The organism is Pseudomonas sp. P7758, assembly GCF_013386485.1.
Lineage (GTDB): Bacteria > Pseudomonadota > Gammaproteobacteria > Pseudomonadales > Pseudomonadaceae > Aquipseudomonas.
The window spans coordinates 1-45,082 of record NZ_JACARS010000010.1 but is presented as its reverse complement, the minus strand read 5'-3'; the positions used below and the strand labels follow the sequence as shown (position 1 = coordinate 45,082).

The window sequence follows — 45,082 nt, the reverse complement described above, 5'->3', positions numbered from 1 at the left end:
GTAAAGGGTGGGTTGGGTCTGGCGGAGGATCGCGCCGAGGCGTCGATTGCCTGTCGCCAGGTAGGTGCGATTCGCTTCAAGGGCGAGCTGAAGGATGGGGATGAGGTGTTCAAGGAGCGCACGTCCCTGGTCTTCAAGACCATGCAGGTGGTGCGTTTCCTCGACAAGAAGCGCAATACCCTGGTGTATCTGGTCTACAGCGACCGCTTGATCGAAGGCAGCCCGCAGAATGCGGTGACGGCGATTCCGATCCTGCCGTGGCCCACAGCGCAATAAATCTGAAGCAGAGCCGGCATGCCGGCTCTNNTCGCAGGCAATAAAAAACCGACCCTGGGGTCGGTTTTTTAACAAGCTTATCGCTTAGGCTGCAGCAGCAAGGTTCAGAGCCTTGATGTGGCCATTCAGACGACCTTTATGGCGAGCAGCTTTGTTCTTGTGGATGATGCCTTTATCGGCCATACGGTCGATAACTGGCACGGCCAGAACGTAAGCAGCTTGAGCTTTTTCAGCGTCTTTTGCGTCAATGGCTTTAACTACATTCTTGATGTAGGTACGAACCATGGAACGCAGGCTGGCGTTGTGGCTGCGACGCTTCTCAGCCTGTTTTGCACGTTTTTTGGCGGAAGGTGTGTTGGCCACCGTCGAGCTCCTCGAAAGACTTTTTAGGAAATAGCAAACAAAATAGGCCGCGAATCATGCCGATGAGTTGAAGTCTTGTCAAGGGCGTGTGATGCGAACTGCTGAGTGGTCGATCTTAAGAGGCGGGTGATTTATTTCCGGCGCTTGACCTGTAAACTCGCGAGCTTTGGCTCTGTGCTTGTTGCAGGCGCGGAGTATCGCATATGTGGGCCGTTTGTTCGCCTGCTCTTTATCTATAGGCAAAAACTCTTTCAATGAATCTGCTCAAATCGTTGGCCGCTGTCAGCTCTATCACTATGATTTCCCGGGTTCTGGGGTTTGTGCGTGACACGCTGCTGGCACGTATTTTTGGCGCCAGCATGGCCACGGATGCCTTCTTCATTGCCTTTAAACTGCCCAACCTGCTGCGGCGGATCTTCGCCGAGGGGGCTTTTTCCCAGGCATTCGTGCCGATTCTGGCGGAGTACAAGGCCCAGCAAGGCGAGGAGGCGACCCGCACCTTCATTGCCTATGTTTCGGGTTTGCTGACGTTGGTGCTGACGCTGGTGACGATCGCCGGGATGCTCGCCGCGCCCTGGGTGATCTGGGCCACGGCCCCCGGTTTTGCCAATACACCGGAAAAATTCGCCCTGACCACTGATCTGTTGCGGGTGACCTTTCCTTATATATTGCTGATTTCCCTGTCGTCCCTGGCCGGGGCGATCCTCAATACCTGGAACCGTTTCTCGGTGCCGGCCTTCGTACCGACCCTGCTTAACGTCAGCATGATTATTTTTGCGCTGTTCCTGACGCCGTATTTCGATCCGCCTGTGATGGCCCTTGGCTGGGCGGTCCTGGCTGGTGGCCTGGCACAACTGCTGTACCAGCTGCCGCACCTGAAGAAAATCGGCATGCTCGTGCTGCCGCGTTTGAATCTCAAGGACACCGGCGTCTGGCGGGTGATGCGCAACATGCTGCCGGCCATCCTCGGGGTTTCCGTCAGCCAGATTTCCCTGATCATCAACACCGCCTTCGCCTCGCTGTTGGTCTCGGGTTCGGTGTCGTGGATGTACTACGCCGACCGTCTGATGGAATTGCCGTCCGGCGTGCTCGGCGTGGCACTCGGCACCATCCTGCTGCCAACGCTGTCGCGCACCTATGCCAGCAAAGACCGCCACGAATATTCGCGGATTCTCGACTGGGGCCTGCGCCTGTGCTTCGTGCTGGTGCTGCCGTGTGCCGTGGCCCTGGGGTTGCTCGCCGAGCCACTGACGGTCGCGCTGTTCCAGTACGGCCAGTTCACTGCGTTTGACGCCTCGATGACCCAGCGTGCGCTGATCGCCTATTCCGTCGGCCTGCTGGGCATTATCGTGATCAAGGTGCTGGCCCCCGGCTTTTATGCTCAACAAAACATCCGTACCCCGGTAAAGATCGCGATCTTCACCCTGGTGGTTACCCAGCTGCTCAACCTGGCGTTCATCGGTCCGCTGAAGCATGCCGGGCTGGCGCTGGCGATCAGTGTGGGGGCCTGCATCAACGCCGGGCTGCTGTTTTATCAGCTGCGTAAACAGAAAATGTTCCAGCCTCAGGCGGGCTGGGGCTCGTTTGCGCTCAAGTTGGTGGTGGCAGTGGGGACGATGGCCGCGGTACTGCTGGGCCTGATGCACTTCATGCCGGCCTGGGAGCAGGGCCATATGCTCGAGCGCTTCATGCGCCTGGGAGCGTTGGTGGCGGCTGGTGTGCTGGTGTACTTCGGCATGTTGCTGCTGATGGGCTTCCGCTTGCGGGATTTCAATCGCAAGTCGCTGAGCTAGAGACTTTTCGTCGATAAGACGGTTGTTTTATCGATTCGCGCAAATGGCCTGCGCTGTTGCCTGTCGTCCGGGGCCGGGTGTGGTTATAATCGACCACTTTATGAGCAAGAAGCGCGTTATGCAGCTGGTTCGAGGTCTCCACAACCTGCGCCCCCAGCATCGGGGCTGCGTCGCCACTATTGGCAACTTTGACGGTGTTCACCGTGGCCACCAGGCTATCCTGGCCCGCCTGCGTGAGCGTGCGGTTGAGTTGGGCGTGCCCAGCTGCGTGGTGATTTTTGAACCACAGCCGCGAGAATTCTTTACCCCGCAGACGGCGCCGGCGCGTCTGGCCCGCCTGCGGGACAAGCTGCAACTGCTGGCTGAAGAAGGTGTGGACCGCGTCCTCTGCCTGGCTTTCAACCAGCGCTTGCGCAGCCTCAGCGCCGCCGAGTTCGTCGACCGTATCCTGGTGGACGGCCTCGGCGTGCAGCATCTGGAGGTCGGCGACGACTTCCGTTTCGGTTGCGACCGGGTAGGGGATTTCGATTTCCTGCAGCAGGCCGGCGTCACCCAGGGTTTTACCGTCGAAGCCGCGCAAACCGTCGAACTGGACGGCCTGCGCGTGAGCAGTACCCAGGTGCGTAACGCCCTGGCCGCTGCCGACTTCGTCTTGGCCGAGCGTTTGCTCGGTCGCCCGTTCCGGATTGCCGGGCGGGTGCTGCACGGCCAGAAGCTGGCGCGCCAACTGGGCACGCCAACCGCCAACGTGCAGCTCAAGCGCCGGCGTGTGCCACTGACCGGGGTTTACCTGGTGAGTGTCGACATCGACGGCCAATCGTGGCCCGGAGTCGCCAACATAGGCGTCAGGCCCACGGTTGCAGGTGATGGCAAAGCCCACCTGGAAGTTCACCTTTTGGATTTTGCCGGTGATTTGTATGACCGGCGTTTGACGGTGGCTTTCCACCAAAAGCTGCGTGAAGAGCAGCGTTTCGCCTCCCTGGAGGCGTTGAAAACGGCGATCAATGCGGATGTCGCCGCCGCCCGTGCACTAGCCGCACCTAGCGCCCATCGCTAATGAAGAGCCTTAAATGACCGACTATAAAGCCACGCTAAACCTTCCGGACACCGCCTTCCCAATGAAGGCCGGCCTGCCACAGCGCGAACCGCAGATCCTGCAGCGCTGGGACAGTATTGGCCTGTACGGAAAGTTGCGCGAGATTGGCAAGGATCGTCCGAAATTCGTCCTGCACGACGGCCCTCCTTATGCCAACGGCACGATTCACATCGGTCATGCGCTGAACAAGATTCTCAAGGACATGATCATCCGCTCGAAAACCCTTTCGGGTTTCGACGCGCCTTATGTCCCGGGTTGGGACTGCCACGGCCTGCCGATTGAACACAAGGTCGAAGTGACCTACGGCAAGAACCTGGGCGCGGATAAAACCCGCGAACTGTGCCGTGCCTACGCCACCGAGCAGATCGAAGGGCAGAAGTCCGAATTCATCCGCCTGGGGGTGTTGGGCGACTGGGCCAACCCGTACAAGACCATGAACTTCAAGAACGAGGCCGGTGAAATCCGTGCCTTGGCCGAAATCGTCAAGGGCGGTTTCGTGTTCAAGGGCCTCAAGCCCGTGAACTGGTGCTTCGATTGCGGCTCGGCCCTGGCTGAAGCCGAAGTCGAGTACGAAGACAAGAAGTCCTCGACCATCGACGTGGCCTTCCCGATCGCCGACGAAGCCAAACTGGCGCAAGCCTTCGGTCTGGCGAGCCTGGCCAAGCCAGCCTCCATCGTGATCTGGACCACCACCCCGTGGACCATCCCGGCCAACCAGGCGCTGAACGTGCACCCGGAATTCACCTACGCCCTGGTGGACGTCGGTGACAAACTGCTGGTGCTGGCTGAAGAGCTGGTGGAGGCGTGCCTGGCCCGCTACAACCTGCAAGGCTCGGTGATCGCGACCACTACCGGGTCCGCGCTGGAACTGATCAACTTCCGTCACCCGTTCTACGACCGCCTGTCGCCAATCTACCTGGCCGAGTACGTTGAACTGGGCGCCGGCACCGGCGTGGTTCACTGCTCGCCTGCCTATGGCGTTGACGACTTCGTGATCTGCAAGCAGTACGGCCTGGTCAACGACGACATCATCAATCCCGTGCAAAGCAACGGCGTGTACGTGCCGTCCCTGGAATTCTTCGGTGGCCAGTTCATCTTCAAGGCCAACCCGGCGATCGTCGACAAGCTGGCGGAAGTCGGTGCGCTGCTGCACACCGAAACCATCACCCACAGCTACATGCATTGCTGGCGTCACAAGACCCCGCTGATCTACCGCGCCACTGCGCAGTGGTTTATCGGCATGGACAAGGAGCCTACCCGCGGCGAAACCCTGCGCAAGCGTGCGATCAAGGCGATCGAAGACACCAAGTTCGTTCCGGCCTGGGGCCAGGCGCGCCTGCACTCGATGATCGCCAACCGTCCGGACTGGTGCATCTCCCGCCAGCGCAACTGGGGCGTGCCGATTCCGTTCTTCCTGAACAAGGAAAGCGGCGAGTTGCACCCACGTACCGTCGAGCTGATGGAAGAGGTTGCCCAGCGCGTTGAACAAGAGGGCATCGAAGCCTGGTTCAAGCTGGACGCCGCCGAGTTGCTGGGCGACGAAGCGCCGCTGTACGACAAGATCAGCGACACCCTCGACGTCTGGTTCGACTCGGGTACCACCCACTGGCACGTACTGCGCGGCTCGCACCCGATGGGCCATGAGACCGGCCCGCGTGCCGACCTGTACCTGGAAGGTTCGGACCAACACCGTGGCTGGTTCCACTCCTCGTTGCTGACCGGTTGCGCGATCGACGATCATGCCCCGTACCGCGAGCTGCTGACCCACGGTTTCACCGTCGACGAGAACGGTCGCAAGATGTCCAAGTCCCTGGGCAACGTGATCGCGCCGCAAAAGGTCAACGACACCCTGGGCGCCGACATCATGCGCCTGTGGGTTGCCTCTACCGATTACTCGGGCGAGATGGCCGTTTCCGAGCAGATCCTGCAGCGCAGCGCCGATGCCTACCGCCGGATCCGTAATACCGCACGCTTCATGCTGTCGAACCTGACCGGTTTCAACCCGGCCACCGACATCCTGCCGGCCGAGGAAATGCTCGCCCTGGACCGTTGGGCCGTGGACCGTACCCTGTTGCTGCAGCGCGAGCTGCAAGAGCACTACGGCGAATACCGCTTCTGGAACGTCTACTCGAAGATCCACAACTTCTGCGTGCAGGAGCTGGGTGGTTTCTACCTCGACATCATCAAGGACCGCCAGTACACCACCGGCGCCAACAGCAAGGCCCGCCGTTCGGCGCAGACCGCGCTGTACCACATCTCTGAAGCGCTGGTGCGCTGGATCGCCCCGATCCTGGCATTCACCGCCGACGAACTGTGGGAATACCTGCCGGGCGAGCGGAACGAGTCCGTGATGCTCAACACCTGGTACGAAGGCCTGACCGAATTGCCGGCCGACTTCGAGCTGGGCCGCGAGTACTGGGAAGGCGTAATGGCCGTCAAGGTTGCCGTGAACAAGGAGCTGGAAGTGCAGCGCGCGGCGAAGGCCGTTGGCGGCAACCTGCAGGCCGAGGTCACGCTGTTTGCCGAGGAAGGCCTGACCGCTGACCTGGCCAAGCTGAGCAACGAACTGCGCTTCGTCCTGATCACCTCGACCGCCAGCCTGGCGCCGTTTGCCCAGGCGCCTGCAGATGCCGTTGCGACCGAAGTCCCGGGTCTCAAGCTCAAGGTGGTCAAGTCCTCCTTCGCCAAGTGCGCCCGTTGCTGGCACTGCCGTGAAGATGTCGGCGTGAACCCCGAGCATCCGGAAATCTGCGGTCGTTGCGTCGACAACATCTCTGGCGCTGGCGAGGTTCGTCACTATGCCTGAAGCCAGTCGTTTTGGACGCCTGGGCTTGCTCGTGTTGAGCGTGCTGGTGCTGGTCATTGACCAGCTCAGCAAGGCTCACTTCGAAGGCGCCCTGGAGATGTACCAGCAGATCGTGGTGATTCCCGACTACTTCAGCTGGACCCTGGCCTACAACACCGGCGCTGCGTTCAGCTTCCTGGCTGACAGCTCCGGCTGGCAGCGCTGGCTGTTTGCCCTGATCGCCGTGGTGGTCAGTGCCGTGCTGGTAGTCTGGCTCAAGCGCCTGGGGCGTAACGACACCTGGCTGGCCGTTGCGTTGGCGCTGGTGCTGGGTGGCGCATTGGGCAACCTCTACGACCGCATTGCCCTGGGCCATGTGATCGACTTTATTCTGGTGCATTGGCAGAACCGCTGGTACTTCCCGGCGTTCAACTTTGCCGACAGCGCCATCACCGTCGGTGCAATCATGCTGGCGTTGGATATGTTCAAAAGCAAGAAAACCGGAGAGACCGTTCATGACTGAACAGGTATTGGCTGAGCAACGCATTGGCCAGAACACGGAAGTCACCTTGCATTTCGCATTGCGCCTGGAGAATGGCGACACGGTCGACAGCACGTTCGACAAGGCCCCGGCGACCTTCAAGGTCGGCGACGGCAACCTGCTGCCGGGTTTTGAAGCGGCACTGTTCGGTTTCAAGGCCGGCGACAAGCGCAACCTGCAGATCCTGCCGGAAAACGCCTTTGGCCAGCCCAACCCGCAAAACGTGCAGATCATCCCGCGTTCGCAGTTCCAGGACATGGAGCTGTCGGAAGGCTTGCTGGTGATCTTCAACGATGCGGCGAATACCGAGCTGCCGGGTGTGGTGAAAGCCTTTGATGACGCGCAAGTGACCATCGACTTCAACCACCCGTTGGCCGGGAAAACCTTGACCTTTGATGTTGAAATCATCGACGTTAAAGCGCTGTAACTAACGAAATCGGCCTACTGCAGGGGCGAGTTTGTTGGGGCTGCTTCGCAGCCCAGCGGGAGCAAGCGCCCTCGCCACACAAGCTCGATCCTACAGGGCAAGACACGAGGCACAGCATGCAAATCAAACTCGCCAACCCCCGTGGCTTCTGCGCCGGCGTGGACCGGGCGATTGAAATCGTCAACCGCGCCCTGGAAGTTTTCGGGCCGCCGATTTACGTGCGCCATGAAGTCGTCCACAACAAGTTTGTGGTCGAAGACCTGCGCAGCCGCGGGGCCATCTTCGTTGAAGAACTGGACCAGGTGCCGGACGACGTTATCGTCATCTTCAGCGCTCACGGCGTTTCCCAGGCGGTACGCACCGAAGCAGCAGGCCGTGGCCTGAAAGTGTTCGACGCCACCTGCCCGCTGGTGACCAAGGTGCACATCGAGGTCGCGCGCTACAGCCGTGATGGTCGTGAATGCATCCTGATCGGCCACGCCGGTCACCCGGAAGTCGAAGGCACCATGGGCCAGTACGATGGCAGCAATGGTGGGGCGATCTACCTGGTGGAAGACGAAAAAGACGTCGCTGCATTGCAGGTGCACAACCCTGAAAAGCTGGCTTTCGTTACCCAGACCACCTTGTCCATGGACGACACCAGCCGCGTCATCGATGCCTTGCGCTCGCGCTTCCCGGCCATCGGCGGTCCACGCAAGGATGACATCTGCTACGCCACCCAGAACCGCCAGGATGCGGTCAAGCAATTGGCCGACGAATGCGATGTTGTGCTGGTGGTGGGGAGCCCCAACAGCTCCAACTCCAACCGCCTGCGCGAACTGGCCGAGCGCATGGCCACCCCGGCCTACCTGATCGATGGTGCCGAAGACATGCAGCGCAGCTGGTTCGACGGTGTCGAACGCATTGGCATCACTGCCGGAGCCTCGGCCCCGGAAGTCCTGGTGCGTGGCGTTATTCAGCAACTGCAGGCCTGGGGCGCCACGGGCGCTGATGAACTGGCTGGCCGTGAAGAGAACATCACTTTCTCCATGCCCAAGGAGCTGCGGGTTCGTTCGCTGCTCTGAGGCCCAGAGTGCCGGCATAGCCCCGGCACAAAGCCTGCTCGGTCTTGTTACTGCGCAGGCTGATACGCCCGCTGGCGGCCAGCACTATTTGATACAGGCTCAGTTGCTGGTCCGTCGCACACACGTGGACGGTGCCGGCGCTGAATGCCCCTGCTGACAGCAGCGGTTCACCCAGGCTGCTGAAGCGTATCTGGGTTCTCACCGGCGTATTCCCCACAATCGGTATCTGCCCACTGTCCTGGCGCTCCAGCAGCACCGGGTTTTTGTCGTCCAGATGGCCGCGACCGTTCAGGTCCAGTATCACCCTCCAACCCCGGCTCCAGTCATCGTCCAATGCATGGATAACCACCGTGCGATTGCGTGCGATGGCTTCTGTACGGGCATAACGCAGTCCGCCGGCAAGGGATTCGGCGGCGCTCTGGCGACGTTGCGATTCAAGCAGCCCCTTGAGACTTGGCACTGCCAGATTGGCCAGGATGCCGCTCAGGAACAGGCCCAGAACCAGCTCAATCAGCGAGAAACCACGTTGTTTCATGGGCCGTCCCTCCGTGGACGCGGTGTGCTTTTTCAGTCGGTGCCGGATGGCAGACATAGTTATAGCGCCCAGTCCGGCGGGTCGAATGGTGGCCATTCTGTCCAAAGTATTTCGCTTTGTTCCGGGGGGCAGCGCCCAGGCAATACCGGCGCTAGTCTTGCGTCGCACAGCAGGTTTGCGCTGCTTTCTGATGACCTTCGACATGGATGGCGATGGTAATGAACGCTTTTCCCGTAACGCCCCACCCGCAACCGACCCAGGCCGGAATGACGCTGATCGAGGTCCTGGTATCTGTGCTGATCCTCGCTGTCGGCCTGCTAGGGGCGGCAGTCATTCAGCTCAATGCATTGAAATATACCGACAGTTCCAGGATGACCAGTCAGGCCAGTTTCATTGCCTACGACATGCTCGACCGGATCCGCGCCAATTCGGGTGCTGATTACTCCTGGGGCCAGGGTGAACGCGCGCCCTCCAGCACCTCGGTCGCGAGTGTGCGTGATCTGGACCTGCACGACTTTGAAGCGAATATCGCCGGGTTCGCCGGGGAAAGCGCCAAGGGGTCGGTTGCGGTCAATCAGCGAGAAGTGACCATCAGCATCAGTTGGGACGACTCCCGTGGAGCGAAGGCTCAAGGCACCCGGGAAACATTCACCCTGACCAGCCGGATTGCAGTCGACCCGAGGGTGTTGCCATGAGAGGTCCAGTGTGCGGTTTCAGCTTGGTAGAGATGCTGCTGGCATTGGCCCTCGGCCTGATGTTGATCCTGGGGGTGACCCAGATTGCACTCAGCTCCCGAACCACTTATGCCAGCCAGAGTGCGGCTTCGCTGTTGCAGGATGATGCACGGTTCGCCCTTGGCAAGCTGATTCAGGAAATACGCCAGGCGGGCATGTTTGGCTGCTTGTCCGCTGCATCAATCAGCAACGCTCCCGCAGGTTTTGATCGTCCCATTGGATGGAGTACCACCGGCAGTTCCCGGTCCCTGACGCTGGTGACCGCCGACGTCGGGGAGGGTGGCAGCAAGCCGGACTGGACGGTGCTTTCCGATTGCACCGGCTCTGCCCACGCCTATGTTGGAAGCCCGCCGGCAGCGACGCCCGGGCAAATCCACTTCCCACTGCGCAAGCTGACCTACACCTTTGAGGGCGGGCAGCTGAAGTTCAGCACGCTGGCGGCCCCGAGCAAAGCGGTGCTGGTGGATAACGTGGGGGCATTCGATATCAGTTTCGGCGTGGCCGACAAGCCTGGCTCAACGGTTGTCAGCCGATATGACCCCAACCCCGGCGATGAGTCGCTCATCCGCAGCGTGCGGATTCTGCTGACACTTCAGGATCCAAATGGGTTGGTGAAAGACCAGGCCTACAGCGTGGTCGCGGCACTACGTAATCGCCTGGAGTAGCGTGCCCATGGGTTATTACCTCTCCCGTTCGAGGCAGGCAGGCATGGTTTTGCTGATCAGCCTGGTATTCCTGCTGCTGTTGGCACTCCTCGGATTGTCTTCGATGCAGGGAGCAATCTCGCAAGAAAAAATTACCGGCAGCCTTCGGCAGCGCAACCAGTCGTTTCAGCAGGCCGAAAGCGGCCTCAGGCTTGGCGAGTCTTTGGTGCAGGCGTCAGGTTTCGCCCTGCGCCCTTGCCACTCGATGGCTGCGTGCGCGCCACCTGCCGAATCGGTTTCGGTAGTGGGGCCGGGGACGAATCCCGTATCGACTGTGACCTGGATAGGGATGAAAGATGGCGTCTACGGTATTCAAAACCTGGGGCCGGGAACGGGTTTGGCTCAACTCCCGGCAGAGGCCCAGGCCACCGTCTATCGCGTGACATCAGTGGGCGTCAGTGGGCACTCACGCTCCGTCCTGGAGTCTGTGTATGCCCGTGTGGGCAGCGGGCCCGGCGAGCGTTTTCGACGAATCATGTGGCGACAACTTCAATAGGTGAGCAGCACGATGGGCAAGGATTGCACAGGCTTCACCCTGATCGAATTACTGATCGCCGTGGCGATCGTCGGACTCCTGGCGGGCGTCGCCTATCCCGGGTATCTCAGCCATATGAAAAAGGTCTATCGCGCGGAAATTGCCGGGTTGCTGAGTGAGCAGGCACAGTACCTTGAGCGTTATTACGCGAGGAACGGCACTTTTATTGATGCGACTGGCGTCATCGCCGGCAATGATCGCTATAGAATCACCCCTGCATTGAACCCTCAGGATTTCGTTCTGCTTGCCACGCCGGCAATTGACTCGGTGATGGCGGGCGATCCCTGTGCCGCCTTCAGCCTGAGCAGTACCGGTGCGCGAAGCAATCCGGGAGCCGCGCCTGATATGACGCGCAAGGCGTGCTGGGGGCAATGATGAGGAAGCTGGACGATTGGGCGCCGGGCGTGCCTTTTTCTTTTTATCGGCTGGATCGAACAATGGCTAAGCAACAGCAAGTAGTGGTTGTGGGTGGTGGGGTAATCGGGTTGTTGACGGCGTTCAACCTGGCGACCCAAGGGCAAGCGGTTGTGTTGCTGGATCGTTCGGCGGTCGGTCAGGAGTCTTCCTGGGCCGGCGGCGGCATTGTCTCCCCGCTCTACCCGTGGCGCTACAGCCCGGCCGTGACGGCCCTGGCGCACTGGTCCCAGGATTTTTACCCGCAACTGGCAGAGCGTCTGTTCGCGGCTACTGGCATTGACCCGGAAGTTCACACCACCGGCCTGTATTGGCTGGACCTGGATGATGAAACCGAGGCGCTTGCCTGGGCAGCCCGCGAAGGGCGCCCGCTGAGCAAGGTGGATGTTTCAGCTGCCCATGACGCTGTGCCGGTGCTGGGTGCCGGGTTTTCCCAGGCGATCTATATGGCGGATGTGGCCAATGTGCGTAATCCGCGGTTGGTCAAATCCCTCAAGGCGGCCTTGTTGGCCCTGCCGGGCGTGACGATTCACGAGCAGTGTGCGGTTGATGGGTTTATTCAGCAGGGCGGCAAGGTTGTTGGGGTGAATACGGCGCTCGGGCCGATCCATGGCGATCAGGTAGTGCTGGCCGCCGGCGCCTGGAGCGGTGAGTTGCTGGGCCGCCTGGGGCTTGAGTTGCCCGTGGAGCCGGTCAAGGGGCAGATGATCTTGTACAAGTGTGCGTCGGACTTCTTGTCGTGCATGGTCCTGGCCAAGGGGCGTTATGCGATTCCCCGGCGGGATGGGCACATTCTGATTGGTAGCACGCTGGAGCACGAGGGATTCGACAAGACGCCCACCGACTCTGCACTGGAAAGCCTGAAAGCCTCTGCCGTCGAGTTGATTCCGGCCCTGGCCGATGCCGAAGTGGTGGGGCATTGGGCCGGTTTGCGGCCCGGCTCGCCGGAGGGCATTCCGTATATTGGCAAGGTGCCAGGTTTCGACGGGCTGTGGCTCAACTGCGGGCATTACCGCAACGGCCTGGTGCTGGCGCCGGCGTCCTGCCAACTGTTTGCCGATTTGTTGCTGGGACATGAGCCGATCATTGATCCGGCCCCGTATGCGCCGGCAGGCCGAATCAACGCTGGATAGGTTTCGGCCCTTGCTCCAGATGCGCCTGGGTGCAATACCATTCCTGGCGCAGGCTCAAGGCTCGATCCTGTGGCAGGTGAAGGCCACAGTGGGCGCAACGAACCATCTGGATCGGGCCCTGTTCGCTGGGCCGCTGCTGTTTGGCGGCCGGACTTTTGAATTTGCGCCAAAACCATACCGCGGCAGCAATAACGGCGATCCAGAACAGTAGACGAACCATGGTAGGCAGCTTCTCGACAAGGAATCCCGCAGTTTAGCCAAGGACGTGATGGGCGCACAGCGCAATTATGCAGCGCAATAAAAAAGGGAGCTCCGAAGAGCTCCCTTTTTGCATCGCGGCGAACAATCAGTCAAAGATACCGAAAGTCATGTAGCTGAACCACGAGCGATCTTCGTTATTGCCCAGGGCTTGAGGCCCTTGCTCTTCGATGATGTCGCCGTTTTCGTCACGCGGCTTGAGGTCCGATGGAATCGAATCCTTGGCGTCCTGGTATTGCTTGATGATGTCCTGGTTGGCGCGGGTTTCGCCCGGCGGCAGCGGTGGACGGGACTCGATCAGGCCCAGGGTGTACTTGCTCAACCACGAGCGGTTGTCGGCTTCGGCAACCTGCGGTACGAACTGGCCGTCCTTCAGGCTTGGGTGGTCCGGGTAGTTGAGCTTCAGGGTTTCCAGGCTGGTGGCCGCCAGGGCGTCCAGGTGCAGGCGCTGGTAAGCCTCGGTCATCACGGCCAGGCCGTCACCCACCGATGGGGTTTCCTGGAAGTTTTCCACTACGTAACGGCCACGGTTGGCGGCAGCGACATACGCCTGGCGGGTCAGGTAGTAGTCGGCTACGTGGATCTCGTAGGAAGCCAGCAGGTTGCGCAGATAGATCATGCGCTGCTTGGCGTCCGGCGCGTAGCGGCTGTTCGGGTAGCGGCTGGTCAACTGGGCGAACTCGTTGTAGGAGTCGCGGGCAGCGCCCGGGTCACGCTTGGTCATGTCCAGCGGCAGGAAGCGCGCCAGCAGGCCAACGTCCTGGTCAAACGAGGTCAGGCCCTTGAGGTAGTAGGCGTAGTCCACGTTCGGATGCTGCGGGTGCAGGCGGATAAAACGCTCGGCGGCGGACTTGGCAGCTTCCGGCTCGGCGTTCTTGTAGTTGGCGTAAATCAGCTCGAGCTGGGCCTGGTCGGCGTAACGCCCGAACGGATACCGCGACTCCAGTGCCTTCAGTTTTGCCGTGGCGCTGGTGTAGCTGTGGTTGTTCAGGTCGGTCTGAGCTTGTTGGTACAGCTCGACCTCGCTCAGGTTTTCGTCGACGACTTCCTTTGTTGACGAGCAAGCAGCAGTCATGGCGAGGATGGCGATCAGCAGCAGGTGTTTCACTTGCATGGCGGCTTGCGTCCCTATGACGGCCGCTGTCTTGGGCGGGGCCGTCCTGTTATGATGAGCGCCCCTTGGAAAGCCTCGGGGCAAAAGACGCCGTATTTAACCACAAGCGCGCAGCCGAAACCAAAGGCTGTGCCACGCCTAGTCTGAGCATGTCCGATAAAATTGAACTTCGCGCAGAGGTGCCGTCCGAATTGGGCGGCCAACGCCTCGATCAAGTCGCCGCACAATTATTCGCTGAGCACTCGCGCTCGCGCCTTTCCGCCTGGATCAAAGACGGCCGCCTGACTGTGGATGGAGCGGTTATCCGCCCGCGAGACATAGTCCATGGTGGTGCGATTCTTGAGCTGACTGCCGAGCAGGAAGCCCAGGGAGAATGGATCGCCCAGGACATTGAACTGGACATCGTCTACGAAGACGACGACATCCTGGTGATCAACAAACCTGCCGGCCTGGTGGTTCACCCGGCCGCCGGGCACGCTGATGGCACGCTGCTCAATGCCTTGTTGCACCACGTGCCGGACATCATCAATGTCCCGCGCTGCGGCATCGTGCACCGCCTGGACAAGGACACCACCGGCCTCATGGTGGTAGCCAAGACCATTCAGGCGCAGACGCAGCTGGTCACACAACTGCAGAGCCGCAGCGTCAGCCGGATCTACGAATGCATCGTGATCGGCGTGGTAACCGCCGGTGGCAAAATCAATGCCCCGATCGGCCGCCACGGCCAGCAGCGCCAGCGCATGGCGGTGATGGAAGGCGGCAAGCAAGCCGTCAGCCACTACCGCGTGCTTGAGCGTTTCCGCTCCCACACTCACGTGCGGGTAAAGCTGGAAACCGGTCGTACCCACCAGATTCGGGTGCACATGGCGCACATCAACTTCCCGTTGGTCGGAGATCCGGCCTACGGTGGGCGCTTCCGCATTCCGCCGGCGGCCAGTGCAACCATGGTTGATTCGCTGAAAACCTTCCCGCGCCAGGCGCTGCATGCACGCTTCCTGGAGCTGGATCATCCGACGAGCGGTAAGCGGATGAGCTGGGAATCGCCACTCCCAGACGATTTTGTCTGGTTGTTGTCGCTGCTCAAGCAGGATCGCGAGGCGTTTATCGGATGAGTGACTGGCTGATTCCTGACTGGCCCGCGCCGGCCGGGGTGAAAGCCTGCGTTACCACCCGTGCGGGCGGCGTCAGCGTGGCGCCGTTCGACAGCCTAAATCTCGGCGATCATGTCGAGGACAGCCTCGAAGCCGTGCTCGAAAATCGCCGTCGTCTCTGCGCTGCCTTCAATATCCAGCCCGCCTGGTTGCGCCAGGTTCACGGTGTGGTTGTCGTCGAGGCGGACCCCGGTCGGACTGCCGAATCCGATGGCAGTTGGACCAGCACTCCGGGCATCGCCTGCACTTCGATGACGGCTGATTGCCTGCCTGCCTTGTTTTGCAATCGCGCCGGTACCCGCGTCGCGGCAGCCCATGCCGGCTGGCGTGGCCTGGCCGCTGGCGTATTGGAAGCGACCGTTGAAAGCCTGGATACCGAGCCTGCCGACGTACTGGTGTGGCTGGGGCCGGCCATCGGTCCGCAAGCCTTTGAAGTCGGCCCGGAAGTGCGTGAAGCCTTTATGCAGCAACTTCCGGAAACGATTGAGGGGTTCGTGCCCAGTCAGAACCCGGGCAAGTTCATGGCCGACATTTATCAGCTGGCCCGCCTGCGGCTTGCCGCCCGCGGCGTCACTGCCGTGTACGGTGGCGGCTTGTGCACCGTGACGGATCCCCGCTTCTACTCCTACCGTCGCAGCCCGCGCACCGGTCGGTTTGCCTCCCTTGTCTGGCTTGAACACTAGACTCCTTTGACTTGGGTCAATCCTGACGCAAGTCAGCGGTCGCCCGCTTGAATCTTCCAGAATCCACCCCATCTATAAGGGTATCTGGCAGGTTTCTTCATTCAGGATGTGTTTGTTCATAGCTCCGGCCTGCTCAAAAGGAAGGTGACTAATGCGTATTGATCGTTTAACCAGCAAATTGCAGTTGGCTTTATCCGATGCCCAATCTCTGGCGGTTGGCCTGGATCATCCGGCCATCGAGCCTGCGCACTTGATGCAAGCGCTCCTGGAGCAGCAAGGCGGTTCCATCAAACCCTTGCTGATGCAGGTGGGCTTCGACGTCAACAGCCTGCGCAAGGAGTTGAGCAAAGAGCTCGACCAACTGCCGAAAATCCAAAACCCGACTGGCGACGTGAACATGTCCCAGGATCTGGCGCGTCTGCTTAACCAGGCGGATCGACTGGCGCAGCAAAAGGGTGACCAGTTCATCTCCAGTGAAGTGGTGCTGCTCGCCGCGATGGACGACAACAGCAAACTTGGCAAATTGTTGCTGGGCCAGGGCGTGAGCAAAAAAGCCCTGGAAAACGCCATCAACAACCTGCGCGGCGGCGAGGCGGTAAATGACCCTAACCACGAGGAGTCCCGCCAGGCCCTGGACAAATACACCGTCGACCTGACCAAGCGCGCCGAAGAAGGCAAGCTTGACCCGGTGATCGGTCGTGACGACGAAATTCGTCGCACCATCCAGGTCCTGCAGCGTCGCACCAAGAACAACCCGGTGCTGATCGGTGAACCTGGCGTGGGTAAAACCGCGATTGCCGAAGGCCTGGCCCAGCGCATCATCAATGGTGAAGTGCCGGACGGCCTTAAAGGCAAGCGCCTGCTGTCCCTGGACATGGGGTCGCTGATTGCCGGCGCCAAGTTCCGTGGCGAGTTCGAAGAGCGCCTCAAATCCCTGCTGAACGAACTGTCGAAGCAGGAAGGGCAGATCATTCTGTTTATCGACGAACTGCACACGATGGTCGGCGCCGGTAAAGGCGAAGGCTCGATGGACGCGGGCAACATGCTCAAGCCGGCACTGGCGCGGGGCGAGTTGCATTGCGTGGGTGCGACCACGTTGAACGAATACCGTCAGTACATCGAGAAGGACGCGGCCCTTGAGCGTCGCTTCCAGAAAGTATTGGTGGAAGAACCGAGCGAAGAAGACACCATCGCGATCCTGCGTGGCTTGAAAGAGCGGTATGAGGTCCACCATAAAGTCGCGATCACCGACGGTGCGATCATCGCGGCGGCGAAACTGAGCCATCGCTACATCACTGATCGGCAGTTGCCGGACAAGGCCATCGACTTGATCGACGAAGCGGCCAGCCGCATTCGGATGGAAATCGATTCGAAGCCCGAAGTGCTGGACCGTCTGGATCGGCGCCTGATTCAGCTGAAAGTTGAATCCCAGGCCCTGAAGAAAGAAGAAGACGAGCCGGCGAAGAAACGCCTGGAAAAACTCCAGGAAGAAATTGTTCGCCTCGAGCGTGAGTATTCGGACCTCGAAGAAATCTGGACCTCGGAAAAAGCCGAAGTGCAGGGTTCTGCGCAGATCCAGCAAAAGATCGAGCAGTCCCGTCAGGAACTGGAAGCAGCCCGCCGTAAAGGCGACCTGAACCGTATGGCCGAGTTGCAGTACGGGGTGATCCCGGACCTGGAGCGTAGCCTGCAGATGGTCGACCAGCACGGCAAGCCCGAGAACCAGCTGCTGCGCAGTAAGGTGACCGAGGAAGAAATCGCCGAAGTCGTCTCGAAGTGGACCGGTATCCCGGTGTCGAAAATGCTCGAAGGCGAGCGCGACAAGCTGCTGAAGATGGAAAGCCTGTTGCACCAGCGCGTCATCGGCCAGGAAGAGGCGGTGGTCGCGGTGTCCAACGCGGTGCGGCGTTCGCGGGCCGGGTTGTCCGATCCGAACCGTCCGAGCGGCTCGTTCATGTTCCTCGGCCCGACCGGCGTGGGCAAGACCGAGCTGTGCAAGGCCCTGGCCGAATTCCTCTTTGATACCGAAGAGGCGATGGTGCGGATCGATATGTCCGAGTTCATGGAGAAACATTCCGTGGCTCGCCTGATCGGGGCGCCACCAGGCTATGTAGGGTACGAGGAAGGCGGTTACCTGACCGAAGCGGTACGGCGCAAGCCTTACTCGGTGATCCTCCTGGACGAGGTCGAGAAGGCCCACCCGGATGTGTTCAACGTGTTGCTGCAAGTGCTGGAAGATGGCCGCCTGACGGACAGTCACGGGCGTACCGTGGACTTCCGCAATACGGTGATCGTGATGACCTCCAACCTGGGCTCGGTACAGATTCAGGAGCTGGTGGGTGACCGTGAAGCCCAGCGTGCAGCGGTAATGGACGCGCTGACCAGCCACTTCCGGCCGGAGTTCATCAACCGGGTCGATGAAGTGGTGATCTTCGAGCCTCTGGCGCGGGATCAGATCGCGGGCATTACCGAGATCCAGTTGGGCCGCCTGCGCAGCCGTCTGGCGGAGCGCGAGTTGTCCCTGGTGCTGAGCCGCGAGGCGTTGGACAAGCTGATCGCGGTTGGTTACGACCCGGTTTATGGCGCACGGCCGTTGAAACGTGCGATCCAGCGCTGGATCGAGAACCCGTTGGCGCAGCTGATCCTGTCGGGCAGCTTTATGCCGGGCACCAGCGTCGAGGCGACGGTGGAGAACGACGAAATCGTCTTCCACTAAGCCCAAGCGGTACTGCTATAAGAAGAGGCCCCGCATTGCGGGGCCTTTTTTTTCGATAGGGCGTTGAACTGTAAGGCAAAGGCTTGTAAAGTGCGCCCCGCAGCAACGTCAGCCCAACGGTTTCTTCTCCCCAAGGAGAAATCAGAAAGAAGCGCAAATCATTGTCTTAAAAGCAATTTAAAGGGTTGACAGGGGTTTTTAAGATTGTAGAATAGCGCGCCTCAGAGACACTAACGTAGCGATACGGAAGCGTCGAAGAGAAGGTAACATGCAACAACGTAACACTTTGAAATATGTAGTTCCGTGATAGCTCAGTCGGTAGAGCAAATGACTGTTAATCATTGGGTCCCAGGTTCGAGTCCTGGTCACGGAGCCAATTTCAAAACCGGGGTATAGCGCAGTCCGGTAGCGCGCCTGCTTTGGGAGCAGGATGTCAGGAGTTCGAATCCCCTTACCCCGACCATATTTGGGTCGTTAGCTCAGTTGGTAGAGCAGTTGGCTTTTAACCAATTGGTCGTAGGTTCGAATCCCACACGACCCACCATTTTTGAGACCAGTTAACGCTGGAATCGAATCTTAAGATCAGAGGCCAAAAGCGCTGATCGAAGAAGGCGACTGAGAGGTCGCCTTTTTTTTACCGGGGTATAGCGCAGTCCGGTAGCGCGCCTGCTTTGGGAGCAGGATGTCAGGAGTTCGAATCCCCTTACCCCGACCATATTAAAAATCCTCGTATCGAAAGATACGGGGATTTTTTTTGTGCGCGGAATCCTGTCCGCACCACAAAACAAATGTGGGAGCGGGCTTGCTCGCGAAGGAGGTGTGTCAGTCAGTGCATCTGGCACTGAACCACCGCTTTCGCGAGCAAGCCCGCTCCCACACTCACCGAGTCCTATTCCGGAACGTGCTGTCAGTGCAGTTTCAGGCGCGGCTCGGTCCCTCGCCCGATCTTGCTCCCCAGCATCAGCATCGCCGTGCGGAAGAAGCCATACAGCGCCATCTGGTGCATGCGATACAGCGACACATAGAACATCCGCGCCAGCCAGCCTTCCAGCATCACGCTGCCCGTCAGGTTGCCCATCAAGTTACCCACCGCCGAGAAGCGCGACAGCGAGATCAGCGAGCCGTAGTCGGTGTACTTGTACGACGGCAGGTCCTTGCCCTCGATTCGCAGTTTCAGCGACTTGGCCAGCAACGATGCCTGCTGGTGAGCTGCCTGGGCCCGTGGCGGCACATTGCGATCGGTGCCGGGTTGCGGGCAAGCGGCGCAATCACCGAAGGCGAAGATATTTTCGTCGCGAGTGGTTTGCAGGGTCGGCAGCACCTGCAGTTGGTTGATACGGTTGGTTTCCAGGCCGTCGATGTCCTTGAGGAAACCCGGCGCGCGAATCCCGGCGGCCCAGACCTTGAGGCTGGCCGGGATTACCTGGCCGCTGCTGGTGATCAGGGCGTCGGCCGTCACCTCACTCACGGCGGAGTTGGTCAGGACGGTCACCCCGAGTTTCTCCAGGGTTTTGTGCACAGGCCCGCCGATCCGCTCCGGCAGGGCAGGCAGCACCCGTGGGCCGGCTTCGATCAGGGTGATGTGCATGTTTTCCGGCTTGATCTTGTCCAGGCCATAGGCGGCCAGTTCATGTGCGGCGTTATGCAGCTCGGCGGCCAGCTCGACGCCGGTGGCACCGGCGCCGACAATGGCGACGCTGATCTGCTCTACCACGTCCGTCTGCCCGGCATGGGCGCGCAGATAGTGATTGAGCAATTGCTGGTGGAAACGCTCAGCCTGCTTGCGGGTGTCGAGGAACAGGCAGTGTTGCGCCGCGCCTTCGGTGCCGAAGTCATTGGTAGTGCTGCCGACGGCGATCACCAGGCTGTCGTAGCCCAGTACGCGCGCGGGCACCAGTTCCCGGCCTTCTTCGTCGAGGGTGGCGGCCAGCTGGATTTTTTTCTGCTCGCGATCAAGCCCGCTCATGCGCCCCAGCTGGAACTCGAAGTGGTTCCATTTTGCTTGGGCAACATAATTGAGTTCGTCTTCCGAAGAGTTCAGCGAGCCGGCCGCCACCTCGTGGAGCAAGGGTTTCCAGATGTGGGTGAGGTTGGCATCCACCAGGGTGACGCTGGCGATGCCGCGCTTGCCCAGAGTCTTACCCAGGCGGGTAGCCAACTCCAGGCCGCCGGCGCCGCCGCCGACGATAATAATACGATGGGTCATGGGGATATCTCGCAAGGCTAAAGGAAATCGGTGCAGTTACCCGAGCGAGCGCCAGGCAGCTCATAGCGTCAGGTAACTCAAAAGGCGGCTCAGCAAACCCAGGCCGATCACTGCAACCAGCACCACCGCAAGGAGCAGCCAGGGCCGGAAAGGCTTGCGCTCGACTTGGTTCTGGGACAGTTGCAGGTACTCTTCGACATGCTGTTGGTCGTCGGGGTTCAGGCGGCTGGTCATAAAGGCCTCGTCAGGTAGACGTTGCTGAAGGGCGCCACGTTACAGTCGGGTGATTGGCGGCATTGCCTGAAGCATAGTCGCCAACCCGATCACAGGCTGATGCCCACATCGAACACTATGCTGCGCCCCAGATTGTTGCGCAAGAAGTCCGGTGCGTCCGGGTGCGCGAACAGTACGCGGGCGAAGGTCGGCCCCACGAGGGACAGCGAGCGCCAGCCCTGGCGCAGGTACTCGGTGGGAGGAGGGAAGTGACTGTTGAGGTCCAGTACTTCGCGCTTGAGGCTGGCGAAGGCGATGAGGTCCAGCTCCCCCAGGTCCATCCCGCGCTCTTTATAGTTGTGGGCCTTCTTGCGCAGGGTGGGCGCCAGGCGCAACAGGAATTCGTGGGCGGGAATGCGCCGGGGCTTGGCTTCTCGCCGAACCAGTTGGCTCAGGGAAAACGCGCTGCGCCGCCGCAGCAGTTCGTCACGCCATTCATCGTTCAGGCGCCGGCCTTCATCGAGTACGAAAAACACTTCGAAACTGGCGTCGCGAAACAGCACGTCCGGCGGCTCTTGCCCGGCGGCGTGGAATTCTTCGGCGCGATAGGGCACGTTCAAGCCTTGCAACAGGCGCTGGCAGACCCAACGCTCACGCTCCCATTTGCGGGCATTGGACAGGAAAGCATTGGCTTGTTCGGCCGCTACGGTGAGCAGGCGCAAATAATCTGAGTCATCCATGTCACCAGCTTAGCGTCCAAATGATGACCGCAGGAAGTCCCGCGTCAAAAGGTCGGTGTAGACTGGCCACTCGACAGTTTCCCGTGGCATGAGGAGTATGCAGTGAAGTGTTTTGTGGTGCTGTTCTTGAGTCTTTTGCCCGTGTGGGCCCAAGCCGTCGAAGTGGGTGAGCGCGTTGCACCCTGGACGTTGCTTGATCAGTTCGACCAGGCCTACACCCTGGATGACCAGGCGCAAACCTTGCTCGTAGCGCGCAGCATGGACGCCGCCAAGATCGTCGATGCGGCGCTGCAAGGCCAGCCCAAGGGTTACCTGGAGGCTCGGCATGCGGTGTTTCTCGCCGATATCCAGCGCATGCCCCGGCTGATCGCGAAGATGTTCGCGGTGCCGGCGATGCAGGCCTACAACTATCGCGTCATGCTCGACCGCGATGCCCGTGTAAGCCCGCGCTATCCCGCACCTGTGGATAAAGTGCTGTGGCTGCAACTGGATCACGGAACGCTGGTGGCGCAGCACGAATACGATTCCGCCGCTGAACTGCGCCAGGCCCTGGAGCAGGTGCAGCCGTGATCAGCGCAGCGGTGTTGGCGCCGGAAACCCTCAGCATCGGCTGGCTGCTGTATGCGCCGGTGGTGATGTGGGCGCTCCTGCGTTCGCCGTGGGTCGAGCTGTTTGCCGACCGCCGACGCCAGCACTTGCTGTTCGGCACCGTATTCGCACTGTTCATGTTGTGGTTGGTGCGCCGGGATTTCGACACCGGGGTGTCCTATCACTTCATCGGCATGACCGCCGTGACCTTGTTGCTCGATTGGCCCCTGGCGATTGTCGGAGGCTTTGCCGCGCAGCTCGGCCTGGTGTTGCTCGGCCGCCAGGACCTTGCCGCCGTGGGGATCAACGGCATGCTGCTGATCCTGTTGCCGGTGCTGGTCACCGAAGGCTGTGCGCTGCTGGTGGAGCGGGCGAAGCCACGCAATCCCTTTGTGTATATCTTCTGTTCGGGCTTTTTCGCCGCCGCACTGTCGGCCTTGTTGTGCCTGCTGGCAGGCCTGGGCTTGCTGTGGTTCGATGGCCGTTTTGCGATGCCGGAATGGATCGAGGATTTTGTCGGCTACTTGTGGCTGATCATTTTCCCCGAGGCCTTTATCAACGGCATGGTGATCAGCGCCCTGGTGGTGTTCTGCCCCGAGTGGCTGGAGACATTCAACCGCACTCGCTACCTCTCGGCGCCCTGGAAGGATGACGATCCGCGGCCTTGATCCAGGTCAAATGCCGCACGCGCAAGTGGTCGCATGCTCTGCAAAATTTCCAGGAGCACGGAATCATGAGTGTGTACGAGTGGGCACGGCAGGAGTTACGCAGAAGCCAGGACGCGGCGCAGGAAATCGGCTTTGACCCGGGCTTGACCCTGCGCGCCATGCTCAGTGCGGTGGTGCAGCAGAGCAAGGGCGTGCGCAGTTTTGAAGACCTGGCCGACGAGCTGCAGTACCTTGCAGAGAATCTCGACGACCAGCAGGACTATGGCTTTATGCGGCCTTAGTGTTTGGGCTGAAAGTCTTCGGAGAACAGGTCGTCCTCGGCGTCCGGGCTGACCGGGATCTTGTGTTCCTCGGACGCCCAGGCGCCCAGGTCGATCAGTTTGCAACGGTCCGAACAGAAGGGACGGTTGACGTTTTCTGCTTTCCATTCCACAGGTGCGCCGCAGGTTGGGCATTCGACGTTCAAGGGTTGGCTCATGATCGGCCTCCACGCAAAGTAAGGTAAAAGTGGTGCAGTCGCTCGACCTCGGCGTGCAGCCGGGCCAGGTCCTGGTCATTGACCAGCACGTCATCGGCATGGCGCAGGCGGTCTTCACGGGTGGCCTGGGCCTTGAGAATCGCCTGCACCTGCGCTTCGCTGATGCCATCGCGTTGCAGGGTACGCTGTATCTGCAACGATTGCGGCACGTCGATCACCAGCACCCGCTGGGTCATGGTGTACTGGCCGGACTCGATCAGCAGTGGTGACACCAGGATCGCGTAAGGCGATTGTGCACGCGCCAGGTGGCTGCGAATCTCCTCGGCGATCAGCGGGTGCAGCAACGCCTCCAGCCAGCGGCGCTCGTCGGGCACTTCGAAGATCAGCTTGCGCAACGCGCCGCGGTCCAGTTGCCCGTCAGGCTGCAGCACACCCGCACCGAAATGCCCGGCAATCTGCGCCAGGGCAGGGCGCCCGGGTTCGACTACCCAGCGCGCGGCGTGGTCGGCGTCAATCAAGTCCACGCCAAGCCGGACGAAGTGTTCGGCGGCGGCGCTTTTGCCACTGCCGATGCCGCCAGTGAGGCCAAGAATCCAGGGTGTTGCGACAGAAGTGGTCATCTGAAACCGACAGACTGCAAATAGAAGTCGGTTATTTGACCACCCCAGAGCAATGCAATCCAGCCGGCAATTGCCAGATACGGACCAAAAGGCATTGGAGTGGATGCCTGGGCTTTGCGCAGGCGCAATAGAATCAGGCCTCCCATCACACCCACCAGGGAAGACAGCAACAGCGTCATCGGCAGGATCTGCCAGCCGCCCCAGGCCCCGAGCATGGCCAGCAGCTTGAAATCCCCGTGCCCCATCCCGTCCTTGCCGGTGATCAGCTTGAACAACCAGAACACCGACCACAGGCTCATGTAGCCGGCTACCGCGCCCCACAACGCATCGGGCAATGAAACAAAAACGCCAAAGCTGTTGAGGATCAACCCCAGCCAGAGCAACGGCAGCACCAGCACATCCGGCAGCAGTTGGTGGTCTGCATCGATCAGGCTCATCGCCAGCAAGCCCCAACTCAACAACAACGCCGCTCCGGCTGCCCAGCCAAAACCGAAATGCCAGGCGGCAACCGCCGAGATCAACCCGCACGCCAGTTCGGTGATGGGATAACGCGCGCCAATAGGTTGATGGCAACTTGAGCAACGTCCCTTGAGCAGTACATAACTGAGCAGCGGAATATTCTCCCAGGGGCGAATCGGGTGGCTGCAGTGTGGGCAACAGGAGTTGGGGCGCATCAGGTTATAGGGAGCCGCGATGGGCTCGGCGGGAAGGCCGAGGACCTCATGGGCCTGGGCTCGCCATTCGCGCTCCAGCATCTTCGGCAGGCGCCATACCAGCACGTTGATAAAACTGCCGACAATCAAGCCCAGCAGCAACGCGCCTGACACAAACACCCACGGCTGATAAACGAGGATCTCAGTCAGTGGCGTGCTCAAAAGGCTGTACCGAGTTGAAAGATCGGCAGGTACATGGCCAGCACCAATGCCCCGACGATGCCGCCGAGTACCACCATGATCAGCGGCTCCATGAGGCTGGTAAGGTTGTCCACCAGGTTATCGACGTCAGCCTCGTAGTGGCAGGCGACTTTTTCCAGCATGTTATCGAGGGTGCCCGACTCCTCGCCGATAGCCGTCATCTGGATCGCCATGCCTGGAAACAGGCCGCTTATGGCCATGGATTCATTCAGCTGGATTCCGGTTGCAACGTCGTGCCGCATACGATTGATTGCCTGTTTGAACTGCCCGTTACCCGTGGCGCCGGCCACGGAATCCAATGCCTGTACCAATGGAACGCCCGCCGCAAAGGTGGTCGAGAGCGTGCGAGCGTAGCGGGCGACCGCCGATTTTTTCAGCAGTGTGCCTGCCACGGGAGCTTTCAACAAACTGGCATCGAGCCAGTGGCGAAAGCCTGTGGACGAGCGATAGGCTTTGCGCAGTCCTGCGAAACCGGCACCCGCGGCCAGGATCAGCATCCACCAGCTTTGCTGCATGAACTCCGACAGGCTGATGACGCCCAGGGTAAAGCCCGGCAGTTGTGCATCGACGCCGGCAAACAACCCCTGAAACTGCGGCACCACGTGAATCAGCAGGATTGCGCTGACAGCGGTGGCGACTGCCAGTACCGTCACGGGATAGGTCATGGCCTTCTTGATTCTGGCTTTCAGCTGTTCGCTTTTTTCCAGGTGAATGGCCACCCTTTCCAGCAGCGCTTCGAGTGCGCCCGCCTGTTCACCCGCCGCAACCAGGTTGCAGTACAGATCATCGAAGTAGCGTGGGTATTTCTGCAAGGCGACAGCCAGGCTGCTGCCGGCGGCGATCTCCTGCTTCAAGCCTTGTACCAGCGCCCCCATATGCGGGTTGTCGAAACCCTCGGCGATGATATCCAGCGCTTGTAAAAGTGCGATACCTGCCTTCAGCAGCGTCGCCAGTTGGCGGGTGAATAGGGCGATCTCTGCCGGTTTGACCGGCAGGGAGAGGCTCGGCCAACTGGCGAATTTCTTGCGTACGCGCCCAGGATTGATACCTTGCTGGCGCAGCAGTGCCTTGATCAGGGCGGGATTGTGACCACGGGTTTCTCCGGATACCTTGCGCCCTTTGCGGTTGACGCCTTCCCAGGCATAGATCGCTGAAACATCATTCATTTCACGGTTCCGCACACAGACAGTGGAAGATTTATAGCTTAGTCAGGTGACGGATTCGGGCAGGCTCGCCGTGAGCGAAAAAATGTCAGTTTGTGCGTCTTGTTCAGCATTGGTTGCGCGGGGGTGAGTACACTGGCGCGGTTGCCGAGACGGGGTGCAGGATGCGCCTCGCGAAAGGTTTTATTCTGGAGAGTGAATGTGATGCGTCAGAAAGGTTTTACCTTGATCGAATTGTTGATCGTCGTGGCAATCATCGGCATTTTGGCCACCATCGGCCTGCCCATGTACACCAAGCACCAGGCCAAGGCCAAGTTCACCGCAGGGCTGGCCGAAGTCTCCGCGTTGAAGGCGGGCTTTGAAGACACGCTGAACCAGGGGACGCCACCGACCCTGGCGTTGATTGGCGGGACCAGCCCAACGGCCAACTGCAGGATTGACGTGACCGGCGACATCGCCACCGGTGCTGGCACGATTGCCTGTGAAATCCTCGACGCACCCGCGCCGGTCCTGGGCAAGATCATCACCTTGACCCGTAGCGCCACAACCGGCTGGAAGTGCACCACCACGGCAGAAGACCAATACGCCGCTAAAGGTTGTGCTTCCGGCGGCGCGTGATCATCAGGTCGTCTACTGTTTACGCAGCAAGGAAGAGCGTGTGTGTAAACCGCTCTACGCCCATCACAAGGAAGTAGAGGTCGCCGATGACGTCGTCTGTCCAGCAGCGGGGGAACATATTCCTCGTCGTGGTTATGTGTCTGCTGATGCTGGCTATCTGCGCGCCGTTCAGTAGCCATGACTGGCAACGTGCGGTGCAGATATCCGTGGGGCTGTGTGCGGTGGTGTATGGGCTGTGCTTGCCACGGGCAGAGCGATGCGTAGACAGGTCGACAGCGCTCGGGGTGTCGCTGATCGGGGGCGCGGGGCTGGTTTCGGCCCTGTTGGCCCACCAGTCACTCTGGGCGTTGACCGAGCTGGCGCTGCTCATCAGTTGTTGCGCCACTGCTGTGGCTTTCAGCCGGGCCAGGCGCAATGGGGATGAGTCCCTGGATCGTGTATTGGTCCTGTTCGTATTGCTGCTGTGCATGGTTAAAAGCATTCAATATCTGCACGCCGGGGTCCTCGCCTTCACCAGCGGCGAAGCAATCGTGAATACCGATTTGCTGTTGTCCGGGTTCTCCAATAAACGTTTCTACGGTCAGTTCCAGACCTTCACCCTGCCGCTGCTGGCGCTTCCCTTGCTGGTTTCAAACGTCGCTCGTCCAGCGCGGGGCGCAGTGTTCGCCCTGCTGTGTGTCTGGTGGCTGATCGCGATCGGTGGCGGTACCCGCGGCACCTGGCTCGGTATGGGCACTGCCGGCTGCGTGCTGATGTTCCTGGGGCCGCAGGGGCGCCGTTGGCTGGGCTGGCAGTTGGCGGCACTGGCCTGTGGGTTAGTGTTGTATTGGTTGGTCTTCACGGTGCTGGCAGGGTACTTGGGGATTGTAATTTCCAATGGTGCCGTAGATCGACTGACCACCAGCCTTTCGGGGCGTGGGCCTATATGGTGGCAGGCCTGGAGCATGATTATCGAGCGGCCCTGGCTGGGTTTCGGGCCGATGCATTTTGCCGACATCGCCAATGACATTGCCGCTCACCCTCACCAGGCGATTCTGCAGTGGGCCAGCGAATGGGGCGTACCGTCGACGCTGTGCGTGATCGCGTTGGTCGCGTGGGCGGGTTGGTCAACCTTGGACGTGTTGCGTAAGCGTGCGTTGTCCTTGGCGCCCGTGGACCTGCTGCGCCTGTGCCTGTTTGCCTCGCTGATCGGTGCACTGACCCAGGCACAGGTGGATGGGGTAATCGTGATGCCGGTGTCGCAACTCTGGCTGGCGCTGGTGGTTGGCTGGCTGATGGGATTGCATGTGTGGCGCGTTCCATCGGTCGCCCCGGTACCGGCGTTGTACAGGGTGTGGATGGCAGCGAGTGTCGTGGCCGTCGGCTTGCTGGTGTTCGTCGCGATTCGTGATGTGCCCCGACTCAAGGAGCGCAGCGAGCACTACATGGGCCTGAGTAACGGTCACCTGCAGCCACGCTTTTGGGTGCAAGGCGTGATTGCCCTCGAAATGCAGTGAGTTGCCGGACGTCCAAGGCAGTGCTAGCTTTAGCCCACCGCCCGTGTAGCTCAGCCGGTAGAGCAGCGCACTCGTAACGCGAAGGTCGCAGGTTCGATTCCTGTCTCGGGCACAAAGGCAACACAGTTTTCAGATGATCCCAGAATGGTTCTGAAGGCCAGACGAACCGGTATTCATGCCTGTTCTTTTGTATCTGCGCGACCTTGATGACCCAGATGCATCCCCATTCCTCGATCTAAGAGAACGACATGACCACACAAGAAATGACCCAGGAAGCGCGGCACGAAGCAGCCCTCAAAAAGTACGTCGCGGAATCGCCTGAACTGCTGGATGAGATCAAGGACCTGAGCGCCGATGATCAAAGGGACCAGATCCAATGGGCGTTTGAGGATGAGGCCGAGGCCCAGGGCCTGCAGCCATGGGAACTGACCCTGAAGTACACCTCCACCCCCGAAGCGTTCGAGGCGGCTCGCCTGGCTTTGCACAAGGAAGCGGCCGAGGTGTTGGGTGTCGACTGGAACGAGTATTGCGGGATGAACAATCTCGCGATCTGACACAAGTTTGATGTGGCGAGGGGGCTTGCTCCCGCTGGGTTGCCAAGCGACCCCAAAAACCTTGGGAGCGCCGCGCACTCCAGCGGGAGCAAGCTCCCTCGCCACAAAAGCAGGCGCTTACATTCAAGGGCGTTTCAGAGACTAAGCCGCATCGACAAATCCACCGCCTTCACATCCTTGGTCATCGCCCCGATGGAGATGTAGTCCACGCCGGTTTCAGCGATGGGCAGCAGGGTGCTTTCGTTGATCCCGCCACTGGCCTCCAGCTTGGCTTTGCCGTTGTTCAGGCGCACTGCTTCGCGCATGTCATCCAGGCTCAGCTCATCCAGCATGATGATATCGGCGCCCGCCGCCAGTGCCTCACGCAGTTCCTCCAGGCTTTCCACTTCGATTTCCACCGGCTTGCCCGGGGCGATCTTGTGGGCGGCGCTGATCGCCTGGGCAATGCCGCCGCAGGCCGCGATATGGTTTTCCTTGATCAGGAACGCGTCATACAGGCCGATGCGGTGGTTGTGGCAACCGCCGCAGGTCACTGCATATTTTTGCGCCAGGCGCAGGCCGGGCAGGGTCTTGCGAGTATCCAGCAGCTTGACCTGGGTGGACGCGACAAAGTCCGCCAGGTATTGGGCGCGGGTGGCAACCCCTGACAACAGTTGCAGGAAATTCAGCGCGCAACGCTCGCCACTGAGCAGCGAGCGGGCCGGGCCTTCGAGGTGAAACAGCGCCTGGTTGGGGCTGACACGTTCGCCGTCGCGCACCTGCCAATGCACCGCGACGCGTGGGTCCAATTGGCGAAACACCGCTTCCACCCAGGCCGTGCCGCTGATGACGGCGGCGTCGCGCGTGATGATCGTGGCCTTGGCCAGGCGTTCGGCGGGGATCAGTTGTGCGGTGATATCCCCGCTGCCGATGTCTTCCAGCAATGCGCGACGCACGTTGGCTTCGATTTCGGCGGTCAGGTCGGCTAGACGAAGATTGGGCATAACAGGCTCCACAAACAAAGTGCCTGGATTATAGGGGCAGGGCGGGCCTGAACCCAAGGCAACTGGCACCACGGGTGCGGTGCGCGATGTTCATTTACACGGCAATCACAGAGTTCGCTGGCGCAACAACCCTCATTTGCAAGATAATCTCGCGCCTTGCAATTGGCGTCATAGCTTTGACGTCACGGTGATAGCCCGATTTTCGCAGTGCCCCCGGCGTGCTTTGCGCCGTTGCTGCACCGATCCTTCACACAATCGAATACCGCCGTTTCAGGAGGCCAGGATGCACAATGACGGGAAGGTGGTGCCGATCAATAAGGCACGGGCGACGCCATCGCCGCTCGCCCGCCTGCCGGTGGTGTTGCTCCAGGTCCGTGACAAGGCGGCGCAGCAACTCAGGCAGGGACTGCAGGAGCTGTTTGATAACGCCGACGACACCCTGTTCGAAATGGCTGACAAGACCCGCAGTAACGTCGACCACGGTATTTTCTTTGAAGCCATGCGCGACCTGCGCCTCAAGCGCAAGAATTTCGAGCGTGGCTTCATGGAGCAACTCTACGAAGCGTTTGCCAATCTTGGCAACGTGGAGCGCGGTGAGCTGCAACTGATTCCGGTGGTGTCCTACACCGCGGCGCCCGGGGTCTCGGGCGATGAACTGGAAAAAGCCGTCGCGCTCGAGGCCATGCTGGGCAAGGTGCTGCGCCGTGACGGGCTCGCCCTTGGGCAATTGACAGCCCGGCTCAATGCCTTGCTCGACAAACGCCTGGATGATCGGGACAACCCCCTGGGCCCGGCAATGCTGTGCGCGTTTTTTCTGCAAGCAGGACGCAGCCTTGGCGTGGAAATCCGGGTCAAGCTGATCATTCTCAAGCTGTTTGAGAAATACGTGCTCAGTGACGCTGATCTGTTGTACGGCGAAGCCAATCAGTTGCTGATCGCCACTGGCGTATTGCCCGAACTCAAGGCCGTGCCATCGCGGCGCGCTGTCGCCACGGCCGAGTTGCCTGAAGACACCCCGCCGATTGCCGGACACCCGGCAGACGACAGCGGCCAGGAAGTTTTCGCGGCGTTGCAGGAATTGCTGTCGGCAGTGCGCGGCAGCGTGGCACCCACGCTGGAAGCCAGCGCCGAGACCCAGCCCATCTCCACCCGTGACCTGCTGCGCCTGCTCTCTCATTTGCAGCAATATGTGCCTGAGCCTGAGGTCGAGGATGATTTCGACCTGCGCAACCAGCTTGAACAACTGCTGACCCGGGTCAGCGTCAAGAGCGGCAAGTCGCGGGTGGTGGAGGATGCGGACGAGGATGTGATCAACCTGATCGCCATGCTGTTCGAGTTCATCCTCAATGACGGTACGGTGCCCGAGTCCCTCAAGGCGCTGATCGCCCGCCTGCAGATCCCGATGCTGAAAGTGGCGGTGCTGGACAAGAGTTTTTTCAGCCGCACCAATCACCCGGCGCGACGCTTGCTCAATGAAATCGCTTCGGCGGCCATGGGCTGGAGCCAGCGCGACGATTATCAGCGCGACAGCCTGTACCTGCACATCGAGCAGGTGGTGCAGCGGTTGCTGAACGATTTTGTGGATGATCCGGCAATCTTTTCCCAGTTACTGACCGAGTTCACCGCGTTTACCCATGACGAGCGACGCCGCAGCGAATTGCTGGAGCAACGTACCCGCGATGCGGAAGAAGGGCGCGCCCGTACCGAAATCGCTCGTCAGCGTGTAGCCGAAGCCCTCAATCTGCGGTTGCTGGGCAAAGTACTGCCCGAGGTCGTGGTGCAGTTCCTGCAACAGGCCTGGAGCCAGGTGCTGTTGCTGGCGTGCCTGAAGCATGGTGAGCACTCGCCACAATGGCTGGCCGGGTTGCGCACCATGGACGAGTTGATCTGGAGTGTCGGCCTCAGCGAAGACACCGACGCCGGCCGGCACCTGCTGGAGCAGTTGCCAGGCTTGCTGAAAGCCTTGCGCGATGGGTTGAGCGGCGCGGCATTCGATCCCTTCATTACCCGGGAATTTTTCACCCGCTTGCAAACCCTGCATGTCCAGTCGTTCCGGGGCAGTGCCGAGGAACAACCGTCGCTGTCGCAAGTCGAGGTGCGCGAGGCATTCGTCCTCAGTCCCGCGGCACCGGCCATCGAGGCGAGCCTGCCGGAAGATGATCCCGACCTGCTCAAGGTTCGGCAACTGCGGATCGGTTGCTGGGTGGAATTTCAGGAAGACGCCGAAAACACCCTGCGTTGCAAGCTGACGGCGATTATTGCGCCGGGCAATACCTGTATTTTCGTCAATCGAACCGGCCTCAAGGTATTGGAAAAAAATCCGCTTGAACTGGCCCTGGAGTTCAAGCGCGGCGCGGTGCGAACCCTGGATGATGCGCTGTTGTTCGACCGCGCCCTGGCTTCGGTGATTGGCAACCTGCGCCAACTTCATCGCGCCAAGTGATCGCAACCAGACAGCGGAACGCGGCATACTGAGTCACCCCAGCCTCGTTCAAGGAACCAGTATGCAGTTGGACCCCGCCAGCGGTTGGTGCCAGGGCATTCGTCATTGCCCCTCGCCCAACTTCAACGAGCGCCCCGGTGGCGAGATTTCCCTGTTGGTGGTGCACAACATCAGCCTGCCACCGGCGCAATTCGCCACCGGCAAGGTGCACGAGTTTTTCCAGAATCGCCTGGATGTCACGGAACATCCCTACTTTGAAGGTATTGCCGACCTACGGGTTTCTGCGCATTTTCTGATTGAGCGTGATGGCGCGGTGACGCAGTTTGTCTCGTGCCGGGACCGGGCCTGGCATGCCGGGGTATCGAGCTTCGAGGGGCGTGAGACGTGTAACGACTTTTCCCTGGGGATCGAGCTGGAGGGCACTGATGACCTGCCCTTCACCGATGCCCAGTATCAATCCCTGATCGCCCTGACGCGCCAGTTGCTGGCGGCGTACACGGGCATTACCCGCCAGCGCATTTGTGGCCATAGCGATATCGCCCCGGGACGCAAGACCGACCCCGGACCCGAATTTGATTGGGCGCGCTTTCGCAGCGCCTTGCAGGATGGAGGACACGCACAATGAGTTTTCTGGTGTTGGTGCTGGCGGTATGGATCGAGAAGTTCTCGGCCCTGCGTCACCGAATACAACGTGATGGCGGTTGGTTGCGGGAACTGGCCAAGCTGGAGTCGAGCGCCAACCTGGGCAAGCAGCCGTGGCTGATCCTCACATTGCTGGTGCTGCTGCCGGTGGCCTTGCTTGCGTTGTTGTTGCTGGTGCTGGAGCCAGTGGCCTATGGCCTGTTGGCGCTGCCGGTGCACTTGCTGGTGGTGATCTACAGCCTGGGCCGTGGCGATCTCCTGGCCGGATTGGGCCCGTTCCGTGATGCCTGGCGCCGGGGTGACCTGCAAGCGGCCGAACATGTGGCCGAACGTGACTTGAGCATCAGTGCCGACAGTGGTGAGCAGTTGCTGGAGCGGGTCCAGGGCCATCTGTTGTGGCAGGCCTACCAAAGCTTCTTCGCGGTGATTTTCTGGTACTTCCTCCTCGGACCGGTGGCCGCCCTGGCCTACCGTCTGCTGGCGCTGGCGACCGAGAACAGCAAGAACCCGCTGGTGGCCGAGCGTGCCGGGCAGTTGCGCCATGCCTTCGACTGGTTGCCGGTACGTTTGCTGGCGGCGAGTTTTGCCCTGGTCGGCAACTTTGTGGCGGTCGGCCGGGTGATGCTGCATGAGCTGCTGAGCTGGGACATCAGTGCTGCGCAACTGGTGGAGAAGGTGGGCCTGGTGGCCGCGGAGATCCCGTCACCGGTGGTAGGCGCCGAGGGCATCAACAGCCTTGATCGTATCTGGGAGTTGCTGCTGCGTGCCGCCGTGCTGTGGTACGCCGGCTTTGCCATCTGGACCGTGCTGCCCTGATTTGCCCCCCCTGTAGGAGCGGGCAAGCTCGCTCCTACCTCGTTAACCTTAAGTTACAAACCTCCTTTTCGAATTGAGCTATACAGACAGAGCGCCAAATAGTGGCTATCTGCCGCCGCCCTGCGCCCTCAATAAAAATAAAAGAAAAGGGAGTTCACCTGTGAAGAGCTTGCTCTATCCCGCCGTCGCGTTCATGAACCGCCTGACCTTCGGCATGAAGTTCAGCCTTATCAGCGTGCTGTTCCTGTTGCCGATGCTGGCCACCAACTACTACCTGGTGCGCGATTCCTGGCGTGAATTCCAGGGCACTCGCATCGAGCTGCAAAGCCTCGACCTGCTGGGCAGCAGCCTGGCCCTGCGCCGCGACCTGGAAACCCTGAACAACCAGGTACAGATCAACGCAACCCTCGGCCAATCAGGCAAGGCCGGTGATATCGAAAACAAAATCACCGCCCTCGAAGACAGCCTGCTGCAGCGCCTGCAAAGCTTCCACGCCCTGTCCGCCGACCCAGAACAGGCCGCCGCCTTCGAAGCCAAGCGCGATGAGATGATCGCCGCCTTCAAGGCCCAGCAACAGGAAACTTCACTGCTCAGCAAAAGCGCGCTGATCGGCAAACTTCTCAACAAGGCGCAGATGCTCAGCCAGATCATCGCCAGCCAGTCGGGTTTGAGCCGTGACCCCCAGGGCGACCTGCGCCAACTCAGTGAACTGATCACCAGCGTTACCCCACAAGTCACCCAGACCCTGGGCGAAGGCCGGGCCATGGGGGCTTATTCGTTGGGCCAGGGTTTTCTCAATTCGTCGTCCAGCACTCGTTTTGACGAGTTGCTGCAGCAACTGGAAAAGCTCCAGGCGGAATACGGCCTGAAACTGCAGGATGCCCTCGGCTCCAGCAAGCCCGCCCACGCAGCATTGGCGAGCCTGGCGGACGCGAGCAAGGCCAGCCTCAAGCAAGGCAGTGAGTTGTTCGAAGAGCAGGTCGTCATGGCCGAAACCCTCGACGCTCCATGGCAAGACTTCTACGACGACGTCAGCACGTTGATGGCCAAGACCTATCAGCTCGACGAAGCCACCCTGACCTTTCTCGAGCAGCAACTGGAGCAACGCCTGTCGGAAAACCGCACGCACATGATCGGATTGGTGGCGGCACTGGCGTCGGTGTTTTTGCTGATCTTCTATTTGTATGCCGGTTTCTACGCCTCCACCCGCACCACCTTGCGCCGCCTGGGGGCGACGATGGACAAGGTGGCGGCCGGTGACATGACCGTCACCTTCATCGCCCACAGCCGCGACGAACTGGGGGATTTGGGCCAGGTGTTCAACGCTACCGTGGCCAAGATCCATGACCTGATCGAGCGGGTAGGGCACACCGTCAACCAGGTCGAACACCAGGCCGGACAAGTGGAGTCAGTCTCGGCCAGCAGCAACCAGGCCGTGTCCGGCCAACGCAGCCAGATCGAGCAAGTGGCGACCGCCATGAACCAGATGTCATCCACTGCCCAGGAAGTGGCGCGCAGCGCGGCGGCGGCGGTCAGCAGCGCCCACAGCGTCAACGATGAAACCGTCAGCGGACGCGGCCTGGTGCAGTCCCAGCAAGGCAGTATCGCGGCGTTGGCTTCGGAGATCGATCAATCGGTACGGGTCATCAACCAATTGGCTATCGACAGCCAATCCATCAGTCGCGTGCTGGAAGTGATCAAGAGCATTGCCGAACAGACCAATCTGCTGGCGTTGAATGCCGCCATCGAGGCCGCGCGCGCGGGTGAGCAAGGACGCGGTTTCGCCGTGGTGGCCGATGAAGTGCGCACTTTGGCCCGGCGCACCCAGCACTCCACCGAGGAAATCGAGCAGATGATTGCCAAGCTCCACAGCGGTGTCGGCGCTGCGGTGAAGGCCATGGGCACCAGCCACGAGATGGCCAATGGCACGGTGGGGCAGTCGGAAAAAGTCCAGCAGGCCCTCGAAAACATCCTCGGCGCGGTAGGCATGATCGTCGACCAGAACCAGCAGATTGCCGCCGCCGTCGAACAGCAGACTGCCGTGGCCCATGACATCGATCAGAACATCGTCGAGATCAATCGCGCCGGTGAACATGCAGCGCAGGGCGCGCACCAGACTGAAGAGGCCAGCCGGCAGTTGTCCTTGCAAGTGATCGAGCTGAAGCAGTTGATCGGGGCCTTTCGAGTGTGAGGCATGGCCAGGCATGCATCGGGGATGGGCGCCTACCAGTTGAACAGCTCGCAGGCATTGCGGGTGCTCGCCTCGGCCAGCGCTGAGGAACTGATGCCCATGCGCTCCGCCAGGGCGGCACAGATGTCTGGCAGGTGTTCGGGGCTGTTGCGCTGGCCGGGGTACATCACGGGGGCCATGTCCGGTGAGTCGGTTTCCAGCACCACGCTTTCCGGCGGCAGCCGGGCGATCACCTTGTGCATGCGCAGGGCTTGCGGCCACGTGGCCGCGCCGCCCAGGCCCAGTTTGAAGCCGAGCTTGATGTACTCGCGGGCCTCTTCCTGGCTGCCGGCAAACGCGTGGATGATTCCGCCCCGTGGTAGCCGAATGCGCTTGAGGGTGGCGATCACGGCAGCGTGGCTGCGGCGCACATGCAGCAGCGCCGGCAGTTGGAAATCCACCGCCAGCTTCAGTTGCGCTTCAAACAGGCTTTGCTGGCGTTCGCGGTCCAGCTTTTCGAGGAAATAATCCAGGCCGATTTCGCCCACCGCGCACAGTTGCCGGTGGCCGTTCAGGCGGGTCAGCCAGTCGCCCAGTTCCGTCAGGTCGGCGGGGCGATGGTCGTCGAGATACACCGGGTGCAGGCCGAAGGCGGCGAATAAATCCGCGTCGGTTTGCACCAGGTCCCACAACCGTTGCCAATTCTGCTGATAGACCCCGAGCACCACCATCCTGCGCACGCCCAGGCGGCGACTGCGGCTCAGGACTTCGCGGCGGTCCGTATCGAAGTCCGGAAAATCCAGATGGGTGTGGCTGTCGATCAGCTCCACACCGCTTACTCCGAGTGAATCCGCTGCTTGAACGTTCGGCCGATGGCATGCACGCCGGGTTCGTAGTGCTGTTCTTCAATGGCCGCCAGCGCCAGGCGCAGCGCGGTGTCGGCAATCAACTGATGCTGCTGGGCCATGGCATTCACCGGCAGCGGCAGGAAATCCAGCAGTTGGGTGTCGCCAAACGTCCCCAGTCGCAGTGGCCGGGATTTGAGCGGGAAGTCATGCAGCGCGTCAAACACCCCTTGCAGCAGGACGTAGGACGTAGTCACCAGTGCGTCAGGCAAATGCCCCAGGCTTTGCAGCAACTGCTCCATCAGCTGTCGGCCACAGTCGCGGCTGAACGACTCGCCTTGTTCGATCAGCACTTCGCCGCTGAAGTCTTTCAGCGCTTGCTTGAAACCGGCGGTACGTTCCTGGCTGATGCTCAGCTCTGGCCGCGCGCCGATCAACACGATCTGCTTGGGCAGCAAGTGCAGCAGGCTGCTGGTCAATTGCTGGCAGGCCTGGCGATCATCGCTGACCACCGAGCAAAACTGCGTAGACTCCATCACCCGGTCGATGGCGATCACCGGCAAACCCTTGGCTTGCAGTTCGCGGTAGCTGTCGTCGGTGGCCGGCAGGCAGCTGGCGACAAACAGCGCATCGCAACGGCGGGCGCGGAACAGTTGCAGCAGTTGCCGCTCACTGTTGGCGTCGTCGTCGGAGCTGGCGATCAGCAATTGATAGCCGCGGGCACGGGCGCCTTGTTCGAGCAGCTTGGCGATGCGTGCGTAACTGGGGTTTTCCAGGTCCGGCAGGATGAAACCCAAAGTACGGGTGTGCCGGCTGCGCAGCCCGGCGGCCTGGGGGTTGGGCGTAAAGCCATGTTCTTCAACCACGGCGCGCACCCGTTCGACGGTTGCGCTGCTGATCCGTTGCTGTTCGGCCTTGCCATTGATGACGTAGCTGGCGGTGGTCACAGACACACCGGCAATGCGCGCGATATCACTGAGTTTCAAACCGGGATTTCCTTGTTTTTTAGAGCTTGCCCCGACATTTTGTCCAATCGTAACCGATTACTGCAGGCGACCATTGTCGCAACTCAACAGCCGAGTGGCTCTTCAATCATGGGAAATTAACGCGTAATCTGCCATAAATTCTAGATTAAACGTTTCAGCAAGCGTATTTTTACGATTATCGCGACGAGTGTGGTCCTGCCAACTGACCACTCAGTCAATTTTATTCGAACGCTTTTGCACTGATTTATTCAAAATAATACCTAGTGCGCCCGCCGCACTAACTAGGAGAACGGCATGCTTGAGCTCACCCACGAGCAGATATCCATGGGCCAGACGGCTGTGGATAAGTCTGCTGCCTTGCAACTGCTCGCTGAAAAACTGGTGGCCGATGGCCTGGTCGCCGAGGGTTACCTCAGTGGCTTGCAAGCGCGTGAAGCCCAAGGCTCGACCTTTCTCGGCCAGGGTATCGCCATCCCCCACGGCACCCCCGAAACCCGCGACCAAGTGTTCGCCACCGGCGTGCGCCTGCTGCAATTTCCCGACGGCGTGGATTGGGGCGATGGCCAGATCGTCTACCTGGCGATCGGCATTGCCGCCAAATCCGACGAACACCTGCGCCTGCTGCAACTGCTGACCCGTGCCCTCGGCGAGACCGACCTGGGCCAGGCCCTGCGTCGCGCCAGTTCTGCCGAGGCCTTGCTGAAACTGCTACAAGGTGCGCCGCAGGAGCTGGCGCTGGACGCACAGATGATTGGCCTGGGCGTGTCGGCTGATGATTTCGAAGAACTGGTGTGGAGAGGCGCACGCCTGCTGCGCCAGGCCGATTGCGTGAGCAATGGCTTTGCCGCCGTGCTGCAACAAGTCGACGCGCTGCCCCTGGGCGATGGCCTGTGGTGGTTGCACAGCGAGCAGACGGTGAAGCGCCCGGGCCTGGCTTTTGTCACCCCGGATAAACCGATGCGTTACCTGGGCCAGCCCTTGAGCGGCCTGTTCTGCCTGGCCAGCCTCGGCGAGGCCCACCAGACCTTGCTCGAACGCCTGTGTGCCTTGCTGATCGAAGGCCGTGGCCAGGAACTCGGCCGCGCCACCAGCAGCCGGGCCGTACTGGAAGTGCTCGGCGGTGAACTGCCAGCCGACTGGCCAAGCGTGCGCATTGCCCTGGCCAACGCCCACGGGCTGCATGCGCGCCCGGCGAAGATCCTCGCGCAATTGGCGAAAAGTTTTGCCGGTGAAATCCGTGTGCGCATCGTCGATGGAGACGTCGGCGCGGTATCGGTAAAAAGCCTGAGCAAGTTGCTCAGCCTCGGTGCGCGTCGCGGCCAGGTATTGGAGTTTGTCGCTGAGCCAACCATTGCCGGTGACGCCTTGCCCGCCTTGCTGGCGGCAGTGGAAGACGGCCTCGGCGAAGAAGTCGAGCCGTTGCCGGCAGTCAGCGCCCAACAAGCCGTGGCCGAGATCGAACCGGTCATCAGCGCGCCAGTGTCCGGCAGCCTGATCCAGGCCATTGCCGCCGCACCCGGCATTGCGATTGGCCCGGCGCATATCCAGGTGCTGCAACCTTTCGAATACCCGCTGCGCGGCGAGTCGCCGGTGATCGAGCGCCAGCGCCTGCACGCGGCATTGACCGACGTGCGCCGGGACATCCAGGGCCTGATCGAGCGCAGCAAATCCAAGGCCATCCGCGAGATCTTCATCACCCACCAGGAGATGCTCGACGACCCGGAACTGACCGACGAAGTCGAGACGCGCCTCAAGCAGGGCGAAAGCGCCGAGGCCGCGTGGATGAGCGTGATCGAAGCCGCCGCCAAACAGCAGGAATCGTTGCAGGACGCCTTGCTCGCCGAGCGCGCTGCCGATCTGCGTGACATTGGCCGCCGCGTGCTGGCACAACTGTGCGGCGTCGAAACCGCCCAGGAGCCGGACGAACCCTACATCCTGGTGATGGACGAAGTGGGTCCCTCGGACGTGGCGCGCCTGGACCCGGTGCGTGTCGCCGGCATCCTCACTGCCCGTGGCGGCGCCACCGCCCACAGCGCCATCGTCGCCCGCGCGTTGGGCATTCCCGCGCTGGTGGGTGCAGGCCCTGCTGTATTGCTGTTGGCTTCGGGCACGCCGTTGTTGCTGGATGGCCAGCGCGGTCGCCTGCATGTGGACGCCGACGCCGCCACCTTGCAGCGCGCCACCGTCGAACGCGACACCCGCGAACAACGTCTGCAAGCCGCCGCCGCGCAACGCCATGAACCGGCCCTGACCCGCGATGGCCATGCCGTCGAAGTGTTCGCCAATATCGGCGAAAGCGCCGGGGTTGCCGGCGCGGTGGAGCAGGGCGCCGAAGGCATCGGCCTGTTGCGCACCGAACTGATTTTCATGGCCCACAAACAAGCGCCCGACGAAGCCACCCAGGAAGCCGAATACCGCCGCGTGCTTGACGGCCTCGGCGGTCGGCCGCTGGTGGTGCGCACCCTTGATGTGGGCGGCGACAAACCGCTGCCGTACTGGCCGATCGCCAAGGAAGAAAACCCCTTCCTCGGCGTGCGCGGCATTCGCCTGACTCTGCAACGCCCGCAGATCATGGAAGCGCAATTGCGCGCGCTGTTGCGTTCGGCAGACAACCGTCCACTGCGCATCATGTTCCCGATGGTTGGCAGTGTTGACGAGTGGCGACAGGCTCGGGCCATGACCGAGCGCCTGCGCCTGGAAATCCCGGTGGCCGACCTGCAGCTGGGGATCATGATCGAAGTGCCGTCGGCCGCCTTGCTGGCGCCGGTGCTGGCCAAGGAAGTGGACTTCTTCAGCGTCGGCACCAACGACCTGACCCAGTACACCCTGGCCATCGACCGCGGCCACCCGACGCTGTCGGCCCAGGCGGATGGCCTGCACCCGGCGGTGTTGCAACTGATCGACATCACCGTGCGCGCGGCCCATGCCCATGGCAAATGGGTCGGCGTGTGCGGCGAATTGGCGGCCGACCCGCTGGCGGTTCCAGTGCTGGTCGGCCTGGGTGTGGATGAGCTGAGCGTCTCGGCGCGCAGCATTCCCGAGGTCAAGGCACGGGTGCGTGAATTCAGTCTGAGCGAGGCCCAGGGCCTGGCACAAAAAGCCCTGGCGGTGGGTTCTCCCGCCGAAGTGCGTGCGCTTGTGGAGGCCGTGTAAATGGCAAGGATTTTAAGCCTGACGCTGAACCCGGCGTTGGACCTGACGGTGCGCCTGGCGCGCCTGGAACCGGGCGAGGTCAATCGCAGCGAAGCGATGATCACCCACGCTGCCGGCAAGGGCGTGAACGTGGCCCAGGTGCTGGCGGACCTTGGTCATCAGGTGACCGTGGGCGGCTTTCTTGGTGAGGACAATCCCCAGGCATTCGAGATGCTGATTGCCCGTCGCGGTTTTACCGATGCCTTTATTCGCGTGCCGGGCGAAACCCGCAGCAATATCAAGATCGCCGAGCAGGACGGGCGGGTCACGGATGTCAATGCGCCGGGCCCGTTGGTCAGCGAGCAGGCGCAACACGCACTGCTTGAGCAACTGGCGCGGATTGCTCCCGGCTACGACGCCGTCGTCGTGGCCGGCAGCCTGCCACGCGGCATCACCCCTCAGTGGTTCCAGGGCCTGCTGCAGCAACTGAAAAACCTCGGCTTGAAAGTCGCCCTGGACACCAGCGGCGAAGCGCTGCGCGCCGGATTGAACGCCGGCCCGTGGTTGGTCAAACCCAATACCGAAGAACTGGCCGATGCCCTTGGTCATTCCACAGATGCCATCCGCCAACTGCATCGGCAAGGTGTGGAGCATGTGGTGGTCTCCGACGGTGCCGCGGGTGTGAGCTGGTACAGCCCGGATACCGCGCTGCACGCCACGCCGCCCAAGGTAACCGTGGCCAGTACCGTAGGCGCCGGCGACTCGCTGCTGGCCGGGATGCTTCACGGTTTGCTCAGTGGCGATACGCCGGAGCAGACCTTGGGCCGCGCCACCGCCATTGCCGCGATGGCGGTCACGCAGATCGGCTTTGGCATCACCGACGAAGCGCAGCTTGAGACTTTGCAGAGCGGCGTCCACGTGCGCCCGCTGACAGAACAATAAGAGGGTTGGTCATGAAGTTAGCCATTGTTACTGCCTGCCCGAACGGCATGGTCACCAGTGTGCTGTGCGCCCGCTTGCTGGATGCCGCCGCGCAACGCCAGGGCTGGAGCACCAGCGTCGAAGTGGTCGACGTGCAGCATCCGGAACGCCAATTGTCGGCGGCCACCCTTGAAGCCGCCGAGTGGGTATTGCTGGTCAGCAGCACGCCGGTGGACATGCAGCGTTTTGTCGGCAAACGTGTATTCCGCAGCACGCCGGCCCAGGCGTTGCAGGATGTGGACGCGGTGTTGCGTCGCGGGGCCGAGGAGGCCCAGGTGCAGGTGGCTGACGCGGCACCGGCGAAAAGCACGCCGCGTATCGTCGCGATCACCGCGTGCCCGACCGGCGTCGCCCACACCTTCATGGCTGCCGAAGCGTTGCAGCAAACCGCCAAGCGCCTCGGGTATGACTTGCAGGTGGAAACCCAGGGCTCCGTGGGCGCCCGCACGCCGCTGAGTCCCGAGGCGATTCGTGACGCCGACGTGGTGCTGCTCGCCGCCGACATCGAAGTCGCCACCGAGCGCTTTGCCGGCAAGAAAATCTATCGCTGCGGCACCGGGATCGCGCTCAAGCAATCCGAGGCGACCCTCAACAAGGCGCTGGCCGAAGGCAAGCAGGAATCCGCTGCCAGTGGTGCCGCTGCCAAACCGGAGAAGACCGGTGTCTACAAACACTTGCTCACCGGCGTGTCGTTCATGCTGCCGATGGTGGTGGCGGGCGGTCTGCTGATCGCCCTGTCATTCGTGTTCGGCATTCATGCCTTTGAAGAAAAAGGCACCCTGGCCGCCGCGCTGAAAACCGTCGGCGACCAGGCGTTCATGCTGATGGTGCCGCTGCTGGCGGGTTACATCGCCTACTCGATTGCCGACCGTCCTGGATTGGCCCCCGGCATGATCGGTGGCCTGCTGGCCAGCACCTTGGGCGCGGGGTTTATCGGCGGGATCTTCGCCGGCTTTCTCGCCGGCTACTGCGTCAAATTCATCAGCCGCGCGATCCGTTTGCCCCAGAGCCTGGAAGCCCTCAAGCCGATCCTGATCATCCCGTTGCTGGCGAGCCTGTTCACGGGTCTTGCGATGATTTACCTGGTAGGGCCGCCGGTGGCGAAGATGCTCACCGGCCTCACGGATTTTCTCAGCACCATGGGCACCACCAACGCCGTGCTGCTGGGCATCTTGCTGGGCGGCATGATGTGCGTCGACCTCGGTGGCCCGATCAACAAGGCGGCCTACGCGTTTTCCGTCGGCCTGCTGGCGGCGCAAAGCGGTGCCCCCATGGCCGCGACCATGGCTGCCGGCATGGTGCCGCCGATTGGCATGGGCATCGCCACCTTCCTGGCGCGGCGCAAGTTCGCCCAGACCGAGCGTGAAGCCGGCAAGGCCGCGCTGATCCTCGGCATGTGCTTTATCTCTGAAGGCGCGATTCCGTTTGCTGCCAAGGACCCGTTGCGGGTAATCCCGGCCAGCATCGCCGGCGGTGCGCTGACCGGTGCGCTGTCGATGTATTTCGGCTGCAAGCTGATGGCGCCCCATGGTGGATTGTTTGTGATGCTGATCCCGAATGCGATCAACCATGCGCTGCTGTACCTGCTGGCGATCGTGGCGGGCAGTTTGTTGACGGCCGTGGTGTATGCATTCCTCAAGCGCCCTGAGACCGTAGAGCTTTCTGTCGCACCCGCCCAGGCATGACGCGGTTCATGTAGGAGCTGGCTTGCCTGCGATGCAGGCACCTCGGTGTATCAACGCAACCGAGTTGAGGCTATCGCAGGCAAGCCAGCTCCCACATTTGACCTCCGTGAGCAATAAGGCCGGTGTCATAACTCGTTCATCCCGTCATGCTTAAGTTTCCCTTTTGCTGCTCGAGAGGGAACCCGCATGAGCCACTTCAATCTCGGCCGCCGCCGCGTGATGCAAGCCGTTGGCGCCGGCCTGTTGCTGCCGGGCCTCGCGCCTGCGGTGATCGCCTCGGTCAAGGATCGCCCGCAACTCACCGACGGCGTGCAGTCCGGCGACCTGCTGGGCGACCGCGCGATGATCTGGAGCCGCAGCGACCGCCCGGCCCGGATGGTGGTGGAGTGGGACACCCGTAGCGTATTCAGCAACCCGCGCAAATTCGTCTCGCCCCTGGCCGACAGCCGCACCGATTTCACCGCCCGTGTCGAACTCACCGGCCTGCCCGTCGACCAGGCGATCTTCTACCGTGTGCACTTTGAAGATGCCCAGACCGGCGTGGCCAGCGAGCCCTGGTTCGGTCACCTGCGCAGCGTGCCGCAGCAGCGCCGGGATATCCGCTTTGTGTGGAGCGGCGACACCGTCGGCCAGGGCTTCGGCATCAACCCGGACATCGGCGGCATGCGCATCTACGAAGCCATGCGCCTGCGCCTGCCGGACTTCTTCATTCACAGCGGCGACACCATCTACGCCGACGGCCCGGTGCCCGCGCAACTGACCACCGAGGACGGACGCATCTGGCGCAACATCACCACCGAAGCCAAAAGCAAAGTCGCTGAAACCCTGAATGAATACCGGGGCAACTACCGCTACAACCTGATGGACGAGAACGTACGTCGCTTCAACGCCGAAGTGCCGCAGATCTGGCAGTGGGACGACCACGAGGTGATCAACAACTGGTCGCCGAGCAAGCAACTGGATGAGCGCTACAAAACCCGCGACATCAACACCCTGGTGGGCCGTGCGCGTCAGGCCTGGCTGGAATATTCACCGATGCGCCGGCAAAGCGCCGACCAGGGCGGGCGGATTTATCGCAAGCTCAGTTACGGCCCGTTGCTGGATGTGTTTGTGCTGGACATGCGCAGCTATCGCGGGCCGAACGATGACAACCTTGGCGGTGAAAAACCGTTCCTTGGGCGTGAGCAACTGGACTGGCTCAAGCGCGAATTGAAGGCCTCCCAGGCGCAGTGGAAAGTCATCGCCGCCGACATGCCCATTGGCCTGGGCGTGCCCGACGGTGAGGTCAGCCCCGGCGTGCCGCGTTGGGAAGCGATCGCCAACGGCGACCCGGGCCCGGCCCAGGGGCGCGAGTTGGAAATTGCCGAATTGCTCGCGTTTCTGCGGGCGCAGCAGGTGCGTAATCACGTGTGGCTGACAGCGGATGTGCATTACTGCGCGGCCCATCATTACCATCCGGATCGGGCGGCTTTTCAGGATTTTGAGCCGTTCTGGGAGTTCGTCGCCGGGCCGTTGAATGCCGGGAGTTTCGGGCCTAATCCGCTGGATAAAACCTTTGGCCCGGAAGTGGTGTTCGAGAAGGCGCCGACGGTGCAGAACAGCTCGCCGTTTGCCGGGTTCCAGTTTTTTGGCGAGGTGCAGATTGACGGGCAGACGGCGGAGCTGACGGTGATTTTGCGGGACCTGGATGGGGTTTCAGTGTTTGAACAGAAACTGGCGCCAGTGTGATTGCAATGCAATCTACCTACTGAAGAAGAGCTAATGTGGGAGCGGGCTTGCTCGCGAAGGCGGTGTGTCAGTCAACAGATGTATCGACTGA

At 61.2% G+C, this 45,082-nt stretch carries 43 protein-coding genes, 5 tRNA genes and 1 pseudogene; 35 read left to right on the top strand and 14 right to left on the bottom strand.

Annotated features, from left to right (window positions below; all coding sequences use genetic code 11):
- A partial coding sequence (locus HX873_RS02120) for a CreA family protein (protein WP_173909388.1) occupies nucleotides 1-276 on the top strand: 276 nt, incomplete at its 5' end.
- 84 nt (nucleotides 277-360) lie between these two features.
- On the opposite strand, the gene rpsT is transcribed toward HX873_RS02120, so the two are convergent.
- Nucleotides 361-639, bottom strand: coding sequence for a 30S ribosomal protein S20 (rpsT, locus tag HX873_RS02115; protein WP_003215870.1), 279 nt, complete (start codon nucleotides 637-639; stop codon nucleotides 361-363).
- Nucleotides 640-893: 254 nt separating this feature from the next.
- Between rpsT and murJ the strand changes: the two genes are divergently transcribed.
- From murJ to ispH, 6 genes are all read left to right on the top strand, one after another.
- Nucleotides 894-2,432, top strand: coding sequence for a murein biosynthesis integral membrane protein MurJ (gene murJ / locus HX873_RS02110; protein ID WP_008432837.1), 1,539 nt, complete (start codon nucleotides 894-896; stop codon nucleotides 2,430-2,432).
- A gap of 118 nt (nucleotides 2,433-2,550) precedes the next feature.
- Nucleotides 2,551-3,489 (top strand): bifunctional riboflavin kinase/FAD synthetase, encoded by a 939-nt coding sequence (ribF, locus tag HX873_RS02105; RefSeq protein WP_177122296.1) that lies wholly within the window; start codon nucleotides 2,551-2,553, stop codon nucleotides 3,487-3,489.
- A 13-nt stretch (nucleotides 3,490-3,502) separates the two neighbouring features.
- The gene (ileS, locus tag HX873_RS02100; RefSeq protein ID WP_087695246.1) at nucleotides 3,503-6,334 is read left to right on the top strand and encodes an isoleucine--tRNA ligase; all 2,832 of its coding nucleotides are present in this window, start codon (nucleotides 3,503-3,505) and stop codon (nucleotides 6,332-6,334) included.
- On the top strand, nucleotides 6,327-6,836 hold the full coding sequence (gene lspA / locus HX873_RS02095) for a signal peptidase II (RefSeq protein WP_003215877.1): 510 nt from the start codon (nucleotides 6,327-6,329) through the stop codon (nucleotides 6,834-6,836). The genes ileS and lspA overlap by 8 nt, the downstream gene beginning before the upstream one ends.
- 7 nt (nucleotides 6,837-6,843) lie before the next feature.
- On the top strand, nucleotides 6,844-7,281 hold the full coding sequence (gene fkpB, locus HX873_RS02090) for an FKBP-type peptidyl-prolyl cis-trans isomerase (protein ID WP_003215879.1): 438 nt from the start codon (nucleotides 6,844-6,846) through the stop codon (nucleotides 7,279-7,281).
- 116 nt (nucleotides 7,282-7,397) lie between these two features.
- Nucleotides 7,398-8,345 (top strand): 4-hydroxy-3-methylbut-2-enyl diphosphate reductase, encoded by a 948-nt coding sequence (gene ispH, locus HX873_RS02085; RefSeq protein ID WP_003215881.1) that lies wholly within the window; start codon nucleotides 7,398-7,400, stop codon nucleotides 8,343-8,345.
- Here the strand turns inward: ispH and HX873_RS02080 are convergent.
- On the bottom strand, nucleotides 8,299-8,880 hold the full coding sequence (locus HX873_RS02080) for a GspH/FimT family pseudopilin (protein WP_102605973.1): 582 nt from the start codon (nucleotides 8,878-8,880) through the stop codon (nucleotides 8,299-8,301). The genes ispH and HX873_RS02080 overlap by 47 nt on opposite strands.
- Nucleotides 8,881-9,098: 218 nt before the next feature.
- On the opposite strand from HX873_RS02080, the gene pilV reads away from it, so the two are divergent.
- From pilV to thiO, 5 genes are all read left to right on the top strand, one after another.
- The gene (gene pilV / locus HX873_RS02075; protein ID WP_102369926.1) at nucleotides 9,099-9,575 is read left to right on the top strand and encodes a type IV pilus modification protein PilV; all 477 of its coding nucleotides are present in this window, start codon (nucleotides 9,099-9,101) and stop codon (nucleotides 9,573-9,575) included.
- A complete protein-coding gene (locus tag HX873_RS02070) occupies nucleotides 9,572-10,279 on the top strand; it encodes a PilW family protein (protein WP_177021855.1) in 708 nt (235 codons plus the stop codon). The genes pilV and HX873_RS02070 overlap by 4 nt, the downstream gene beginning before the upstream one ends.
- A 7-nt stretch (nucleotides 10,280-10,286) precedes the next feature.
- Nucleotides 10,287-10,814: a PilX N-terminal domain-containing pilus assembly protein gene (locus tag HX873_RS02065; RefSeq protein WP_102369924.1), complete on the top strand. Its 528-nt coding sequence runs from the start codon at nucleotides 10,287-10,289 to the stop codon at nucleotides 10,812-10,814.
- A 12-nt stretch (nucleotides 10,815-10,826) separates the two neighbouring features.
- On the top strand, nucleotides 10,827-11,228 hold the full coding sequence (locus tag HX873_RS02060) for a type IV pilin protein (protein WP_003215892.1): 402 nt from the start codon (nucleotides 10,827-10,829) through the stop codon (nucleotides 11,226-11,228).
- Nucleotides 11,229-11,290: 62 nt separating this feature from the next.
- A complete protein-coding gene (gene thiO, locus HX873_RS02055; protein WP_003215894.1) occupies nucleotides 11,291-12,400 on the top strand; it encodes a glycine oxidase ThiO in 1,110 nt (369 codons plus the stop codon).
- Here thiO and HX873_RS02050 read toward each other — a convergent pair.
- Both HX873_RS02050 and HX873_RS02045 read right to left on the bottom strand, forming a co-directional pair.
- Nucleotides 12,387-12,620 (bottom strand): PP0621 family protein, encoded by a 234-nt coding sequence (locus HX873_RS02050; protein ID WP_003215896.1) that lies wholly within the window; start codon nucleotides 12,618-12,620, stop codon nucleotides 12,387-12,389. The two genes, thiO and HX873_RS02050, sit on opposite strands and share 14 nt — an antisense overlap.
- A 126-nt stretch (nucleotides 12,621-12,746) precedes the next feature.
- Complete coding sequence (locus HX873_RS02045; RefSeq protein ID WP_102369923.1) at nucleotides 12,747-13,772, bottom strand: outer membrane protein assembly factor BamD; 1,026 nt, start codon at nucleotides 13,770-13,772, stop codon at nucleotides 12,747-12,749.
- 149 nt (nucleotides 13,773-13,921) lie between these two features.
- On the opposite strand from HX873_RS02045, the gene rluD reads away from it, so the two are divergent.
- From rluD to HX873_RS02010, 7 genes are all read left to right on the top strand, one after another.
- Nucleotides 13,922-14,884, top strand: a complete 963-nt coding sequence (gene rluD, locus HX873_RS02040; protein ID WP_003215899.1) for a 23S rRNA pseudouridine(1911/1915/1917) synthase RluD — start codon at nucleotides 13,922-13,924, stop codon at nucleotides 14,882-14,884.
- Nucleotides 14,881-15,606: a peptidoglycan editing factor PgeF gene (gene pgeF, locus HX873_RS02035; RefSeq protein ID WP_177122295.1), complete on the top strand. Its 726-nt coding sequence runs from the start codon at nucleotides 14,881-14,883 to the stop codon at nucleotides 15,604-15,606. The genes rluD and pgeF overlap by 4 nt, the downstream gene beginning before the upstream one ends.
- 151 nt (nucleotides 15,607-15,757) lie before the next feature.
- Nucleotides 15,758-18,322: an ATP-dependent chaperone ClpB gene (gene clpB, locus HX873_RS02030; RefSeq protein ID WP_003215904.1), complete on the top strand. Its 2,565-nt coding sequence runs from the start codon at nucleotides 15,758-15,760 to the stop codon at nucleotides 18,320-18,322.
- 300 nt (nucleotides 18,323-18,622) lie between these two features.
- A tRNA-Asn gene (locus HX873_RS02025) sits at nucleotides 18,623-18,698 on the top strand.
- 10 nt (nucleotides 18,699-18,708) lie between these two features.
- Nucleotides 18,709-18,785: transfer RNA gene (locus HX873_RS02020), tRNA-Pro, on the top strand.
- A gap of 5 nt (nucleotides 18,786-18,790) precedes the next feature.
- Nucleotides 18,791-18,866 (top strand) — tRNA-Lys (locus HX873_RS02015).
- 94 nt (nucleotides 18,867-18,960) lie between these two features.
- Nucleotides 18,961-19,037, top strand: a tRNA-Pro gene (locus HX873_RS02010).
- Between the two features lie 192 nt (nucleotides 19,038-19,229).
- On the opposite strand, the gene HX873_RS02005 is transcribed toward HX873_RS02010, so the two are convergent.
- The 3 genes from HX873_RS02005 to HX873_RS01995 all read right to left on the bottom strand — a co-directional run bounded on the left by HX873_RS02005 (nucleotide 19,230) and on the right by HX873_RS01995 (nucleotide 21,481).
- Entirely contained in the window at nucleotides 19,230-20,528 is a 1,299-nt protein-coding gene (locus tag HX873_RS02005; protein ID WP_003215906.1) for an NAD(P)/FAD-dependent oxidoreductase, read from the bottom strand.
- 60 nt (nucleotides 20,529-20,588) lie between these two features.
- Nucleotides 20,589-20,762 carry a DUF3094 family protein gene (locus HX873_RS02000; protein WP_010174986.1) on the bottom strand — a complete coding sequence of 58 codons (174 nt, stop codon included), beginning with the start codon at nucleotides 20,760-20,762 and terminating at the stop codon, nucleotides 20,589-20,591.
- A gap of 89 nt (nucleotides 20,763-20,851) precedes the next feature.
- Complete coding sequence (locus HX873_RS01995) at nucleotides 20,852-21,481, bottom strand: DUF1780 domain-containing protein (protein WP_008437312.1); 630 nt, start codon at nucleotides 21,479-21,481, stop codon at nucleotides 20,852-20,854.
- Between the two features lie 102 nt (nucleotides 21,482-21,583).
- On the opposite strand from HX873_RS01995, the gene HX873_RS01990 reads away from it, so the two are divergent.
- The 3 genes from HX873_RS01990 (at nucleotide 21,584) to HX873_RS01980 (ending at nucleotide 23,018) form a co-directional block, all read left to right on the top strand.
- The gene (locus HX873_RS01990) at nucleotides 21,584-22,051 is read left to right on the top strand and encodes an FAD/FMN-containing dehydrogenase (RefSeq protein ID WP_087694627.1); all 468 of its coding nucleotides are present in this window, start codon (nucleotides 21,584-21,586) and stop codon (nucleotides 22,049-22,051) included.
- Nucleotides 22,048-22,737 carry an energy-coupling factor ABC transporter permease gene (locus HX873_RS01985; RefSeq protein ID WP_087694626.1) on the top strand — a complete coding sequence of 230 codons (690 nt, stop codon included), beginning with the start codon at nucleotides 22,048-22,050 and terminating at the stop codon, nucleotides 22,735-22,737. The genes HX873_RS01990 and HX873_RS01985 overlap by 4 nt, the downstream gene beginning before the upstream one ends.
- Before the next feature lie 65 nt (nucleotides 22,738-22,802).
- Nucleotides 22,803-23,018, top strand: coding sequence for a hypothetical protein (locus HX873_RS01980; protein WP_003215917.1), 216 nt, complete (start codon nucleotides 22,803-22,805; stop codon nucleotides 23,016-23,018).
- Here the strand turns inward: HX873_RS01980 and yacG are convergent.
- Genes yacG through HX873_RS01960 form a run of 4 tightly spaced genes read right to left on the bottom strand, consistent with a single transcriptional unit; the run spans nucleotide 23,015 to nucleotide 25,915 of the window.
- Nucleotides 23,015-23,215, bottom strand: coding sequence for a DNA gyrase inhibitor YacG (gene yacG, locus HX873_RS01975; protein ID WP_003215918.1), 201 nt, complete (start codon nucleotides 23,213-23,215; stop codon nucleotides 23,015-23,017). The genes HX873_RS01980 and yacG overlap by 4 nt on opposite strands.
- The gene (gene coaE / locus HX873_RS01970; RefSeq protein ID WP_008437307.1) at nucleotides 23,212-23,835 is read right to left on the bottom strand and encodes a dephospho-CoA kinase; all 624 of its coding nucleotides are present in this window, start codon (nucleotides 23,833-23,835) and stop codon (nucleotides 23,212-23,214) included. The genes yacG and coaE overlap by 4 nt, the downstream gene beginning before the upstream one ends.
- Nucleotides 23,832-24,710 carry an A24 family peptidase gene (locus HX873_RS01965; RefSeq protein WP_371318390.1) on the bottom strand — a complete coding sequence of 293 codons (879 nt, stop codon included), beginning with the start codon at nucleotides 24,708-24,710 and terminating at the stop codon, nucleotides 23,832-23,834. The genes coaE and HX873_RS01965 overlap by 4 nt, the downstream gene beginning before the upstream one ends.
- Nucleotides 24,707-25,915, bottom strand: a complete 1,209-nt coding sequence (locus HX873_RS01960; protein WP_218170268.1) for a type II secretion system F family protein — start codon at nucleotides 25,913-25,915, stop codon at nucleotides 24,707-24,709. The genes HX873_RS01965 and HX873_RS01960 overlap by 4 nt, the downstream gene beginning before the upstream one ends.
- A gap of 201 nt (nucleotides 25,916-26,116) precedes the next feature.
- On the opposite strand from HX873_RS01960, the gene HX873_RS01955 reads away from it, so the two are divergent.
- From HX873_RS01955 to HX873_RS01940, 4 genes are all read left to right on the top strand, one after another.
- Entirely contained in the window at nucleotides 26,117-26,530 is a 414-nt protein-coding gene (locus HX873_RS01955; RefSeq protein WP_003215925.1) for a pilin, read from the top strand.
- An 86-nt stretch (nucleotides 26,531-26,616) separates the two neighbouring features.
- The gene (locus tag HX873_RS01950; protein WP_177122294.1) at nucleotides 26,617-28,026 is read left to right on the top strand and encodes an O-antigen ligase; all 1,410 of its coding nucleotides are present in this window, start codon (nucleotides 26,617-26,619) and stop codon (nucleotides 28,024-28,026) included.
- 39 nt (nucleotides 28,027-28,065) lie between these two features.
- A tRNA-Thr gene (locus HX873_RS01945) sits at nucleotides 28,066-28,138 on the top strand.
- 136 nt (nucleotides 28,139-28,274) lie between these two features.
- Nucleotides 28,275-28,580 carry a DUF6388 family protein gene (locus HX873_RS01940; RefSeq protein ID WP_008437299.1) on the top strand — a complete coding sequence of 102 codons (306 nt, stop codon included), beginning with the start codon at nucleotides 28,275-28,277 and terminating at the stop codon, nucleotides 28,578-28,580.
- A 134-nt stretch (nucleotides 28,581-28,714) separates the two neighbouring features.
- Here the strand turns inward: HX873_RS01940 and nadC are convergent, their stop codons facing one another.
- On the bottom strand, nucleotides 28,715-29,563 hold the full coding sequence (gene nadC, locus HX873_RS01935; protein WP_008437288.1) for a carboxylating nicotinate-nucleotide diphosphorylase: 849 nt from the start codon (nucleotides 29,561-29,563) through the stop codon (nucleotides 28,715-28,717).
- Between the two features lie 283 nt (nucleotides 29,564-29,846).
- On the opposite strand from nadC, the gene HX873_RS01930 reads away from it, so the two are divergent.
- From HX873_RS01930 to HX873_RS31985, 5 genes and pseudogenes are all read left to right on the top strand, one after another.
- Nucleotides 29,847-32,006 carry a DUF1631 domain-containing protein gene (locus tag HX873_RS01930; RefSeq protein ID WP_177122293.1) on the top strand — a complete coding sequence of 720 codons (2,160 nt, stop codon included), beginning with the start codon at nucleotides 29,847-29,849 and terminating at the stop codon, nucleotides 32,004-32,006.
- A gap of 61 nt (nucleotides 32,007-32,067) precedes the next feature.
- The gene (gene ampD, locus HX873_RS01925) at nucleotides 32,068-32,631 is read left to right on the top strand and encodes a 1,6-anhydro-N-acetylmuramyl-L-alanine amidase AmpD (RefSeq protein WP_003215934.1); all 564 of its coding nucleotides are present in this window, start codon (nucleotides 32,068-32,070) and stop codon (nucleotides 32,629-32,631) included.
- Complete coding sequence (gene ampE / locus HX873_RS01920; protein WP_177122292.1) at nucleotides 32,628-33,464, top strand: regulatory signaling modulator protein AmpE; 837 nt, start codon at nucleotides 32,628-32,630, stop codon at nucleotides 33,462-33,464. The genes ampD and ampE overlap by 4 nt, the downstream gene beginning before the upstream one ends.
- A gap of 193 nt (nucleotides 33,465-33,657) precedes the next feature.
- Nucleotides 33,658-34,749: pseudogene (locus HX873_RS31990) on the top strand (methyl-accepting chemotaxis protein); the annotation flags it as partial.
- The gene (locus tag HX873_RS31985) at nucleotides 34,726-35,655 is read left to right on the top strand and encodes a methyl-accepting chemotaxis protein (RefSeq protein WP_371135982.1); all 930 of its coding nucleotides are present in this window, start codon (nucleotides 34,726-34,728) and stop codon (nucleotides 35,653-35,655) included. The pseudogene HX873_RS31990 and the gene HX873_RS31985, both read left to right, overlap by 24 nt.
- Before the next feature lie 32 nt (nucleotides 35,656-35,687).
- Here the strand turns inward: HX873_RS31985 and HX873_RS01910 are convergent, their stop codons facing one another.
- Both HX873_RS01910 and cra read right to left on the bottom strand, forming a co-directional pair.
- Nucleotides 35,688-36,464 (bottom strand): TatD family hydrolase, encoded by a 777-nt coding sequence (locus tag HX873_RS01910; RefSeq protein ID WP_177036234.1) that lies wholly within the window; start codon nucleotides 36,462-36,464, stop codon nucleotides 35,688-35,690.
- 5 nt (nucleotides 36,465-36,469) lie between these two features.
- Nucleotides 36,470-37,465 (bottom strand): catabolite repressor/activator, encoded by a 996-nt coding sequence (cra, locus tag HX873_RS01905; RefSeq protein WP_177122291.1) that lies wholly within the window; start codon nucleotides 37,463-37,465, stop codon nucleotides 36,470-36,472.
- Nucleotides 37,466-37,759: 294 nt separating this feature from the next.
- Between cra and ptsP the strand changes: the two genes are divergently transcribed.
- From ptsP to HX873_RS01885, 4 genes are all read left to right on the top strand, one after another.
- The gene (ptsP, locus tag HX873_RS01900; RefSeq protein ID WP_177122290.1) at nucleotides 37,760-40,618 is read left to right on the top strand and encodes a phosphoenolpyruvate--protein phosphotransferase; all 2,859 of its coding nucleotides are present in this window, start codon (nucleotides 37,760-37,762) and stop codon (nucleotides 40,616-40,618) included.
- Nucleotides 40,619-41,539 (top strand): 1-phosphofructokinase, encoded by a 921-nt coding sequence (gene pfkB, locus HX873_RS01895; RefSeq protein ID WP_087694617.1) that lies wholly within the window; start codon nucleotides 40,619-40,621, stop codon nucleotides 41,537-41,539.
- A gap of 11 nt (nucleotides 41,540-41,550) precedes the next feature.
- On the top strand, nucleotides 41,551-43,263 hold the full coding sequence (locus tag HX873_RS01890; RefSeq protein ID WP_003215951.1) for a PTS fructose-like transporter subunit IIB: 1,713 nt from the start codon (nucleotides 41,551-41,553) through the stop codon (nucleotides 43,261-43,263).
- Between the two features lie 186 nt (nucleotides 43,264-43,449).
- Nucleotides 43,450-44,991 (top strand): alkaline phosphatase, encoded by a 1,542-nt coding sequence (locus HX873_RS01885; RefSeq protein WP_087694616.1) that lies wholly within the window; start codon nucleotides 43,450-43,452, stop codon nucleotides 44,989-44,991.
- Nucleotides 44,992-45,082 lie beyond the last annotated feature (91 nt).

Excerpts from the sequence above, each read along its gene's own strand:
- ampE (WP_177122292.1), top strand. The coding sequence starts at position 32,628 with ATGAGTTTTCTGGTGTTGGTGCTGGCGGTATGGATCGAGAAGTTCTCG.
- HX873_RS01890 (WP_003215951.1), top strand. The coding sequence starts at position 41,551 with ATGAAGTTAGCCATTGTTACTGCCTGCCCGAACGGCATGGTCACCAGT.
- lspA (WP_003215877.1), top strand. The coding sequence starts at position 6,327 with ATGCCTGAAGCCAGTCGTTTTGGACGCCTGGGCTTGCTCGTGTTGAGC.
- rluD (WP_003215899.1), top strand. The coding sequence starts at position 13,922 with ATGTCCGATAAAATTGAACTTCGCGCAGAGGTGCCGTCCGAATTGGGC.
- ileS (WP_087695246.1), top strand. The coding sequence starts at position 3,503 with ATGACCGACTATAAAGCCACGCTAAACCTTCCGGACACCGCCTTCCCA.
- HX873_RS02060 (WP_003215892.1), top strand. The coding sequence starts at position 10,827 with ATGGGCAAGGATTGCACAGGCTTCACCCTGATCGAATTACTGATCGCC.
- ispH (WP_003215881.1), top strand. The coding sequence starts at position 7,398 with ATGCAAATCAAACTCGCCAACCCCCGTGGCTTCTGCGCCGGCGTGGAC.
- yacG (WP_003215918.1), bottom strand. The coding sequence starts at position 23,215 with ATGAGCCAACCCTTGAACGTCGAATGCCCAACCTGCGGCGCACCTGTG.
- HX873_RS01930 (WP_177122293.1), top strand. The coding sequence starts at position 29,847 with ATGCACAATGACGGGAAGGTGGTGCCGATCAATAAGGCACGGGCGACG.
- thiO (WP_003215894.1), top strand. The coding sequence starts at position 11,291 with ATGGCTAAGCAACAGCAAGTAGTGGTTGTGGGTGGTGGGGTAATCGGG.
- nadC (WP_008437288.1), bottom strand. The coding sequence starts at position 29,563 with ATGCCCAATCTTCGTCTAGCCGACCTGACCGCCGAAATCGAAGCCAAC.
- HX873_RS31985 (WP_371135982.1), top strand. The coding sequence starts at position 34,726 with ATGACCGTCACCTTCATCGCCCACAGCCGCGACGAACTGGGGGATTTG.
- HX873_RS02065 (WP_102369924.1), top strand. The coding sequence starts at position 10,287 with ATGGGTTATTACCTCTCCCGTTCGAGGCAGGCAGGCATGGTTTTGCTG.
- HX873_RS02050 (WP_003215896.1), bottom strand. The coding sequence starts at position 12,620 with ATGGTTCGTCTACTGTTCTGGATCGCCGTTATTGCTGCCGCGGTATGG.
- HX873_RS01955 (WP_003215925.1), top strand. The coding sequence starts at position 26,117 with ATGCGTCAGAAAGGTTTTACCTTGATCGAATTGTTGATCGTCGTGGCA.
- ampD (WP_003215934.1), top strand. The coding sequence starts at position 32,068 with ATGCAGTTGGACCCCGCCAGCGGTTGGTGCCAGGGCATTCGTCATTGC.
- ptsP (WP_177122290.1), top strand. The coding sequence starts at position 37,760 with ATGCTTGAGCTCACCCACGAGCAGATATCCATGGGCCAGACGGCTGTG.
- pfkB (WP_087694617.1), top strand. The coding sequence starts at position 40,619 with ATGGCAAGGATTTTAAGCCTGACGCTGAACCCGGCGTTGGACCTGACG.
- HX873_RS02080 (WP_102605973.1), bottom strand. The coding sequence starts at position 8,880 with ATGAAACAACGTGGTTTCTCGCTGATTGAGCTGGTTCTGGGCCTGTTC.
- HX873_RS01995 (WP_008437312.1), bottom strand. The coding sequence starts at position 21,481 with ATGGATGACTCAGATTATTTGCGCCTGCTCACCGTAGCGGCCGAACAA.
- HX873_RS02000 (WP_010174986.1), bottom strand. The coding sequence starts at position 20,762 with ATGACCAGCCGCCTGAACCCCGACGACCAACAGCATGTCGAAGAGTAC.
- HX873_RS02005 (WP_003215906.1), bottom strand. The coding sequence starts at position 20,528 with ATGACCCATCGTATTATTATCGTCGGCGGCGGCGCCGGCGGCCTGGAG.
- HX873_RS01885 (WP_087694616.1), top strand. The coding sequence starts at position 43,450 with ATGAGCCACTTCAATCTCGGCCGCCGCCGCGTGATGCAAGCCGTTGGC.
- clpB (WP_003215904.1), top strand. The coding sequence starts at position 15,758 with ATGCGTATTGATCGTTTAACCAGCAAATTGCAGTTGGCTTTATCCGAT.
- murJ (WP_008432837.1), top strand. The coding sequence starts at position 894 with ATGAATCTGCTCAAATCGTTGGCCGCTGTCAGCTCTATCACTATGATT.
- HX873_RS02045 (WP_102369923.1), bottom strand. The coding sequence starts at position 13,772 with ATGCAAGTGAAACACCTGCTGCTGATCGCCATCCTCGCCATGACTGCT.
- HX873_RS01980 (WP_003215917.1), top strand. The coding sequence starts at position 22,803 with ATGAGTGTGTACGAGTGGGCACGGCAGGAGTTACGCAGAAGCCAGGAC.
- HX873_RS01960 (WP_218170268.1), bottom strand. The coding sequence starts at position 25,915 with ATGAATGATGTTTCAGCGATCTATGCCTGGGAAGGCGTCAACCGCAAA.
- ribF (WP_177122296.1), top strand. The coding sequence starts at position 2,551 with ATGCAGCTGGTTCGAGGTCTCCACAACCTGCGCCCCCAGCATCGGGGC.
- pilV (WP_102369926.1), top strand. The coding sequence starts at position 9,099 with ATGAACGCTTTTCCCGTAACGCCCCACCCGCAACCGACCCAGGCCGGA.
- HX873_RS01940 (WP_008437299.1), top strand. The coding sequence starts at position 28,275 with ATGACCACACAAGAAATGACCCAGGAAGCGCGGCACGAAGCAGCCCTC.
- pgeF (WP_177122295.1), top strand. The coding sequence starts at position 14,881 with ATGAGTGACTGGCTGATTCCTGACTGGCCCGCGCCGGCCGGGGTGAAA.
- coaE (WP_008437307.1), bottom strand. The coding sequence starts at position 23,835 with ATGACCACTTCTGTCGCAACACCCTGGATTCTTGGCCTCACTGGCGGC.
- HX873_RS01950 (WP_177122294.1), top strand. The coding sequence starts at position 26,617 with ATGACGTCGTCTGTCCAGCAGCGGGGGAACATATTCCTCGTCGTGGTT.
- HX873_RS02070 (WP_177021855.1), top strand. The coding sequence starts at position 9,572 with ATGAGAGGTCCAGTGTGCGGTTTCAGCTTGGTAGAGATGCTGCTGGCA.